The sequence below is a fragment of the Streptomyces sp. NPDC041784 genome, from assembly GCF_055591025.1.
Map to the genome: position 1 here is coordinate 18,191 of NZ_JBVJAB010000018.1, position 54,671 is coordinate 72,861.

Annotated in this window: 49 protein-coding genes and 11 pseudogenes; 20 read left to right on the forward strand and 40 right to left on the reverse strand. The window is 69.5% G+C overall.

Going from position 1 to position 54,671, the window contains the following annotated elements; translation table 11 throughout:
* Positions 1–141 precede the first annotated feature (141 nt).
* Entirely contained in the window at positions 142–822 is a 681-nt protein-coding gene (locus ACZ6D7_RS32025) for a class I SAM-dependent methyltransferase (RefSeq protein ID WP_469498368.1), read from the reverse strand.
* Between the two features lie 457 nt (positions 823–1,279).
* Between ACZ6D7_RS32025 and ACZ6D7_RS32030 the strand changes: the two genes are divergently transcribed.
* Complete coding sequence (locus tag ACZ6D7_RS32030; protein WP_469498371.1) at positions 1,280–2,122, forward strand: IS701 family transposase; 843 nt, start codon at positions 1,280–1,282, stop codon at positions 2,120–2,122.
* Positions 2,123–2,690: 568 nt separating this feature from the next.
* Here the strand turns inward: ACZ6D7_RS32030 and ACZ6D7_RS32035 are convergent.
* Positions 2,691–3,593: a S8 family peptidase gene (locus tag ACZ6D7_RS32035; RefSeq protein ID WP_469498373.1), complete on the reverse strand. Its 903-nt coding sequence runs from the start codon at positions 3,591–3,593 to the stop codon at positions 2,691–2,693.
* 980 nt (positions 3,594–4,573) lie between these two features.
* Between ACZ6D7_RS32035 and ACZ6D7_RS32040 the strand changes: the two genes are divergently transcribed.
* Complete coding sequence (locus ACZ6D7_RS32040) at positions 4,574–5,047, forward strand: hypothetical protein (RefSeq protein ID WP_469498377.1); 474 nt, start codon at positions 4,574–4,576, stop codon at positions 5,045–5,047.
* 124 nt (positions 5,048–5,171) lie between these two features.
* Here ACZ6D7_RS32040 and ACZ6D7_RS32045 read toward each other — a convergent pair.
* The 8 genes and pseudogenes from ACZ6D7_RS32045 to ACZ6D7_RS32080 all read right to left on the reverse strand — a co-directional run.
* Positions 5,172–5,419: pseudogene (locus tag ACZ6D7_RS32045) on the reverse strand (FAD-dependent monooxygenase); the annotation flags it as partial.
* A 324-nt stretch (positions 5,420–5,743) separates the two neighbouring features.
* Entirely contained in the window at positions 5,744–6,055 is a 312-nt protein-coding gene (locus tag ACZ6D7_RS32050; protein WP_469498378.1) for a hypothetical protein, read from the reverse strand.
* Positions 6,052–7,437 (reverse strand): hypothetical protein, encoded by a 1,386-nt coding sequence (locus ACZ6D7_RS32055; protein WP_469498380.1) that lies wholly within the window; start codon positions 7,435–7,437, stop codon positions 6,052–6,054. Before ACZ6D7_RS32055 ends, ACZ6D7_RS32050 begins: the two co-directional genes overlap by 4 nt.
* Positions 7,438–7,443: 6 nt before the next feature.
* Positions 7,444–7,902, reverse strand: coding sequence for a hypothetical protein (locus ACZ6D7_RS32060; RefSeq protein WP_469498383.1), 459 nt, complete (start codon positions 7,900–7,902; stop codon positions 7,444–7,446).
* 645 nt (positions 7,903–8,547) lie between these two features.
* Positions 8,548–9,132, reverse strand: a pseudogene (locus tag ACZ6D7_RS32065) (IS110 family transposase); the annotation flags it as partial.
* Positions 9,096–9,912 (reverse strand): annotated as a pseudogene (locus ACZ6D7_RS32070) (transposase family protein). The pseudogenes ACZ6D7_RS32065 and ACZ6D7_RS32070, both read right to left, overlap by 37 nt.
* 40 nt (positions 9,913–9,952) lie before the next feature.
* A complete protein-coding gene (locus ACZ6D7_RS32075; RefSeq protein ID WP_469498386.1) occupies positions 9,953–10,189 on the reverse strand; it encodes a mycothiol transferase in 237 nt (78 codons plus the stop codon).
* A 38-nt stretch (positions 10,190–10,227) separates the two neighbouring features.
* A complete protein-coding gene (locus tag ACZ6D7_RS32080; RefSeq protein WP_469498389.1) occupies positions 10,228–10,965 on the reverse strand; it encodes an SDR family NAD(P)-dependent oxidoreductase in 738 nt (245 codons plus the stop codon).
* Positions 10,966–11,049: 84 nt separating this feature from the next.
* Here ACZ6D7_RS32080 and ACZ6D7_RS32085 point away from each other — a divergent pair, with 84 nt between their 5' ends.
* Entirely contained in the window at positions 11,050–11,691 is a 642-nt protein-coding gene (locus ACZ6D7_RS32085) for a TetR/AcrR family transcriptional regulator (RefSeq protein ID WP_469498391.1), read from the forward strand.
* A 103-nt stretch (positions 11,692–11,794) separates the two neighbouring features.
* On the opposite strand, the gene ACZ6D7_RS32090 is transcribed toward ACZ6D7_RS32085, so the two are convergent.
* The 7 genes and pseudogenes from ACZ6D7_RS32090 to ACZ6D7_RS32120 form a co-directional block, all read right to left on the reverse strand.
* Positions 11,795–12,010 carry a DUF6417 family protein gene (locus tag ACZ6D7_RS32090; RefSeq protein ID WP_469498394.1) on the reverse strand — a complete coding sequence of 72 codons (216 nt, stop codon included), beginning with the start codon at positions 12,008–12,010 and terminating at the stop codon, positions 11,795–11,797.
* A gap of 483 nt (positions 12,011–12,493) precedes the next feature.
* Positions 12,494–12,874: a nuclear transport factor 2 family protein gene (locus ACZ6D7_RS32095; protein ID WP_469498398.1), complete on the reverse strand. Its 381-nt coding sequence runs from the start codon at positions 12,872–12,874 to the stop codon at positions 12,494–12,496.
* On the reverse strand, positions 12,871–13,752 hold the full coding sequence (locus ACZ6D7_RS32100; RefSeq protein WP_469498400.1) for an SIR2 family NAD-dependent protein deacylase: 882 nt from the start codon (positions 13,750–13,752) through the stop codon (positions 12,871–12,873). Before ACZ6D7_RS32100 ends, ACZ6D7_RS32095 begins: the two co-directional genes overlap by 4 nt.
* Positions 13,749–14,684 carry a protein-ADP-ribose hydrolase gene (locus ACZ6D7_RS32105; protein ID WP_469498403.1) on the reverse strand — a complete coding sequence of 312 codons (936 nt, stop codon included), beginning with the start codon at positions 14,682–14,684 and terminating at the stop codon, positions 13,749–13,751. Before ACZ6D7_RS32105 ends, ACZ6D7_RS32100 begins: the two co-directional genes overlap by 4 nt.
* A gap of 118 nt (positions 14,685–14,802) precedes the next feature.
* On the reverse strand, positions 14,803–15,126 hold the full coding sequence (locus ACZ6D7_RS32110) for a MoaF-related domain-containing protein (RefSeq protein WP_469498406.1): 324 nt from the start codon (positions 15,124–15,126) through the stop codon (positions 14,803–14,805).
* A 32-nt stretch (positions 15,127–15,158) separates the two neighbouring features.
* Positions 15,159–15,919: pseudogene (locus ACZ6D7_RS32115) on the reverse strand (nuclear transport factor 2 family protein).
* Entirely contained in the window at positions 15,916–16,605 is a 690-nt protein-coding gene (locus tag ACZ6D7_RS32120) for a DsbA family protein (RefSeq protein WP_469498408.1), read from the reverse strand. The pseudogene ACZ6D7_RS32115 and the gene ACZ6D7_RS32120 overlap by 4 nt, the downstream one beginning before the upstream one ends.
* A 120-nt stretch (positions 16,606–16,725) precedes the next feature.
* On the opposite strand from ACZ6D7_RS32120, the gene ACZ6D7_RS32125 reads away from it, so the two are divergent.
* Positions 16,726–17,622 (forward strand): helix-turn-helix transcriptional regulator, encoded by an 897-nt coding sequence (locus tag ACZ6D7_RS32125; RefSeq protein ID WP_469498652.1) that lies wholly within the window; start codon positions 16,726–16,728, stop codon positions 17,620–17,622.
* A gap of 111 nt (positions 17,623–17,733) precedes the next feature.
* Positions 17,734–18,815 (forward strand): annotated as a pseudogene (locus ACZ6D7_RS32130) (IS630 family transposase).
* On the opposite strand, the gene ACZ6D7_RS32135 reads toward ACZ6D7_RS32130, so the two are convergent.
* From ACZ6D7_RS32135 to ACZ6D7_RS32155, 5 genes are all read right to left on the reverse strand, one after another.
* Complete coding sequence (locus ACZ6D7_RS32135) at positions 18,809–18,982, reverse strand: hypothetical protein (protein WP_469498411.1); 174 nt, start codon at positions 18,980–18,982, stop codon at positions 18,809–18,811. The pseudogene ACZ6D7_RS32130 and the gene ACZ6D7_RS32135 sit on opposite strands and share 7 nt — an antisense overlap.
* 286 nt (positions 18,983–19,268) lie before the next feature.
* Positions 19,269–20,300: a LacI family DNA-binding transcriptional regulator gene (locus ACZ6D7_RS32140; RefSeq protein WP_469498414.1), complete on the reverse strand. Its 1,032-nt coding sequence runs from the start codon at positions 20,298–20,300 to the stop codon at positions 19,269–19,271.
* 76 nt (positions 20,301–20,376) lie between these two features.
* The gene (locus ACZ6D7_RS32145) at positions 20,377–21,213 is read right to left on the reverse strand and encodes an ATP-binding cassette domain-containing protein (RefSeq protein WP_469498417.1); all 837 of its coding nucleotides are present in this window, start codon (positions 21,211–21,213) and stop codon (positions 20,377–20,379) included.
* Positions 21,210–22,205: an ABC transporter permease gene (locus ACZ6D7_RS32150; protein WP_469498420.1), complete on the reverse strand. Its 996-nt coding sequence runs from the start codon at positions 22,203–22,205 to the stop codon at positions 21,210–21,212. The genes ACZ6D7_RS32145 and ACZ6D7_RS32150 overlap by 4 nt, the downstream gene beginning before the upstream one ends.
* A 137-nt stretch (positions 22,206–22,342) precedes the next feature.
* Positions 22,343–23,359: a substrate-binding domain-containing protein gene (locus ACZ6D7_RS32155; RefSeq protein WP_469498423.1), complete on the reverse strand. Its 1,017-nt coding sequence runs from the start codon at positions 23,357–23,359 to the stop codon at positions 22,343–22,345.
* A 248-nt stretch (positions 23,360–23,607) separates the two neighbouring features.
* Here ACZ6D7_RS32155 and ACZ6D7_RS32160 point away from each other — a divergent pair, with 248 nt between their 5' ends.
* From ACZ6D7_RS32160 to ACZ6D7_RS32170, 3 genes are all read left to right on the forward strand, one after another.
* Positions 23,608–24,570, forward strand: coding sequence for a carbohydrate kinase family protein (locus ACZ6D7_RS32160; RefSeq protein WP_469498426.1), 963 nt, complete (start codon positions 23,608–23,610; stop codon positions 24,568–24,570).
* 225 nt (positions 24,571–24,795) lie between these two features.
* Positions 24,796–27,354, forward strand: a complete 2,559-nt coding sequence (locus ACZ6D7_RS32165; protein WP_469498429.1) for a GH32 C-terminal domain-containing protein — start codon at positions 24,796–24,798, stop codon at positions 27,352–27,354.
* A 31-nt stretch (positions 27,355–27,385) separates the two neighbouring features.
* A complete protein-coding gene (locus ACZ6D7_RS32170) occupies positions 27,386–27,679 on the forward strand; it encodes a putative quinol monooxygenase (RefSeq protein WP_469498432.1) in 294 nt (97 codons plus the stop codon).
* Between the two features lie 78 nt (positions 27,680–27,757).
* Here the strand turns inward: ACZ6D7_RS32170 and ACZ6D7_RS32175 are convergent.
* From ACZ6D7_RS32175 to ACZ6D7_RS32195, 5 genes and pseudogenes are all read right to left on the reverse strand, one after another.
* A pseudogene (locus tag ACZ6D7_RS32175) lies at positions 27,758–28,128 on the reverse strand (hypothetical protein).
* A gap of 880 nt (positions 28,129–29,008) precedes the next feature.
* Positions 29,009–29,089: pseudogene (locus ACZ6D7_RS32180) on the reverse strand (TetR/AcrR family transcriptional regulator); the annotation flags it as partial.
* A gap of 256 nt (positions 29,090–29,345) precedes the next feature.
* Entirely contained in the window at positions 29,346–30,821 is a 1,476-nt protein-coding gene (locus ACZ6D7_RS32185) for a class I adenylate-forming enzyme family protein (RefSeq protein ID WP_469498434.1), read from the reverse strand.
* Between the two features lie 37 nt (positions 30,822–30,858).
* A complete protein-coding gene (locus tag ACZ6D7_RS32190; RefSeq protein ID WP_469498437.1) occupies positions 30,859–31,782 on the reverse strand; it encodes an alpha/beta hydrolase in 924 nt (307 codons plus the stop codon).
* Between the two features lie 7 nt (positions 31,783–31,789).
* The gene (locus tag ACZ6D7_RS32195) at positions 31,790–32,758 is read right to left on the reverse strand and encodes an enoyl-CoA hydratase/isomerase family protein (RefSeq protein ID WP_469498440.1); all 969 of its coding nucleotides are present in this window, start codon (positions 32,756–32,758) and stop codon (positions 31,790–31,792) included.
* 265 nt (positions 32,759–33,023) lie between these two features.
* On the opposite strand from ACZ6D7_RS32195, the gene ACZ6D7_RS32200 reads away from it, so the two are divergent.
* Positions 33,024–33,707, forward strand: coding sequence for a TetR/AcrR family transcriptional regulator (locus ACZ6D7_RS32200; protein ID WP_469498443.1), 684 nt, complete (start codon positions 33,024–33,026; stop codon positions 33,705–33,707).
* Between the two features lie 39 nt (positions 33,708–33,746).
* Here ACZ6D7_RS32200 and ACZ6D7_RS32205 read toward each other — a convergent pair whose 3' ends face one another.
* The 3 genes from ACZ6D7_RS32205 to ACZ6D7_RS32215 form a co-directional block, all read right to left on the reverse strand.
* Positions 33,747–34,643 carry a short-chain dehydrogenase/reductase gene (locus tag ACZ6D7_RS32205; RefSeq protein WP_469498447.1) on the reverse strand — a complete coding sequence of 299 codons (897 nt, stop codon included), beginning with the start codon at positions 34,641–34,643 and terminating at the stop codon, positions 33,747–33,749.
* A 384-nt stretch (positions 34,644–35,027) separates the two neighbouring features.
* Positions 35,028–35,522 carry a MarR family winged helix-turn-helix transcriptional regulator gene (locus ACZ6D7_RS32210; RefSeq protein ID WP_469498450.1) on the reverse strand — a complete coding sequence of 165 codons (495 nt, stop codon included), beginning with the start codon at positions 35,520–35,522 and terminating at the stop codon, positions 35,028–35,030.
* 149 nt (positions 35,523–35,671) lie between these two features.
* Positions 35,672–36,898 carry an acyl-CoA dehydrogenase family protein gene (locus ACZ6D7_RS32215; protein WP_469498452.1) on the reverse strand — a complete coding sequence of 409 codons (1,227 nt, stop codon included), beginning with the start codon at positions 36,896–36,898 and terminating at the stop codon, positions 35,672–35,674.
* A gap of 63 nt (positions 36,899–36,961) precedes the next feature.
* Here ACZ6D7_RS32215 and ACZ6D7_RS32220 point away from each other — a divergent pair, with 63 nt between their 5' ends.
* The 3 genes from ACZ6D7_RS32220 (at position 36,962) to ACZ6D7_RS32230 (ending at position 39,696) form a co-directional block, all read left to right on the forward strand.
* Positions 36,962–37,789, forward strand: coding sequence for an SDR family oxidoreductase (locus ACZ6D7_RS32220; protein ID WP_469498455.1), 828 nt, complete (start codon positions 36,962–36,964; stop codon positions 37,787–37,789).
* A gap of 400 nt (positions 37,790–38,189) precedes the next feature.
* Positions 38,190–38,945, forward strand: coding sequence for an SDR family oxidoreductase (locus ACZ6D7_RS32225; protein ID WP_469498458.1), 756 nt, complete (start codon positions 38,190–38,192; stop codon positions 38,943–38,945).
* Between the two features lie 40 nt (positions 38,946–38,985).
* Complete coding sequence (locus ACZ6D7_RS32230; RefSeq protein ID WP_469498460.1) at positions 38,986–39,696, forward strand: TetR/AcrR family transcriptional regulator; 711 nt, start codon at positions 38,986–38,988, stop codon at positions 39,694–39,696.
* Positions 39,697–39,904: 208 nt separating this feature from the next.
* Here the strand turns inward: ACZ6D7_RS32230 and ACZ6D7_RS32235 are convergent.
* The 5 genes and pseudogenes from ACZ6D7_RS32235 to ACZ6D7_RS32255 all read right to left on the reverse strand — a co-directional run.
* A pseudogene (locus ACZ6D7_RS32235) lies at positions 39,905–40,045 on the reverse strand (alpha/beta hydrolase); the annotation flags it as partial.
* A 115-nt stretch (positions 40,046–40,160) separates the two neighbouring features.
* A pseudogene (locus ACZ6D7_RS32240) lies at positions 40,161–40,496 on the reverse strand (GAF domain-containing protein); the annotation flags it as partial.
* A gap of 86 nt (positions 40,497–40,582) precedes the next feature.
* Positions 40,583–42,472, reverse strand: a complete 1,890-nt coding sequence (locus ACZ6D7_RS32245; RefSeq protein ID WP_469498463.1) for an AMP-binding protein — start codon at positions 42,470–42,472, stop codon at positions 40,583–40,585.
* A 181-nt stretch (positions 42,473–42,653) separates the two neighbouring features.
* Positions 42,654–43,565 (reverse strand): alpha/beta hydrolase, encoded by a 912-nt coding sequence (locus tag ACZ6D7_RS32250; RefSeq protein WP_469498466.1) that lies wholly within the window; start codon positions 43,563–43,565, stop codon positions 42,654–42,656.
* Positions 43,468–44,049, reverse strand: a complete 582-nt coding sequence (locus ACZ6D7_RS32255; RefSeq protein ID WP_469498469.1) for a LysR substrate-binding domain-containing protein — start codon at positions 44,047–44,049, stop codon at positions 43,468–43,470. The genes ACZ6D7_RS32250 and ACZ6D7_RS32255 overlap by 98 nt, the downstream gene beginning before the upstream one ends.
* Positions 44,050–44,155: 106 nt before the next feature.
* Here ACZ6D7_RS32255 and ACZ6D7_RS32260 point away from each other — a divergent pair, with 106 nt between their 5' ends.
* A complete protein-coding gene (locus ACZ6D7_RS32260; RefSeq protein WP_469498472.1) occupies positions 44,156–45,166 on the forward strand; it encodes an enoyl-CoA hydratase/isomerase family protein in 1,011 nt (336 codons plus the stop codon).
* A gap of 469 nt (positions 45,167–45,635) precedes the next feature.
* On the opposite strand, the gene ACZ6D7_RS32265 is transcribed toward ACZ6D7_RS32260, so the two are convergent.
* Complete coding sequence (locus tag ACZ6D7_RS32265) at positions 45,636–46,649, reverse strand: NADP-dependent oxidoreductase (protein ID WP_469498475.1); 1,014 nt, start codon at positions 46,647–46,649, stop codon at positions 45,636–45,638.
* 158 nt (positions 46,650–46,807) lie between these two features.
* On the opposite strand from ACZ6D7_RS32265, the gene ACZ6D7_RS32270 reads away from it, so the two are divergent.
* Entirely contained in the window at positions 46,808–47,317 is a 510-nt protein-coding gene (locus tag ACZ6D7_RS32270) for a winged helix-turn-helix transcriptional regulator (protein ID WP_469498478.1), read from the forward strand.
* 33 nt (positions 47,318–47,350) lie between these two features.
* On the opposite strand, the gene ACZ6D7_RS32275 is transcribed toward ACZ6D7_RS32270, so the two are convergent.
* Positions 47,351–47,956, reverse strand: coding sequence for a CGNR zinc finger domain-containing protein (locus ACZ6D7_RS32275; protein ID WP_469498481.1), 606 nt, complete (start codon positions 47,954–47,956; stop codon positions 47,351–47,353).
* A 63-nt stretch (positions 47,957–48,019) separates the two neighbouring features.
* Between ACZ6D7_RS32275 and ACZ6D7_RS32280 the strand changes: the two genes are divergently transcribed.
* The 3 genes and pseudogenes from ACZ6D7_RS32280 to ACZ6D7_RS32290 all read left to right on the forward strand — a co-directional run bounded on the left by ACZ6D7_RS32280 (position 48,020) and on the right by ACZ6D7_RS32290 (position 49,519).
* Entirely contained in the window at positions 48,020–48,892 is an 873-nt protein-coding gene (locus ACZ6D7_RS32280) for an alpha/beta fold hydrolase (protein ID WP_469498484.1), read from the forward strand.
* A gap of 102 nt (positions 48,893–48,994) precedes the next feature.
* Positions 48,995–49,204: pseudogene (locus ACZ6D7_RS32285) on the forward strand (IS1380 family transposase); the annotation flags it as partial.
* Entirely contained in the window at positions 49,196–49,519 is a 324-nt protein-coding gene (locus tag ACZ6D7_RS32290) for a PaaX family transcriptional regulator C-terminal domain-containing protein (RefSeq protein WP_469498655.1), read from the forward strand. The pseudogene ACZ6D7_RS32285 and the gene ACZ6D7_RS32290, both read left to right, overlap by 9 nt.
* On the opposite strand, the gene ACZ6D7_RS32295 is transcribed toward ACZ6D7_RS32290, so the two are convergent.
* Complete coding sequence (locus ACZ6D7_RS32295) at positions 49,502–49,813, reverse strand: alpha/beta fold hydrolase (RefSeq protein WP_469498488.1); 312 nt, start codon at positions 49,811–49,813, stop codon at positions 49,502–49,504. The genes ACZ6D7_RS32290 and ACZ6D7_RS32295 overlap by 18 nt on opposite strands.
* Positions 49,814–50,145: 332 nt before the next feature.
* Between ACZ6D7_RS32295 and ACZ6D7_RS32300 the strand changes: the two genes are divergently transcribed.
* On the forward strand, positions 50,146–50,550 hold the full coding sequence (locus ACZ6D7_RS32300; RefSeq protein ID WP_469498491.1) for a DUF4345 domain-containing protein: 405 nt from the start codon (positions 50,146–50,148) through the stop codon (positions 50,548–50,550).
* A 247-nt stretch (positions 50,551–50,797) separates the two neighbouring features.
* Positions 50,798–52,210: a dihydrolipoyl dehydrogenase gene (gene lpdA, locus ACZ6D7_RS32305; protein WP_469498494.1), complete on the forward strand. Its 1,413-nt coding sequence runs from the start codon at positions 50,798–50,800 to the stop codon at positions 52,208–52,210.
* Between the two features lie 459 nt (positions 52,211–52,669).
* Here the strand turns inward: lpdA and ACZ6D7_RS32310 are convergent, their stop codons facing one another.
* Entirely contained in the window at positions 52,670–53,125 is a 456-nt protein-coding gene (locus tag ACZ6D7_RS32310) for an amidase family protein (RefSeq protein ID WP_469498658.1), read from the reverse strand.
* 338 nt (positions 53,126–53,463) lie between these two features.
* Positions 53,464–53,778, reverse strand: a pseudogene (locus ACZ6D7_RS32315) (hypothetical protein); the annotation flags it as partial.
* Positions 53,779–53,894: 116 nt separating this feature from the next.
* Here ACZ6D7_RS32315 and ACZ6D7_RS32320 point away from each other — a divergent pair.
* Complete coding sequence (locus ACZ6D7_RS32320) at positions 53,895–54,521, forward strand: TetR/AcrR family transcriptional regulator (RefSeq protein WP_469498496.1); 627 nt, start codon at positions 53,895–53,897, stop codon at positions 54,519–54,521.
* The last annotated feature ends 150 nt before the right edge of the window (positions 54,522–54,671 follow it).

Sequence of the window (54,671 nt, forward strand, 5' to 3'; positions counted from 1 at the left end):
GAGGCGACAGAAGGGTTTTTGTGTTTTTAGGGGGGGCTTTGGGCCCCCCTCCAAAAAAAAAAAAACAGGGCTGCAACACCCGTAAAGCTTTTCCCCCCCCCCCCCCCCCCCCCCCCCACGTCTGCGGCGAGCCGAGGCGTCTCAGCGCAGTCGGCGCACGCGCAGCACCAGGTCGTCGGTGTGGTGCGCGCCGGCGCCGTCGCTGGGTGCGACGCGTGGCCGTTGCTCGTTCACCTCTACCTCCCAGTCGTCGTTGAGTAGATCGGCGACCATCGAGGGCCAGACGTAGTCAGCCGGGTCGAAGCCGCTTTCGTGCGCTTGCTGGGTGTCCATCCCCGCGTGGTGGACGAGCAGCAGCACGCCGCCGGGCGCGACGGCCGCGAGCAGCGCTCGCTCGGCCGCAGCCTCGGGGGTGCGCAGCAGGGCCGGGTACTGGGCGGAAACCAGGTCGAAGGAGGCCGGCGGGAGCACTGCCTCGGTGAGTGCGGCGTGTACCCAGTGAACGGCGAGGCCGGCGTCCCGTGCGTGCCCGGCCGCCCGCGCCAGCGCCACGCCCGAGACCTCGAGCGCGGTTACGTCCCAGCCGCGGCGCGCGAGCCAGACGGCGTCCGCGCCCTCGCCGCAGCCGACGTCGAGCACCCGCCCGGGTGCGAGCCCGGCGACCTCGGCCACGAGCACACCGTTGGGCTGGCCGCTCCACAACTGTTGCCGGTCGGCGTACCGGTTGTCCCACTCCGCCCGTACCGCGGGGTCTCCGACGTATCCGTCGGCAGGCGAGGGGATGTCGGACGCGGGCGATCCTGCTGCAATGTTGTCGGTCACGGGCCCACCGTCGCCCACCGGGCCCCGGTCCGCCATTCCTCTTGCCGGTCCGGCAAAACGGCGGGTCTTCCAAACGGCGGACCGTCTTCTGGTTGCACCTCAACTCGTCGGCAATGGACGGCACCCGTTGCCCGGCCCAACTCAGCTCGACCATCCGTGCCCGCAGCACCAGATCACGCGACGCCTTGCGCGCCCGCGACAGCCGACGCACGACCCGTTCCTCGTCCTCGTCACGGCTCGACCGTGCCCGTAAAACCACCGTCCAGCACCCGCCCCCGAGCAACCGAACCACCCCGCCACCAGGACTTATACCCAGAGAAGGAGGAACCCAGCAGTAGTACTGCAACGGTGTTTGCCGTGACTGCTGGCCAGGTCGGTCGTTGGTGTGGTCATGGGTGGGGACCTTGCTGATGTCAGGTTGTGGGCGGGTGAACTGGAGGCTCTGCAGGAGCGGTTCGTGCACCAGTTCAACAGGTCGGAGCCGCGGGAGTCGACGTCGGCCTACATGCGGGGACTGATCGCGCCGCTGCAGCGCAAGAACGGGTGGACCCTGGCGGAGGAGGCAGGCCATGCGGGCCCCGATCGCATCCACCGGCTGCTGAACCGGATCGAGTGGGACGCCGACGAGGTCCTGGACGACGTGCGCGGCTACGTCGTCGAGCACCTCGGTGACCGGGATGCCGTCCTGATCGTCGATGACACCGGCTTCCTGAAGAAGGGCGTGCGTTCGGCCGGGGTCCAGCGACAGTACTCCACCGCCGGACGCACGGAGAACTCCCAGATCGGCGTCTTTCTCGCCTATGCGACCGGCCGCGGACGCACGCTGATCGACCGGCGGCTGTACCTGCCCACGTCCTGGACGGACGACCGGGAACGCAGCCGGCGGGCAGGCATCGGCGACGAGGTCACGTTGGAGACGAAGGTGGCGATGGCCAAGGCGATGGTCCGCAAGGCCATCGCCGATGGCATCCCGTTCGGCTGGGTGACCGCGGATGCCGCCTACGGCTTCAGCAAAGGGTGGCGGTTCGAGCTGGAGCAGGCGGACGTCTTCCACGTCATGGCCACCACCCGCCACGACACCGTCGTCACCTGCTGGACACTCGACCACCCCGTCCACGACCTGCTCCCCGGTCTGCCCGGCAGAAGTGGAAACGCCGTTCCTGCGGCGAGGGAGCCCACGGCCTCATCCGTATCGTCGGCCGCAGGTGGGCGGTCGAGGCAGGCTTCCAGACGGCGAAGCAGGAATGCGGCCTGGACGACTACCAGGTCCGCCGTTATCCCGGCTGGCACCCCCACATGACCCTGGCCATGGCCGCCCACGCCTGCCTGACCGTCCTGCCGGCCCGCCGGCTGGACGCGGAGAAGGCGGAAACGGATCCTCCCAGCTCATCCACTACAGCCTCGCCGAGATCCGACGCCTGATCACCCGCCTCACCGACCCGGCCGGCACCGGTCGACCACATCCTGACCGGTCGACCTGGCGCCGCAGGCGCCAACACCAAGCCCGCATCAGCCACTACAGGAGACGCGGACACAGCCCCTGAACTGCCCAGCAATCAGAACAGCACCGTTGCAGTACTAAGCCTCGACGAAGGGTTGAAGGCCACCGGTGCGCACAGGGGAGTCACGGCCGGGCGGCTGGCAGACGCTCCAGTTCGATTCCGGGACATCGGACGACGCGGACCTGCCCGCCCTGGTCGAGTGGAGCAGGGCACCGGCTTGTGTCGCCGGCGTCTCCGATCTCCTCGACCAGCTGGGCTTCCCCCGGGCCGCTCAGTCCTCACCTGAGCCGTAGAAGCGACGTCTCAGGTCCACGGCTTTGCGTCACCCGCCTCCCCGGCGCAGGGCGTTGTACGCCGCCCAGGCGTTCAGCAGCGGTGGGCCACCGAACCGCGTCGGCCCCGGCCGGCGGCGGACTGTGTGACCGCGAAGCGCACCGCGGCGGGCCGTGCCGCCGGGAACTGGGAGAGCAGCAGCGCGATGGCACCGGTGACGAAGGGCGCGGCCGCGCTGGTGCCGGTGATTCTCAGCGACTTCCCGGCAACGCCGAGGCTCATGACCTCCTTGCCCGGCGCACTGAGTCCGCGTCTGCCGATCTCCGCGCCCAGGTTGGACAGACTCAGCGGCCACCCGTCGCCGTCGCAGGCGATCACCGGAATCGTCCAGGGATGCCGGGTGATGACCGAGGTGCCGAGCGTTCCTTGGTTGCCCGCCGCGACGACGACGATCACGCCGTTGTTCGCGGCATGGTCCAGGGCCTCCTCCAGCACTCGGTGCCGGGCGCTGGACGGCTCCGCCTGCGCGAGGCTGAGGTTGAGCACCCGGGCGCCCGCGTCCACGGTCTCGACGACGGCCGCCGCCAGCTCCTCGGCCCGCGCTCCGGAGAGGCATCCGTCCTCCGGGGCGCGACCGGACGTGGCAGGGCGGGACGAGAAGACGGGCCGCGACAGCAGGGTGCAGTGCGGGCAGATGCCCGGCGCCGCGGACCCTCGTCGCGCGCTGAGGATTCCGGCGACGAAGGTTCCGTGAGCGCAACAGCCGTCGTCGGCGCCGCATCCGCCCTGTGGCGCTGGGTGGAGCTCCCGCACGGGATGACCCCGCAGATCGGGGTGATCCCGTGCCACCCTTCCGTCGATCAGTCCGACGGCGACTCCGGGCCGACCGGGAGTGCGCTCCATCAAGGGCGTGAGCCCGACTAGAGCCAGCGGGTTCATTCGTGCTACCAGGGGCTGCCGCCGCCGTGCTCTGGCGAGCACATGAAGTCGAGGCATTCCGCAACGCAGCGTCGCGGATCGGAGGAGCGTTTGCAACTTGACCTGCACACCGGCCCGAGCTCTATTTCACAGAGTCCTTGTGGGACGATCCGGTCTCCGTCCGGTCCGGCCCCGGGGCGCGGCACTCGGCCGCCTCCCGCTGTCCTTGTCTCGTACACCGCCGATTCGGCGGTAAAGCCAGGAATCCTCATGATGATCGCCTCTCCTTCGGCGTTATCCCGGGATACAGGCCTTCGCATGTGTCGACGCCGTCACTGACGCAGCGGTCCATGCAGGCCATCGGGTCGACAGACTGGGGAACCGCACCTGGACCTGCCCCAACGCGTAGACATAGCCCGGGCCTCCTCCGGTCTCCGCATGAGCGGCCTCCCACGTCTGCTCCTTGTCCGTGGAGGACGGCGGTGTCTCGGAACAGTGACAGGCGGCCTGCGTGAGCGAGGTGTCCTCGGCCGACGCCACCCCCGTCTGTTCGTCATCACGTTCGTCTACGGACTGGCTCGTCAGCACGCCGGTCTGGTCGGGCTCCATGGGTGACTCCTCCCTCAAGCCTTCAGATATACGGTGAGCCGTCGTCAGCTACGAGCGGCCGCGTCGGGTCGAGAACGCCACCCACTGGTTCAGGGCGGCGGCCCGTCGCTCACAGCCAGTACGAGGGTGACGATGGAGGTGGGCCCTCGGCTCCGACCGGATGCGGACGGCACGCCGAGGGGTGTTGCGGGCGTGCGGCAGGATCAGCTTCCATCAGCACATACAAGGAGCGCGGCGACGACGGCACGGTCCCGGCGCACCCCCAGGGCCCACGCAGCCGCGGATCCCAGGATCGTCTACGCCTCGGTCCAGATGACCAGCGGACCCGTGGTCGGGCCGGGGGGAACTCGCTGGAACCTGGAAGGGACCGAACCCTGTACGAACAGCTTCGAGATCGACGCGGATCTCGGCGACGGCGGCTACCTCCCGTGCCCCTGAGGAAGCCCGCATTGGCCCTGGTGACGGCGATCGCCGCGATCGCTGTCACCGCCGGCTGCCACACGCAGGCACCGGACCCCCCGGACTTCGGGTACGCCCGCAGCCCGGAGGGCGGCCTCGTGGTCGCGTATCCGATCTGCCCGGGGGACACCGTCTCGGGAGCGGAGATCTACGCGGACGACGACGACTTCACGACCCTGTGGAAGGCACACGGCGCGCGCTCGGCCGAGACGGCGCGGGGCCTCTTCGAAGTAGGCGGCGACGCCGGCTTCGCCGATGAGGAACACCCCCTGCGCGGGGAGCTGCCCGACGGCTTCTACGTCACCGTCTTCGAGAAGGCTGACGGCAAGGAGGAGAACGGGAGGGACGGCTGGATCGACCTCTCCCGGCTGAAGGGCGCCCGGCTCGGGGAGGGCGAGTACATGACCCACACAGGAAGGGTGATGACCCGGGCGGACGTCAACGCCCAGCTGAGCTGCTCCTGACGGAGGTGCCGGTCACGGTGGGGCGCGTCACGACTGAGGCGCCCGCCCCCGCTCCACCGTCCCGTCCAGCCGCGCCGACTCCTCCCGCGACGGCGTGAGGTCCGCCGCCCCCGCCGAGTTAGCCGCCGTCGAACATGGCCAGGTTGGCTCCCTCGCCCGCGAAGGGCGACATGACGTGCGCGGCGTCGCGAGCAGGGTGACTCCGGGGCGCCGGTCCCAGCGGTGCCCGACGTGCAGGACGTGGACGCGGCGCGGTACGAGGGCGCCGTCGGCGTCGGCGTCGGCGTCGGTGTCGGCGACGAGGGCGCGGAAGCGCGGATGCCAGTCGGCGAAGGCGGTGAGCAGCGCGTTCTTGGCGGTTGAGGTGTCCGTGTCGGCGAGCTGGCAGTGGACCACACCCCGAAGCGCACCGGCCACTTCATGAGGCGGCGAGAGCATCGGCACGATGCTTCGCGACGAACGAGCGAGCGCGAAGCGTCTGTCGATCACGTCCCCGGTGCGTTCATGCGGGTCGGGTCGGATCAGGGCAGGAGGACGGACCCGTGCCCCGGATCCGGGGCACGGGTCCGCCTCTCTGCGCGGCGGCCGGGGCGCGGTACGCGGCGGCCGCCGCGAACCGCTTCCACCGGGAAGGTGACGTGACCCCCGCGCCCCGGGGCGATCGTCGCCTGCGGCTCGGGCCGGTCGACGGGGCCTTCAGCTGCCGGGACCCTGCGGGTACGTCTGGACGATGTACGTCCAGCGGGCCGCGCCCATTGCCAGGAAGGCCACGGCCGGTGCCAGCCACCAGCGGCTGAGGGACCGCCGACGCACGGGGAACAGGCCGAGCAGGAAGGTGAGGACGCCGAGGGTGATCAGCAGCGCCGACGCGAACTCGATGGCCGTCAGCGTCGACTCGTCCCAGACCCCTTGCGGCTGGATCGTCAGCGCCCCGTACGCGACGTAGGCATTGAGCAGGTAGGCGAGGACGAGGACCACTCCCCAGGGGCCTCGCAACAGGCCGGTCATTTCAGGGCACTCCTCGCGTCGTCCAGATTCCTGTCGAAACCACGGCCGTAGGCCTGGGCCCCGTCATCCTGCCAGTAGGGGCCGCCGTTGTAGCGGGCGGCGAGTTCCTGGCGCTGCTCCCGCGTCATCTGGTCCGCCGGTACGTCGGCGAAGCCGCTCTCCTCCTTGAGCATGGCCAGGTACTCGGAGGCGATGAAGATGTTCTGCCCGGGGTCCTGGAGCGAGGCCTCGATGGTGTCCCGCTGCCCGTCCGTGAGGTTCGCCGGGTCGTACCCCAGGACCTCCGCGGCCCGTCGCACCTGGATGGCGATGGGCCCGAAGGACGTCTCGTCGGGGGAGCCGCCGAGTCGCGACGGCAGATTCTCCGGGGTGGTGTCCAGCCAGCCGTCCTCGGCGAGACCGCGGATGGTGTCGACACCGTCGTCCATCCAGCCCCACTGGCCGCCCACCTCCTGCCAGGCGATGCCCGCGACCATGTCGGGCGGCAGGCCGGATCGTTCCGCCGCCGCGTTGATGATCTCCTTGTTCGCCGCGATCCACTCGCGACGTTCCTCGGCGTTCCTCGGCACGGCCCAGTAGGCGTCGGTAGCCTCGGGCAGCCCGGTCAGGCGCATCCTGATGTCCGCGAGGGACGCCGACACGTCGTCCTTCCCCACGGCCTTGGTGAACTCCGCCTTGGCCCCGCTGCCGGGGAGATGCGTGAGCGGATCCCGGCCGGCCTCGGCGGCTTCGGCCCGCAGCGCGGGGATGGCGTCGATCAGGCTCTTGGCATCGACGAAGTCACCGCCGCGGAAGTCGGGGAGGGCCTTGTAGGCCGTGTCCAGTGCCGCCGTGCACGCGTCCCGGGCCTCGCTCTCCACCGTCTTGGCACGGTGGTAGGCCGCACTGGCCTGATCGTGGGCGCGGTTCGCGTCGTCCTTGATGTCGTCGATGTCCACCGTCAGCTCGGCGGCCCAGTCCAGGAAGCCGGTCGTACCCCGCAGGTCCTCCCACTGGCGCATGGGCCCGGCTTCCTGCGCCTGACGTGTCACGGCGTCCGCGACCTGGGATATGAGGCCGGCCAGCGTCTGCTCCGCCGCCTTGCCGTCCGAGTAGTGGGACTTGGCGGTCTCGAGCGCCGACGCGTAGTGCATGAGCGCGCTCTGCGCCTTGTCGTACCCGTCGGCGAGGTGCGTGATCAGATCACGCGCCTCCTTCAGGCGGTTGTCGTACGGCTTACGGTTCTCACTCACCCACTGCGTGTGGGTGGCGGCCCGCTGCGCGCCGGGCTCGACGTCGAGCAGCAGATCGCGCAGCCTCTTGAACTCCAGGGCGTTGCGCTCCACGAGCGCGGGGTTGCAGTCGTCGAGGAAGCGGACGTCCTGGCGATAGGTGTAGGCCATGGCCGCTCACCGGTCTTCCGGGGCGACGTACTGCCCCAGCTCGAGGATGGCGTTCATCATGCCGCCGGCCACGTCGCCGTCGTAGTCGACGAAGGTGCCGTTCGCGTCCCTGAGCCGCGTGGACAACGCGGCGAGCAAGGACGTCACGTCCTGGTACTGGTCGTCCGCGAAGCGGGCGAACTTGTCGACCTTCGCGGCGACGTCCGGGTGCGAGCGCGGTGCGCGCGCCGTGGTGCAGAGGTCACCGTCGGGCCGCCCCTCGTACAGCAGCCCCGCCAGTTCGATCAGGGAGTTCGCGTTCCCGTTGAGCGAGTCGTGGTTGACGCGTAGCTCATCGCCCTTGCCTCCCGGCGTAGCCTGGCCGCCGCCTCCGCCGCCGTCGGCGGGATACTGATTCAGCTGCATCCGCGTGGCGTGCTGCTCCGCCGCCTGGGCTTTGAGCTGCTCCCACTCGTCCCATGCCATATGTTCCCCGTCCCCCGTGTTCCCGCGCGGTGCGTTCCGCTGCGCGGATTCCATGATCCAACCGACTGTAACGGGCGACCGGCCCACGCCTCCAATCTCATTCGGGCCGACGGGCCCGTCTGCCGGAGATCTCCGCGCCGTCTTCACGCCGGTGAGAGGCGCCTGAGACGTGCCGGGTCCCGACCGCGTTCAGGTCCCGGTCTTCTGGCGCCACGACCGGCATGGAGTTGCGGGGCTTGGTCCGACCTGGGCGAGTATGCGTGGTGCCGGCGGAGATACTCCCGTGCCCGGCCTCCTTGGGGTGTGGCCGAGCCGTCGGTGACCGGGTGCCGCCGCTCGTGTCCCCCGCAACTCACCGGCCTCACCCTCGGCGCCGTCCGCAGGCGGGGCCGTCCGCCCCGCCCACCATCCCGCATCTCCTCCCGGCTCCGTGCCGCAAGCCGGCGGTGCGGGGCCGCCCGGCCTGCCCGTGCCCCGGCGGCCGCCCGTCGGCGCGGCCCCCACACCGCCGCCTGCCGCGCCCCGCACGCTTCCGGCCCGGCCTGCCTGCCGTCTCGGTCTCAGGGTTGCGCCGCTGACCCTCCTGGACCAGAACACCGCCCCCGGCGAAGACGAACAGCACACCTACCTCAGCTGCTCACCACCATCGGAATTGCGGACCATGCGGTTCCTCAGCCAGCTCGTGAGCCGGTTCATTCCGATCCGGCGCAGGCTGGCCGGGGTTTGGTGGCCCGTCAGCAGCACCAGTGACGCTTTGGAGGTCTTGTAGACGAAGGCTCGCTGCAGGGCGGGAAAGTACTCCAGCATCTGGGACCGCATCCTGTTGATCGCCCGGGTGTGGTCCGCGGCCAGATCCAAGCGGCGCGAGGTAAGAATCCGCAGGTCGACGGCGATCGTCGCCTCGGCGCATCAGCTGAAGGTCGTGGCGCATGCGCGCTTGGTCGGCGATGACGAAGGCGTACTTCGCGTCCGTCTTCCCGTCGCCCCGGTAGGAGCCGGGCAAGTGGTCGACGGTGCGGCAGAGGATGTGGAGAACATGCTGCTCATGGCCGGTCAGCAGCGCAATCATCAGGGCCGCCCCGCCAGCGTTGAGGTCGATCGCCCAGGTCACAGGCTTGCCTTCGCTGAGCGCGAGGACATCGGCGATCAGTTTGAGCAGTGCAGTCTCGTCGTTGGCCACCGGTCGGCGTCGATCACCACACAGTGATGCTCGGCCTTGCCCGCGTCCATACCAGCCCAGAGTTCGGGCACCTGCACCTCCGAAATCGCTCCTGCACTTGTCCGAGCAGAGACCTCGCCAGGGTGTCCTTACCAAGCGAGCAGTCGCGGAGGATCTTGTAGTTCTTCAGCCGGCCGATCGCATGCTCGACGCGAGGGCGGACCGGCGATGCTCGGTGTTGTCGGCTTCCTCGCCGGCCAGGAGAGCCCGGCCGGGTCGTTTGCAGTGCGGGACGACCGGGCCGGTGTTGATGTAGGCGCCGTCACCGAGCACGGTGACGCCCTGGCACTGCCGCGGCAGGCCGGAGGCGTGCCAGACATGGGCGTCGGCCCTGTTGCCCGGGGCCGGGCGGTGGCCACGACCAGGCGGGTGTCGGCGTCGATGATGACCTGCACGTTCGCGGAGAAGCGGTGGTTGCGGCTGGAGGCGCCGACCTTGCGGTCGCGGACTGGAATCAAGGTGCCGTCCACGATCCACAGTTGGTCCGCAGCATCGACTGGGCGGGCGGCCGGCTCGAGCGCGAGAAGGGGCCCAAGCCGCTGGATGACCCGGCACACCGGTGCAGGCGAGACCCCGAACAGCGGCGCGAGCTGCCGCATGGTCAGGTTCGTCCGGTAGTAGACAGCCACCACGAGCACCCGGTCGGCGAGCGGCGGACACCACGGCCGCCCGATCCGCGGCCCGTCACCACCCCGCTCCCGCACCACCTTCAGCAGCCGCTCGAACTGCTTGATCCGCAGCCCAGTGAACGTCTCCACCCACAACGCATCAGCCCTCAACACCCCACGCATACAAGGGAAATGCCCAGATCAAGGCGTTCTGCTACACGCTTCAGCAGTACCCCTTCGCCCCATCAAGCAGTTCCCTCACGATGTCCGCGTGCCCCGCGTGCCCCGCGTGCCCGGTCTGCTCGACGAGATGGATGAGCACCCAGCGGAGGTTGGTGTTGCCGGAGCGGCAGTCGGGGTGGCGGTCGACGTCATCCAAAGAGGCCGCGGCCACGATCTCGTTGCTTCGGGCGCACTGGGCCTCGTACGACGCAGACGCGCGGCCGGGAGTGCGCCCCATCGCTTCGAGGGAACCGGATGCGCACCACCGGCCGTCGTTCAGGCCCGGGTGTAGCCGCCGTCGGCGAAGAGTTCGGCGCCGGTGACGAACGACGAGGCGTCCGAAGCCAGGAAGAGGGCGGCCTCGGCGATTTCCTCGGCGTCAGCCAGCCGCCCCAGTGGCACGACGGCCTCGGCGAACTGGTCGACGTCCGGCCCCGCGGCGCCCAGCAGGCCAGGGGTCCGCGTGGGTCCCGGGCTGAGCACGTTGACCCGGAATCGGCGCTCCCGCGACTGCCTGGCCCAGTTGTGCACGAGGTTGCTCGCCGCCGCCTTCGAGGCGCTGTAGACCTCGAGTTGCTCATTGGGCCGCACGCTGTTGCTCGAGCCGACGACCAGGATGGAGGCGTTCTCCGCCAGCAGCGGAAGCGCCTTCTGAACGGTGAATAGTGGGCCCTTGACGTTGACGGCGAGCGTCAGGTCGACGTTCGCCTCGGTGTGGGCGCCGAGCGCGGCGTCCGCGACGATTCCCGCGTTGGCCACCAGCACGTCGATGCGTCCGGCCTCCTCGCGGACTCGCGCGTAGAGCGCGTCCAGGTCGGCCAGGACCGAGACGTCGGATCGTACGCCGGTGGCCGCAGGGCCCATCTCCTTGACTGCCGCTTCGAGGCGGTCGATGTCCCGGCCGGTCACGAAGACCCGTGCGCCCTCCCGGACGAAGCGGTGGGCGATGGCCAGCCCGATCCCGCTGGTCCCTCCGGTGATCACGGCCACCTTCTCCTGCAGCACGCCTGGCATGTCGAACCCCTTCAGTTGTGGAATGGATCGTCCATAACGTAGGCAGTAATGGACGATCGAGTCAAGAATGGATAGGCTGAGACCATGCCGAGACCACGCGCATTCGACGAACGCCAAGTCCTGGAGCGGGCCCGGGAACAGTTCTGGGCGAGCGGCTATGCAGGAACCCGGATGGACGACATCGCCCAGGCGACCGGCCTGGGCAAGGGCAGCCTGTACGGCGCATTCGGCGACAAGGGCAAGCTGTTCCACCGTGTGTTTGGCGACTGGTGCACCGCAGTCGTTGAGGTGGCCGAAGGGCGGCTGGCAGGTGGCCCGGACGCAGAGGCCTTGGCCCGGCTGTCGGGATACGTGCACCTGATGGCGGAGAACACCGCCTCAGACACCGAGCGCCGCGGGTGCCTGTTGGCCAAGGGCGCGGCGGAACTGGCCCAGCACGATCCGACGGTCGCCGGACGGTCGGCCGAGACCATGACGGCACTGCTGACCCTGCTGCGGACGGAGATCAGCGCCGCTCAGCGCCACGGCGACATCGATAGCGCTGCGGATCCGGAGCGGTTGGCGGCACTCCTGCTGACGGTGGTCCGCGGTATCGAGGCGGTAGGAAAGGCCGGCCTGGACCCGGAGACGCTGCGGAACATTGCAGACACCGCACTGGCGGTCCTGCCCATGCCCGAGGGGCAGAAACGCCTCGTAACCGGGCGCAGTCCGGCTCGCGAGAACTAACTTGGTGCCATCACGGCCACATGATCCGCCGGGCAGTGCCTAGACGCGACGTGGCGGGTGAACGCGTCGAGCCCTCCAGGCGGTGTGTCGGATGCCGTTCGTGTCAGGGGAGGTGATCGGCCGGTGGCGGGCAGTGCAGGAGCGGTGGGGACGCGGGGATCGCCGTGCGTACAGCGGGGGAGGACTGGCAGGTGACGCCGGTGTCGCGGGCGAAGCGGTTGACTTCGAGTGCGGAGCCGGTCCGTTTGTGCAGGCAGAACACGTAGGCCACGGACGTGATCTGGTAGTCGGTCAGGTGCAGGATCCAAGGATTTACCACATGGTCGCAGCCTGGCCGGCTGGCCGGCTACCTCATCGACCTCGGCCGCGTCGAGGACGCCCTGGCCGTCCTCCAGCGGCGCACCCCCCCGGCCGCCCGAGCTGTCGGACGGCCCCTGGCACGACGATCCCCCGTTCTGAAGCCCTGTCGTGCGGGGTGGCGCCAGCGGCCGGAGGCGTCGCGGGCGACGTCGACGCCGACTTCCACCCCAGCTCCGGTTCCACCAGCATGACGACCAGTTTTTGGCTGCCCCACCCGACGGAGAACGACCAGCCCGTCCAGGGATGCCCGCGCCGCCCCGGATCGAGCAGGCCGGCGACCGCAGCACCTGCCGCCCGGGCGAGGGTGGTGGTGCGGATGACGAACTGAAGGCCTGCGCTGTTCATCGCGATGATTGATGCGGTCGGCTGGCGTTCTGCCTGCCTGTGGGGGGCCGTTGGTGGTACGCGTGAGCGTTGCAGTGCGGCGCGCGCGGGGCGAGGGTCAGAACATGGTGTTGTCGTTCTTGGAGGTGGGCGGGATCACCTGGAGGACGTCCCAGTGTTCGACGATCTTGCCGCCTGCGTCGAAACGGAAGATGTCGATGCCGGCGTACTCCTCGTCGGGCCAGGTCTGGTGGCAGTGCAGGATCACGTGGTCGCCTTCGGCGAAGGCACGCTTGACCTCCACCCGCTTGCCGGGGTACTCGGCGGCCATGCGCTCGAAGTAGTCGATGAACGCCTGCTTGCCGTCGCCGACGTGTGGATTGTGCTGGATGTAGGTGTCGCCCGCGTACTGGTTGATGGCCTCGGCGGGGCGGCACTGGTTGAACATCAGGTCGTAGAACGCCTGAGCCGTGGCCTTGTTCTTCTCCGGGTCGCTCATGATGCCACCGTAGGGTCGGGTGCCGGATGCGGCACGGTGAGTGCGTCGAGCAGTTGGTCGGCCCCGGCGGGGACGGACAGGGTCCGGCCGGTGAGGTCGGCGGGGGTTTCGGGGTGGGTGGGGTTGATGCGTACGAGACGTGCGTGGGGGATCTGACGGGTGAGGAGTTCGCCCGGCCACCGGATGACGCCCGGGGTGTTGAATCCCGCGCCGAACTCGAGGATGAGCAGGCGGGCGTCGACCGCAGTTCCCAGCCAGTCCTGGAGGCGGCGGCCCGCGGGGAGACAGGGGGCGTCGACGAACTCGGGGCCGATACGGACGTTGATCTCGACCTCGCCGCCGCAGTTCGGGCAGCTGGGCAGGGGACCGGTGACAGCGCCGGTGGCCGGGTCGTACGCAGCGAGGAGCTGTGCGATGAGGGGGCGGCTGTCGAAGGTGGTCGGGGTGCAGGGAGCCGTGCACTGGTAGCGGCCGTAGTCGCCCTGCGGGGTGAAGACCCGGTCGGGGTCGAAGCCGTTGCGGGCGAAGAGGGCGTCCACGTTGGACGTCATCACCCAGTGGTCCTTGTCGCCGACGAGGGACCTCAGCCGCTGGTAGAGGAGGTTGGGTTCCGGGGAGAAGCGGATGTCGTCGATGTGGACGGCCCAGTAGCCCCACCACAACTCGGGCGGCAGGGGGACGCCGGCGAGGTAGCGGGAGCGCAGGCCGAGGCGGTGCAGGGCGGGGAAGAGTTCCCGGAAGCGGTCTTCGTCGCCGTAGTCGTATCCGGCGGCGGCGCTGAGTCCGGCCCCGGCGGTGATCAGGACACGGTCGGCCTCGCCGAGCCAGGTCCGTATCGTCCCGGCGGCGGCTTCCAGGCCGAAGGCGGACTCGTTCATCGGGGCTGGGTCCCTTCGGTCAGTGCCTGGACGTAGGCGGCGAGATCGTCGTCCGCGTACACATCGAAGATCACGCGGTCGAGCCGTCCGGGGTGCAGGTCGAGCCATTCGGCCACGGTGTCCAGGGCGATGCGGGCGGCGGGCGTCTTGGGGTATCCGAAGACGCCGGTGCTGATGCCGCAGAACGCGACGGTGCGGATGCCGTCCACTTCGGCGGCGAGGTCGAGGCAGGCACGGTACGAGGCCGCCAGCGCCTGCTGGTGCTGCGGGAGCACGGGACCGTCGACGATCGGGCCGACGGTGTGCAGGACGTAGCAGGCGGGCAGGTGGTAGCCGCGGGTGATCTTGGCGGTGCCAGCAGGCTCCGGGTTCCCCTGCAGGGACATGATCGTGTGGCAGTCGGTGCGCAGGCGGGGGCCGGCCGCGGCGTGGAGGGCGTTGTCGATGCACGGGTGCATCGGGGCGAAGCAGCCGAGCAGGGCACTGTTGGCGGCGTTCACGACGGCGTCCGCGCCGAGGGTGGTGAGGTCGCCCAGCCACAGCACCGTACGGTCGGCGGCCCGGTACGTGGCGTGGGGAAGCGTGTCGCGGATGGTGGGCAGCGAGGCGGCGTCGGTGGTGTCGCGTGCCCGGCGTTCGCCGGCCAGGATTTCGTCCAGCACGCGGACGGTCCCGGTGGGCAGCGGGCCCGGCTTCCGGACCGTCAGCACCGCCCGCAGGAGCCGCCGGGCGGCGGCATCGTCGACCCGGTCCGCTGCGCCTGGGCGCAGCCCGACCGTCGCTGCCGCCGGGTCGTCGCCCAGCAGGCCGAGCGCCTCGCGTACCAGGTCGGCGGACCGGTCGTCCGGGTCGTGGCCGGCGTCGGGCCGGAACGGCTCGTCCAGGGCGATGGCGGCGCGGTAGGCGGTGAGCGGCAGCGGGGTCGGGTACAACGGTGGCCCTCCGGACAGTGGGTACGTGACGGGTTGAAGGTGAGAGAGATCTGCCGAACGGCACGCCGCATGCCCTCACCCGCAGGCTGGTGGGGGCACGGCGGCGGATGAGGGCCCGTCAGGCGGGTTCGAGGGTTCCGGTGTGCAGTTCGGCGACGCGGCCGTCGCCCGTCTCGTAGGTCCAGAAGGCGTGGACCGTCTTGGCGTTGAGGTTCATGAGGTGGGTGACCGTCATGCCGGACGTCTCGGCCCAGCCGAGCATGAACAGGCCGGGGGCCACCTCGGCGGTGTGGAGGGTGACGGTCTCCTCGGCGCCCTTGGCCGGGCCTTCCAAGGTCTCGTAGTGGAGGGTGGTGCCGTCGGCCGCGTAGGTGTTGCGGAAGACGACCCCGTTGTCGACGCGGAAGACGAAGATCTTCCCGGCGTAGGTGAGCTCACTCATCGCGATTCTCTCCCTGCTGGCGGTGTGCGGCTTCAGAACAGGCCGTTGCCGTGGGGCAGCTCGGCCGGGATCGGGGAGATGACGTCCCAGTGCTCGACGATCTTGCCGCCCTGGACGCGGAAGAGGTCGTAGTACGCGACGGGGACGCCGAACTCGCCCTCGGACTGGAGCAGGACGAACTCGCCCTCGGCGATGACCTTGTGGACGGTCTTGTAGACGAGGTTCTTGCCCTGCTCGGCCCACTTCGCGGCGGCGGCGCCGAAGCCGTCGAGGCCGTCGGCGGCCTCCGGGTTGTGCTGGTGGTACGTCTCGGTGGAGATGTAGTCGGTGAGCACCGAGTAGTCGGCGCCGACCAGGACCTTCTGCGCGAACTCGGCGACCAGGGCCCGGTTGGCCTCCCTCTCCTCGGGCGTGGTGACCTCGGCGGTGCCGTCGGTCTGCGAGCGCCCGGAGGCGGTGTCGGTGACCAGCGGGTTCAGGGCGTCCCAGTGCTCGGCGAGTTGCCGTCGGCGTCGAAGCGGAAGATGTCGAAGGCGACCAGCGGGTCGGGCCCGAAGCCGTGGTACGTGCCGTGCAGGGCGACCAGGTCGCCGTCGGCGATCACCCGGGCGCCCTCGTAGCGGAAGCCTTCCGGCAGGCCGGCGACCAACTGGCGAAGGGCCTCGGGGCCGTCGGCGGCCAGAGTGCTGTGCTGGGTGTAGTCGGCGGCGACCCAGCGGTCCACCGCGCTCGGGTCCTTCTGGCCGAACAGTTCGCCGGCGGCGGTCAGGACGGTGTTCTTGGCGTTGCTCATGACAGTTCTCCTCGCGAGGGCAGGTCATGGGTGGGGACTTGGGGGATGGTCGTGGTCAGCCGCTGGTCGAGGGCGGAGGTCAGGGAGGCGGCGGTGGAGGCCGCGCCGCCCATCTGGTCGGCACCGTGCGCGGTGACCAGCAGCAGCGTCGGGTAGGAGTCGGCGCTGAGGCGGCGCAGCGCGCGAAAGTCGGCGCGGGCCTTCGCCCGGCTGGCCGGTGAGCTGTACGCCGCGGTCACGGCGTCCGCGTCCAGGCCGAGCTCGCCGGCTATGCGCCGGTAGACCTCGGCGGCGGACAGGCTGCGGCCGTCGATGAACCACGCCCGCTCCATGGCCTCGGCCGCGTCCAGTTCGCTGACGCCGGGCTGGTCGCGCAGCGCGGCCGGCCCCGCCGCCGCGGCGGTGGAGTCGAGCACGGTCGTTCCCCGCGACAGGGCATGGTCGTAGCCCGTGCCGAAGGCGACTCCGGTCAGTCGCGTGATGTTGCCGCGTTCGGCCGACAGGTGCGGACAGGCCGCCATCGGCAGCGCCCGGGCACCGGTGTAGAGGCCGGCCGACACGACGCTGAGCCGGATGCGGTGAGCGTTGTCGTCGACGAAGACCCGCAAGGTGGGGCCGAAGCCGTAGCACCAGGCGCAGGACGCCTCGAAGGCGTACGTCAGGGAGGCCCGCTCCGCCGAAGGCATCACATGCCTCCTCTCTTACCGCTCTCTTAGTGTTTTCCGACTCCGATCGACACCGGATGGGCTGACAGTTCAAAGCTAGAGTCGTTGAACAGGTTGAATCGGATACGCTGGCGACTGGTGATGGTCAAAAACCGACATGATGCCGACCGAGGGATCCGCGAGGTCTCCTTCGCGGCGCCCGTCGGCACCCCCGCAGGCGTCGAAGCGCTGTCCCTCGCCGACCTGCGCCGCCGCGTACCCGCCGAACGGCTCACGGCCCCCCAGCGCCCGGACTTCCACCACCTGATCACCCTCACCGGCGGAACCCTCTGGCACACGGTCGACTTCACCGCCTACGCCCTCGAACCCAGCTCATGGCTGTGGGTTCGCCCCGGCCAGGTCCAGCAGTGGGGCGACCTCACCCACGCCGAGGGCACCCTGATCCTGTTCCGCCAGGACTTCCTCGACCCGGCCACCACCACCGGCGCCCACGTAGAGGACCCGCACGCGCCGATCCTGCGAAGGCCCCTGCCCGAGGACGCCCAGGCCCTGCGACTGGCCGCCGACCATCTCGCCGCCGAGTTCCACGCCCTGGGACGCCTGCCCCTGGAGATCCACACCGCGGCCCTGCGCCACCTGCTGGCCGTCCTCGTCTTGCGACTGGCCCACCTCACCGCCCCGGCCGGCAGCCCCGCCCCCGAACCCGACGCCACCTACCTGAGCTTCCGTGACGCGGTGGAAAAGGACTTCGCCCGCACCCGCCGGGTCGAGGACTACGCCGACGCGCTCGGCTACTCGGCCCGCACCCTCGCGCGCGCCACCCTCGCCTCAGCCGGCCTGGGCGCCAAGGAGTTCATCGACCGCCGCGTCGTCCTCGAAGCCAAGCGCCTCCTGGCCCACAGCGATCAGAGTGCCGCCCGAATCGCCGACCGCCTCGGCTTCTCCAGCGCCACCCACTTCAGCAAGTACTTCCACCAGCGCACCGGCCAGACCCCGATCGCCTTCCGCGAAACGGTCCGCGGGCACACCCCGAGGTGAGACATCTGTCCGGCCGTGCTCGCAGTTCTCGACGCCAATGCGCTGTTACTGACTTTGAAGCGTGATGTCGTGGGGGCTGACGATGCGTGATCGTCGCGGTATGCCGGTTGTGTGAGATACCCGCAGGGTGGTGGGCTGACGCCTGAACGGCAGGCGTTTCGCGAGCGGATCCGAATGGAGGCCGCGGAGCGCTTCGCATCTGGTGCTTCCAACGTCGAGGTCGCCAGGACTTACGGGTGAGTGTGCGCTCGGTGCAGCGATGGCGCCGGGCCTGGTCCGACGCCGGCACCGAGGGGCTGCGGTCCGCCGGACCAGTCTCACTGCCCAAGCCGAGTGAGGCGCTGTTCGCCGTGCTCGAGCAGGAGCTGGCCAAAGGCCCGGTAGCGCACGGCCGGCCGGACCAGACCTGGACACTGGCGCGGATCAAGACGCTGATCGGGCGCCGGTTCCACAAGAGCATGACGCTGTCGGCCATCGCGCAGATGCTGCACCGGCATGGCTTCAGTCACCAGGTCCCCGCCCGCCGCGCGACCGAGCGCAACGAGGCAGCTGTCACCGGGTGGGTGAAGGAGACATTGCCCCAGGTGGAAACACCGTGGCGGCACTCGGGGCCTGGCTCTGCTTCGAAGACGAAGCCGGCTTCTCGATGACGCCGCCCACCTCCCGCACCTGGCCAGGCGCGGACACACCCCCGTCATCCAGGTGCGGGGACGCTCCCAGCGCCGCTTCTCCATCGCCGCCCTGGCCTGCTACAAGCAGGGCGAACGCTCACGCCTGGTCTACCGACCCAAACGGCGCGCCGATCACAAGCGGGGCGGCAGACGCAGCTTCGCCTGGACCGAATACCGCGACCTGCTCATCGCCGCCCACCAGCAACTCGGCGCACCGATCGTGCTCGTGTGGGACAACTTGAACGTGCACAAAGACCGCCGGCTGCGGGACTTCATCAACACCCACGATTGGATCACCTGCCAATTCCTGCCGTCGTACGCACCCGACCTCAACCCCGTCGAGGGCATCTGGTCACTCTGCGACGCAGCAGCCGGGCCAACACCGCATTCACCGACCCCGACCACCTCATGAGCGCGCTTCGGCACGGCCTCCGCCAGATCCAGTACCGCAGCAACCTCATCGACGGATGTCTCGCCGAAACCGGCCTCACCTCGACGACATCACGGCAACAACGTCAGTAGGCCGGGACGGCGAGGCTCCAGCCGAGGCCGCCCTGGATGCGGGAGGCCTCGGACAGCCGCCGCCCGAGACCGCCGTGGGCGATGTACGCCTCGATCACCCACTGCGCCCTGCTCCACCTGGTCACCCGCCCGGACGGCCGCCCCCGTCCGGTCGTCGCGACGGTCACCGCGCTCGCCCTCGGAACGGCCCGTACAGACAACGGCCCAGGATCCTTCTCACGTGCAGGTTCCGCAACGAGGACGACCGTGCCGCCGCCGTCGTGCTCGCGCGGACAGCGCGCACCTGGCCCGCGAGCAGCGACGGGAGGATCCCCTCCGCTCGCGGGGAGCGCACCGGTGACGGCCGTGTCGCAGCCGGTCGTGCGGCGGTGCTCTTCCGAGGCGCTCGGGGGCCAACCACCTGCGGGGTCGCCGACACACCGAGGAGCGCCATGTCAGGCAGCCAACTCCAGGTCAGGTTTCCTGCATTTCAGGGACAGGGAGCTCGCCCGAGCCCCGGACGATCAGACGGGTGGGAACGGTGATGGTGCGGGCGCGAGTGCGGTCCCCGTCCAAGCGGGTCAGGGCGGTTGCCGCGGCTGCCCTGCCGAGTTCTTCCGCGTCCTGGGCGACGACCGTCAGGGCCGGCTCCAGTGCCTCGGCGAGCGCCACGTCGTCGAAGGCGACGACGGCGACGCCCTTGCGCTTGCTGCGGGCCAGTTCCGCGACGATGCCCAGCGCCATGATGTTGTTGCCGGCGAACAGGGCCGTGGGGGGATCGGCGAGGCCGAGGAGCTGGGAGGTCGCGACCTCGGCGCCCTGCTGGTCGTGGGCGTTGGCGACGAGCGAGCGGTCGTAGGGGATGTCGGCTTCCTGGAGTGCCGAGCGGTAGCCGGCCAGACGTTCGCGGCGGGTGTGCAGCTTTACGGGCAGGTCGCCGACGAAGCCGATGCGCCGGTGTCCGTGGGCGACGAGGTGGGCGACGCCGTCGTGGGCTCCGGCCCGGTTGGAGCTGACGATGCTGTCCGTGGCAAGGCCGACTCCGGGCCGGTCGAGGAAGACCACGGGCAGTCCCGCCGTACGGTGGGACTTGAGGTGGGAGTGGTCGGCGCCGACGGACGGAACCAAGATCAGGATGCTGACGCGGCGGGCGAGGAACTTGTCCGTCAGGGCACGTTCGCGCTCGGGGTCGTCCGCGGAGGAGCCCATGAGCAGGGTCAGTCCGCGTTCGCGGACGGTGTCCTCGATGGCGCGGGCCACGGCTCCGAAGAAGGGGTTGGCGAGGTCGGGGATGACCAGGCCGATGGTGGTGTCCGGGCCGCCGACGCGGATGTTGCGGGCCATGAGGTTCGGCTGGAAGCCGAGCTTGGCCACTGCGGCCAGTACCTGTGCCCTGGTCTGTGCGGAGGCGGGTCCGTCCTCGTTGAGGACGCGGGAGACCGTCTTGGCGCTGACTCCGACTTCGCGGGCGACGTCGGCCAGGGTGGGGCGGCGGTTCGCTGCCATGGAGGAAACCGTCTCCTGAGGGCTCTCGGTTCCGGCCGCGGCCTCGGCCGGAATCTGTGAGAGCGGGGTTGTGCTGTCAGGTGGCCTGGACTCCGGCGGCCTTCGCGGCCTCCGAATCCGCTACGACAGTATCTCCGGCCGCGTCGACGCTGAGAGCGCCGGTCATGATGGCGACGACCTCGGCCATGGAGTAGTCGGAGGGCTTGATCACGGCAGCGCGCCGACCGAGGCGGTGGACGTGGATCCGGTCGGCGATCTCGAAGACATGCGGCATGTTGTGGCTGATCAGGACGACCGGCATGCCCTTGTCGCGGACGCGGCGGATGAGGTCCAGGACCTGGCCCGACTCCTTGACGCCGAGGGCGGCGGTGGGTTCGTCCATGACGACGACGCTGCGGGCCCAGGCGACGGAACGGGCGACCGCGACCGCCTGCCGCTGTCCTCCGGACAGCGTCTCCACCGACTGCGTCAGCGAACGCAGACCGATCTTCAGGTCGGCCATGTGCTCGGCGGCCTCCTGACGCATGCGCTTCTTGTCCAGCATGCGGAAGACGCTGCCGAGGACGCCGGGGCGGCGCAGCTCGCGCCCGAGGAACACGTTCGAGGCGATGTCCATGGAGGCGGCCACGGCGAGGTCCTGATAGACCGTCTCGATGCCGTGGGCGCGGGCGCTCTGCGGGCCCGAGAAGGTGATGGGTTCGCCGTTGAGGCGGATCTCGCCCGCGTCGGGGGTCACCGCGCCGGTGAGGGCCTTGATCAGGCTGGTCTTGCCGGCGCCGTTGTCGCCGATGACGGCGAGGACCTCCCCGGGCAGCAGGTCGAAGTCGGCGCCGTCGATGGCGGTGACGTGGCCGTACCGCTTGACCAGACCGCGGGCCTGCAGCACGGGCGTGGGGGAGGAGGTGGCGGTCATCGGGCCTTCTTCCGGGAGAGCTGGTCGACGGTCACCGCGAGGATCACCAGGACTCCGGTGATCAGGGTCTGGTAGATGGAGGCGACGCCCATCAGCTGAAGGCCGTTGCGGAACACGCCGACGATGAGAACGCCGATGAAGGTGCCCAGGACCGAGCCGCGGCCACCGAAGAGGCTGGTGCCGCCGAGCACCACGGCGGTGATGCTGTCGAGGTTGTCGGTCTGCCCGGCCTGCGGGTCGCCGACCCCGGTGCGGGAGATGAGCAGCAGGGCGGCGATGCCGTACAGCAGGCCGGCCACGGTGTAGATGCCGATGGTGAGGCGGGAGGTGCGGATGCCGTTCAGCCGGGCGGCCTCGGCGCTGTTGCCCAGGGCGTAGACGTGCCGGCCCCAGCCGGTGCTGCTCAGCGCGTAGGCGAGGAGGAGGAACAGGGCGATGGTGACCAGGGAGCCGTAGGTGATGTCCGTGTGGCCCAGCGGGAAGGTCTCGCCGAGGGCGGTCAGCGGGCCGGGCAGGTTGGTGACCGTCTGCTCCTCGGAGTAGATGTGGGTCAGCGCGAACGCCACGTTGAGCATGCCGAGGGTGACGATGAACGGCGGCAGCGGGATCTTCTGCACCAGCAACCCGTTGAGCAGCCCGAACCCGCCGCAGACCGCCAGCCCCAGGGCGATGGCGACGAGTGGAGGCAGGGAGCCCTCGGCGGCCATCTTGGCGATCACGATGCTGCCGAACGCCATCACGGCACCGCACGACAGGTCGATGCCCGCGGTGAGGATGATCAGGGTCTGTCCGATGGCAAGGGTGCCCACGACCATGACCTGCTGCACGATCAGCGAGAAGTTCCCGCCGGTCAGGAACTGGTCGGTCGAGAGGGAGAAGAAGGCGCAGGCCAGGAGGAGGGCGACGAGGGGTCCGGTGGTCGGCGCCGTGAGCAGTCTGCGGGCCGTGGTCGGTGCTTTGAGATCCGAGTACGGGGTGGTCGTGGCTGTCATGCGAAGTCCTTGTCGGAAGACAGTGGTCGTCGTCCTTCCTGGTCGGAGGACAAGAGGACAAGCGGGCGGCCGTCCCGCGGTCAGGGAGGAAGAGACGGCCGCCCCGCCGAGGAAGGCGTACGGACCAGGCGGGTGGCTCAGCCCCAGCAGTTCTCCAGGCCGTAGGCGGTGTCCTTCGACGTGACGCCGTCCTGTGCCTTGTCGCTGATCAGCGTGACGCCGGTGTCGGTGTAACCGGAGGCCTTCTTGCCGTCCTTGGCGTACGAAACGACGGCCTTGACGCCCTCGGCGGCCATCTTCAGCGGGTACTGCTGAGAAGTGGCGGCGATCTTGCCGTCCTTGACGGCCTGGGTGCCCGTGCAGCCGCCGTCCACGGAGACGATCAGTACGTCCTTCTCCCGGCCCTTGGCCTTCAGCGCGGTGTACGCGCCCAGCGCGGCCGGTTCGTTGATGGTGTAGACGACGTTGATGTCGGGCTCCTTCTGGAGACAGTTCTCCATCGCCGTCTGGCCCTTGGCCTGGTCACCGCCCGTGTCCTGGGCGCACACGACGTCCTTGTCGGTGGCGCCGAAGCCCTTCAGGAAACCGTCGTGGCGCTGAACGCCGACGGAGACGCCCGGCGCGAGGTCGAGCGCGGCTATCTTCGCCGTCCTGCCCTTCATCGCGGCCTTGGCGTACTCGCCGATCAGCTCGCCGGCCTTGAGGTTGTCGGTGGCGAAGAGGGCGTCGACCGCGCTCTCCGGCTCGGTCGGGGTGTCCAGGGCGATGACCAGAACACCCTTGGCGCGGGCCTTCTCGATCGCGGGCACGATCGCCTTGGAGTCGCTCGGGGTGATCAGGATGCCCTTGACGCCGGCGGCGACCATGTTCTCGATGGCCGTGACCTGACCGGCGTTGTCCCCGTCGAACTTGCCCGCCGCGGTGGACAGTTGGGCACCGTTCTCCTTGGCGGCCTTCTCCGCGCCCTCCTTCATCTTCACGAAGAACGGGTTGGTGTCGGTCTTGGTGATCAGACCGACCTTGACCTCGCCGGAGCCGGAACTCGACGAGCTCGATCCGGAGCCGGACCCGCAGGCCGTCAGGGTGAGGGCCGCGACGCCCGAAACCGCGGCGATTCTGAGGAGGGAGGAGGTCAGACGAGTGGTGCGAGACATGATCGACTCCTGTGGGATAGCGAGCGGCACGGAGTTGGGATCAGAGCACGCCGCCCGGGGTGTCATCGTTGACTTATGTCATCGTTGACACTGCCTGGCGAGGATGATGGACTCCGTCTCCCGGAAACGTCAATGCCCCGCGCTCGTCACGAATCGGCAAACATCCGCGGCCGCCCACCCCGGCCGTCCGGCAGCCGCCCTCCCGCGTGACCGGCGTGCCCCGTACCTCCGTCAGAGAAGAGCAGCCCATGAGCCCGCGTCAGATCACCGTCCTGGGGGAATGCGTCGCGGACGCGTTCGCCGAACCCGCGAGCACCTCGAACGAACTCGCCCTACGTGTACTGCCGGGCGGCGGACCTGCGAATACGGCTGTGTCCCTGGCCCGTCTCGGTACCCCGGCCCGCTTCCTCGCGCGCCTGTCGGGCGACGTGTTCGGCCGCCTGTTCCGTTCCCATCTCGAGGCGTCGGGGGTGGACCTGTCGGACGCCGTCCAGGCCGCGGAGCCCAGCACCCTGGCCGTGGCGGAGCTGGACGCCCGGGGGCAGGCCGCGTTCTCCTTCCACGCCCAGAACACGGCCGACTGGCAGTGGACGGCAGAGGAGCTGGCGCGGGTGGACCTGTCCGGCACCGCCTGCGTGCACACCGGATCCCTGGCCCTGGTCCGGCAGCCCGGCGCGACGGTGGTCGAGGACTTCCTGTCGGCGGCCGGCCCTCACGCGACCATCAGCATCGACCCCAACGTCCGGCCGCTTCTGGTGCATCCCGAGGTCTACCGGGCCCGGCTGGCGCACTGGTGCACCCTCGCTGACGTGCTGCGGCTGAGCGAGGACGACCTGGAACTCCTGCTGCCGGGCACCCCGCCCGAGCAGGCGTGCGACAGCTGGCACGCGGCCGGCGCGCGGCTCGTCGTGATCACGCGTGGTGCCGACGGCGCCCTGGCCTCGCTCGACGGCGAACGGGTCCAGGTGCCCGCCGTCCCGACGAGCGTCGCCGACACGGTCGGGGCAGGCGACTCCTTCACCGCCGGACTGCTGCACCACCTCGGCGCTCGTGGGCTCCTGGGTGGCCGGCTGACGGAACTCCGCCTGGACGACGTCGCGGAAGCCTGCCGCTTTGGCACCCACGTAGCGGCCCTGACCTGCTCTGTTGTCGGCCCCAACCCGCCGTGGCGGAGCCAGCTTGCGCAGTTCGCCGCTGCCGACCGCGCCTGACGGGCGAGCAGGCCGCTCAACAGGACATCACAGCCTAACCGTTGACGCATCGGCGGGATTGCCCCCATCATCGGGCCACGATGTCATCGATGACACAAGTCAACGATGACACCCCTCGCCGGTGTCGTGGACGACGGTGCCGACAAGGTGTCACTTTTTCGGCCGGATCCGCGCGCCGGGCAGCAGGCGCTTCCCTGCGCGGACGACCGCAGCACAGGAGACATCATGAGCTCTGGACGTGTATCCCGGCGTGCCCGCACACGGATGATCGCGGCGGTGGCGACCGTCTGCGCCCTGTCCGCGGCCCCGCTCGCCCCCCAGGCCGTAGCCGCCGACACCCCGCCGTACTCCGAGACCTACCGGCCCCAGTTCCACTTCACGCCGGAGAAGAACTGGATGAACGATCCCAACGGCCTCGTGTACTTCAAGGGCGAGTACCACCTTTTCTACCAGTACAACCCGAACGGCAACTCGTGGGGAGACATGTCCTGGGGGCACGCGGTCAGCAAGGACCTCGTGCGCTGGAAGGAACTGCCGCTCGCCCTCTCGCACGACGACAAGGAGATGGTGTTCTCCGGCAGCGCGGTCGTCGACCGGGACAACACCACCGGGTTCGGCACGAAGAAGAACCCGGCCATGGTGGCGATCTACACCAGCTACGACAACGACACGGGCATCCAGGCGCAGTCGCTCGCCTACAGCACCGACCGCGGCCGCACCTGGACCAAGTACCAGGGCAATCCCGTCATCGACATCGGCTCCAAGGACTTCCGTGACCCCAAGGTCCAGTGGTACGCGCCGACGAAGAGCTGGCTGATGACGGTGTCGATGTCCGCCGAGCACAAGGTGCGGTTCTACTCGTCCAAGAACCTCAAGGACTGGACGCTGCAGAGCGAGTTCGGGCCGTCCGGCGCGACGGGCGGCGTGTGGGAGTGCCCCGACCTGTTCCCCCTGGCGGTCGACGGGGACGAGAAGAAGATCAAGTGGGTCCTGGTCGTCAACATCAACCCCGGTGGCATCGCCGGCGGTTCGGCCGCCCAGTACTTCGTCGGCGACTTCGACGGCAAGAAGTTCACCGCCGACGACAAGGGCACCTACACCCCGCCGGCCGGCACGGTGATGCAGGACTTCGAGGGCGCGGACTTCGGTTCGTGGACAACCACGGGCACCGCGTTCGGCCAGGCACCGGCAGCCGGGGCGGTGGACGGTCAGGGCACGGTCGACGGGTTCGACGGCAAAGGCCTCGCCAACAGCTTCCACTCGGGTGACGCCACCACCGGAACCCTGACCTCGCCCTCCTTCACCGTCGACAGCAAGTACCTGAACTTCAAGATCGGTGGCGGTCGGCACCCGCACGTGGACGGCACCGTCATGGAGCAGGGACCGCCGCCCGCGGGCACGGTCCTCGCCGACTTCGAGGGCGGCACCTACGGCGACTGGACGACGACCGGAGACGCCTTCGGCCCCGCACCGGCCACCGGCACCCTCCCCAACCAGCAGGAGGTCTCCGGCTTCCTGGGCAGCGGCCTGGTCAACAGCTACCTGAACGGCGACTCCGCCACCGGCACCCTCACCTCGCCCGAGTTCACCATCGACAGGGACTACGTCAACTTCCTTGTGGGCGGCGGCAACCACCCCGCCGGCTCCGACAACCCGACAGCCATCGAACTCCTCGTCGACGGCCAGGTGGTCCGCAGCGCCACCGGACAGGACGCCGAGGCACTCAACTGGGCCTCCTGGGACGTCAAGGACCTCGCCGGCAAGCAGGCGCAGATCCAGATCGTCGACGACAACACCGGCGGCTGGGGCCACCTCAACGTCGACCACATCATGCTCTCCGACACCCAGGCCCAGCCCGTCTCCCAGGAGACGGCCGTCAACCTGATCGTCGACGGCAAGGTCGTCCAGAGCGCCACCGGCTCCAACAGCGAGAGCCTGGACTGGGCCTCCTTCGACATGCGCTCCTACGCCGGCAAGCAGGCGCAGATCCAGATCGTCGACATGAACACCGCCGGCTGGGGTCACCTCCTCGCCGATCAGTTCACCGAAGCCGACACCGCCGCCAAGTCCGTCGTACAGCGCGCCGACTGGGCCGACTACGGCAAGGACTACTACGCGGCAGTGTCCTGGGAGGACGCGCCGGGCGGCAAGCGTTACATGATCGGCTGGATGAACAACTGGGACTACGGCGGGGTCGTCCCCACGTCACCCTGGCGCGGCGCGCAGAGCATCCCCCGGGAGATGGCCCTGCGTACGGTCGACGGCCAGATCCGGCTGACCAGCAAGCCGGTCAGCAGCCTGGAGTCCCTCCGGAAGAAGCGCCGCGCGACGGCGTCCGGCCTCAACGTAAAGAGCACCACGAAGACCCTGATCGGCCCCGCGGCCAAGGGCAAGGCCCTCGACATCGAGGCGACCTTCTCCCTCAAGGACGCCGACCGCTTCGGCCTGAAGGTGCGCACCGGCGTCGGCGGCGAGGAGACCGTCATCGGCTACGACACCACGACACAGGAGCTGTACGTCGACCGCACCCACTCCGGCGCCGTCGACTTCAGCAGCACCTTCCCCGGCGTCCAGACGGCGCCGCTGAAGGCCAAGAACGGCAAGGTCAAGCTGCGGATACTCGTCGACTGGTCCTCCGTCGAGGTCTTCGGCGACAGCGGCGAGGTGTCGATCACCGACCAGATCTTCCCCGACCCCGCCAGCCAGGGAGTGCAGGTCTTCGCCGAGAACGGCTCGGTGAAGCTGGACCAGGCCGTCGTCTGGCACCTCGACTCCGCCCACTAGTGACGTCCCAGCCGACAAGGAGAACGAGACCGTGAAGAAGACCCTGCTCGCCGAGTTCACCGCCCGCGAGGGAGCGGAGGACGAGGTCGCCCGTCTGATCGGCGACTACGCCCTGAGGGTGCGCGAGGAAGAAGGCAACCTCGCCTTCGACGTCTACACCAAGGCAGCCGCCCCGCGCGCCTTCTGGATCTTCGAGGTGTACCGGGACGAGGACGCCTTCCAGGCGCACCTGAACGCCCCGTACGGCGGCCCTTTCAACGCCGCCCTCGTCCCGCTGATCGAAGAGGACGCCTCGGTGCTGACCTTCCTCCACCCGGTGACCTGACCCAACCTCGCCCGATCCGGTGACTGACGTCGGCCGGGCCCCCGCCGCAGGCTCGGTACCGGCGCATCGTGAGAACGCCTACTGTGGCAGTGCTGGGGGAGTGTTCGGGGAATTGGTCATGGTCGCAGTTCGGGGGAACGCTTCTTCCCAGACGTCCTTGATGGCTGTGCTGGTGAGCTTACGGAGCACTGGCCATAGCTCAAGCAGGATGTCCTTGTTGAGGAAGCGGCAGAGGTCGTCACGCATGCCTTCGGCCAGCACTGTTCTGCACAGGCTCATACGCTGGCGTGGCCGGTCCAGATCGAGGATGCGCAGTCCGGACCACGCGATGTGCAGCGGCAGCTCCACCACCCCGTGCTCGGGTCCGGTCAGTCATTGAGGCTGGACGGCAGGCGCCGCTTGTACCTCGCTCGCAGCAACGATGCGATGGCGCTGGGGTCGTCGTGCACGTGTCTGTCTTCCTCTGTGTGCGGGCTCTGGGCTGCACAGGCTTCCGCGCCTGGCCGGCGCGCTGGCCACGTGGCGGGGGCGGCAGCGGGCGAAGCGGGGCTTGTTGGCGGGGGGAAGGCTGTTCCAGGACGGCGATGGGTGCCCACAGGGGGTGGGAGGTGGCCGGCACGACGAGGTGTGCCGGTGGCGGGCGCCGGTCATGACGACGTAGAGCAGCCGGGAGCCGTTGGGGAACGGTTCGCCTTCGGGGCCGTAGTACTCGTCGTCGCCCAGCAGCAGGATGGTGGTGTCGGCTTCGCGTCCCTTGGTCTGGTGGGGGTTCATCACCTGCACCGGACGTGGGCGCGGCCGTGTGTCACCTACCAAGGTCTCGTCGCGGGCACGGTGGAGTTCCTCGGCCACTGCCGTGATGCTCTTGTCCTGCTTGAGCAGGCGCAGTGCGCGGCGGGTGGTGGGGGCGGCCTGGAGCCAAGCTTCCTGGCCGCGGAAGGTTCCGATGCGTGCGTAGGCGCCGGTGACGATGTCGGCGAGGCGGTCGATGACGGCGCCGGGCCCTTGTCCGGCGAACCACAGGTCTGTGGCGAGCTGTCCCAGGGCCTGTTCCAGTTCTGGGTTGGTCCGGTGCAGTACCTGGGACCCGCCGCACGACAACCGCACACGACCAGCACGAGAACACGATCAGCGACCCGTCGGCCGCCAGTTCGTCGATGCAGGCGGTGACCTGCTCCAACCGCCGACCAGCACCGATCGGGCACATTCTGCAATGGTCAACATGGCGCCGACGACGCCAGCACCAAGCCCGCCTGAGTCACTACAAACGACGCGGACACAGCCCCTGAAAACTGCCCAGCACTCAGAACAAGCACCGTTGCAGTACTAGAAGGCTCCGTTGGTGAGCCCGGCGTCCGACATCAGCGTGGAGATGCCCGAGCCGTCTGTGCCGTCCTGCTTGAACCGCATCGTCGCTGAGGTTCCTCAGGGTCTGCGGCCTGGGAGCGAGCGCACCGGTCAGGCTGGGCGGCGACGGCCCTCACCGTCGCCGCCCAGTCAGCCAAGGGCCTGCGCCGCCGTTGCGAGCAACTCCGCGGATGTCCCCGGCAGGCGGGGCGTGTGGCGAAGCTCGCGCAGTTCCGGGGGAGCCCGGAACTGCCACTCGGCCCCTGCCACGGAGCTGAGGGCCGCCACCACAGACAGCCCACAGCGCCATCCATGGAGGTCAGGTCCGCGCGGAGACCTCGGTGTGGGCAGCGCGCAGCGAGACCTTGTCGATCTTGCCGACCGCGTTCTTCGCGATGGCTTCCACCACGAAGAACGCGGTCGGGCGCTTGAAGCCGGTGAGGCTGCGTGCGCAGAGGGACTGCAGTGCCGAGGGATCGACGGTCGAACCCGGTCGGGGCTGGACGTAGGCGACGACGACTTCTCCCCATTTCTCGTCGGGGACGCCGATCACGGCGGCCTCGAGCACCGATGGGTCACCGGCGAGGACGTCCTCGATCTCCTTGGGGTAGATGTTCTCCCCGCCACGGATGATCATGTCTTTCGAGCGTCCGACCAGGGTCAGGTATCCGTCGGCGTCGAGCCGGCCCACGTCGCCGGTGTGCAGCCAGCCGTCGACGAGGACTTTGGCTGTTTCTTCCGGGCGGCCGAGATAGCCCCGCATGACGTTGGGTCCCCGCACGACGACCTCTCCCTCCACGCCCGGCGGCACCTCGCTGCCGTCGGCGTCGACGATCCGGATCTCCTGGCCGGGGAAGGGCAGTCCCACGGTTTTGGCGCGTCGGGGGCCCGCAACAGGATTGATGGTGGATGCGCAGGTTCCCTCGGACAGCCCGTACCCCTCGACGAGCGGAAACCCGTAACGGGCCTCGAACCGGGTCAGCAGCTCGGCGGAGGCGGGTGCCGCGCCGCAGACTCCGAAGCGCAGGGACGAAGTGTCCGGGCGGACCTGGTCCGGAAGCGCCGCGAGCATGCTGTAGATCGTCGGCACGGCGCTGAAGAAGGTGGGGCGCTCGCGCTCCACGACGTCGAAGAAGGTCTCGGGGTTGAATCGGTCGGCGATGGTGACGCTCGCGCCCGCCAGCAACGGGATGAGGGTGCTGACCACGATGCCGTTGACGTGGAAGAGCGGCAGGATCAGCAGGCACCGGTCGGCCGGCCCGACCTCCAGCGCCCGACGCCCCATGTCCGCCATGGCGTCGATGTTGGCGTGGTCGAGCATCACCCCTTTGGGCACCCCGGTCGTGCCGCTGGTGTAGATGAGCAGGGCCAGCGCCGACGGGTCCGGAAGGGGAGCTTCATCCGGGTCCGCCGCTGCGTCGTCGTGCAGTTCGCCGACGGCGAGGACGGCAGTCCCGTCCGCCACGGGGGCCTCACCGTCCTCGCCCACCAGGAGGCGTGCGCCGGAGTCCTTGAGCTGTCGGGCCACCTCGACGTCGGTCATGCTCGGATTGACCGGCGTGATGGTGGCGCCGAGCCGCCAGGCGGCGAACAGCAGGAGCACGAACTCGACGCGGTTGGTCAGCTTGAGGGCCACGACGTCGCCGGGGCCGACCCCGAGGTCCTGGAGGTGACGTGCCGCCGCCTGGACGCGACGCAGCAACTGGACGTTGGTGAGGGCCTGGCGGCCGTCCGAGACCGCGGCCCCGTCGGGGGCGAGGGCCGCGCGGCGGTCGGGCAGAGATGCGAAATTCATGGCGAGGGCGTACCTGTCTCGGTGGGATGCGATCCGGTCACGGAGCCGACGCGGCGGCTGCCGGGTTCAGCTGGCGGGCGAGGAACTCGATCTGGTCGCGCACCAACACCTCGAAGGTCTCGCCGGTGTAGAAGTCGAAGTGGCCGGCGTCGTACCTCTTGATCTCTCCCTTGGGCGCGGTGCGCGCGTAGCGGAGGGTTTGGGCGGGAGGCGTGACGGAGTCGGTGTCGCTGACGCAGAAGAGGATCGGGATGGCGATCTTCTTGGCCGCGCGCCCGGGCCGGTAGGTGAGGATGGTCGGGATGACCCGCGCCGCCACCTCGTTACGGAACGTCGTTCCCGGAGGCTGAAGCGCCTGGTATCCGGGCAGGGCGTCCGGAGCGTTCATGAGGGCCGACGTGCCGGGGGCGGCGGCGATCGGAACCATCACGGGCGGCTTTCCGCGACCTCTGGCTGCCAGATCGCGGGCTACCACGGGGAGGACCTTGAGCGAGGCGGCAGGGCCGAGCGCGAGCGCGGAGGCGAGACCGTCGGTGAAGGGGCACTGGGACACTGCCGCGCGCAGTTCGGGGTGGCGTGAGGCGACGGTGATGGCATGGCCGCCGCCGAACGAGCTGCCCCATACGGCGATGCGGGTGCGGTCGACGTCCGTGCGTGCCTTGACGTAGGCGAGGGCGGCGTCCCAGTCGGCGAGCTGACGCTTGATCGACAGGAGTTGGCGAGGGTGGCCGCCGCTGTCGCCGAAGTGCCGGTAGGTGAAGGCCACCGCGGCGATGCCGGCCTGTGCGAAGCGCTCGGCGAAGGCGTCCAGGCGCATCTCGCGGACGGCGCCGAGGCCGTGCCCGAGGATGACGACGGGCGCAGACGTGACGCCCGTGGGGAGGTAGAGCCAGCCGGAACACGTGCTGTCGCCGGAGCGGAAGGTGATGTCGTGCCGGGTGAAGGACTGCTGAGTGGTCATCGTCGGATCACCGCCCGCTCGTCGGGCGACGGCCCGGCACGCTGCCTGAGGCGAGGGCCCGGGCGTAGGTGCCCGGTGTGTAGAGCGGGAGTTCGCCGGTGGCGGCGGTGGTGGCCTGGTAGTCGAGCATCAGTTCCTGGCCTTCCTTCGACATGATTTGGGCGAAGAACTCGGCGCGTTCGACGTGCAGGCCGTCCTCCAGTGACATCGAGCCGCCGAAGTACACCGACCTCTTGGCGGCCGCGACCGACGCCTTCGACCGCTTCCCGAAGTGCTCGGCGAGGTCGACCGCTTGCGCGACCACCTTGTCCTGCGCGACGACCTTGTCCACGGCCCCGTTGGCGAGGGCCTCTTCGGGCGTGAACGGCTTGCCTTCGAGGATCGCGGCCAGGGACCGGTGGGTGCCGATCAGGCGGGTCAGCCGCTGGGTGCCGCCTCCGCCCGGGATGATGCCGAGGAGGATCTCCGGCTGGCCGATGAAGAAGTCCCCGTCGGCCATGACCCGCAGATCGCACGCCCAGGCGAACTCCGCGCCGAGGCCGAGAGCGGAACCGTTGAGGGCGGCGACGTAGAGCACGCCGCTGGCGTTCATCCGCAGGAAGGTCCTGTGCAGACGTTCCAGCTGCAGAGCCCCGCGCATCGGGGTCCTGCGCATCACGGGCCCGAGGAGGCGGGATCGGTCCACGTACTTCGCCATGCGCACGACGGCTGAGGCAGCGCGCCGGCCGACCGTAGGGCTCGCGGCGCCCTCTTCCTGCAGCCACCGCACCGCGGCATGGCTGACGAACCGCTCGGGATGTGCCCCGGTGAAGACGACGGCACGGACGTTCGGATCACGGTCGGCTCGGGCCACCAGCTTCTCCAGCTGCTGGGCGATGTCGAGGCCGAACTCCTGGTGCGGGCCGCCGTCGACCCGGACGATCAGAACGGCCCCGCGATCTTCGACCGTGAGACGGCCCTTGTCTTTGTATGGCATGAGTTCTGCTCCCGTGCTGAGTTCATGGCGGGGGTGGGACAGTGCGTGGAGACGGCCGCGGATGCGTGTCGCAGCGATGAGGTCGGGTTCGGCCCGACACGCTGTGACCGCACGGGCGGCAGGAGACTGGACCAGCGCGTGATGACGTGTCCGAGAGCGGACGCGTGTATCCGAGGCGGCAGGTCACACGCGATGTGTACTATTGCCGTGAAGAATTACATAACCAAGTTATTTCTGGTGTGTCAACGGTGGAGGCGTACGGAACATGGCAGGGCGGGCGAGGCTCGAAGACGCACCGGAACGACTTGTGCAGGCGGCCGTCGGCCTGCTGGCCGAGCAGGGTCCGTCGGCTGTGAAGGCGCGGGCGGTGGCCTCCGCGAGCGGGCTGTCGACGATGGTGGTCTACAGCCACTTCGGCGGGATCCCCGAGCTGATGAGCGCTGTCGCCGACCACGGGTTCAAGGAACTCGGCGCGGCGTTCGGCCGGGTACCGGTGACGGAGGACCCGATCGCGGATCTCTTCGCCATGGCCCTGACCTGCCGTCGGCAGGCCCGCGAGAACCCTCACCTCTACGACCTGATGTTCGGACTGTCCACTCGGGCGACCTACCGGCCTCTGCCGGATACGGACCGCCGCCTGAGCGGGCACTCCCCGGCCTTTCGGGAAGCCCACGCCCATGTCACCGCGGCATGCGAACGGCTCGTGCACTCCGGCAGGGTCGAGCGGCAGGAACCCGAAGCCATCGCCGCCCAGCTGTGGAGCTACGTGCACGGTTACATCACCCTCGAACTGGCTGAACACTTCGTCGAGTTCGACGACGCCGTGACGCAGGTCCTCCTGCCGATGGGCGTGAACTTCGCTGTCGGCCTGGGAGACGAGCGGGAACGCGCCGAGGCCTCCCACGAGACCGGCGCGCGCCTGTACGACTCGATCGTCCAAGGCCGCTGAGAGGCCTGGTCGTCGGGTGCTGCCCCGGTGCGCGGCCGGCTAGGACGCCCTGGTCTGCGCGGGAGGGGCATCTGTGCCAGGCGTGAGTTGGTCCTGCCTCCCCAGCGCCGCGACCTCCCGTTCGAGGGGCGGCACCGCCCGGGCCGCGAAGCGCCTCGTCCAGGGCCAGGCCAGCGGTGAATTCAGCGCCGCCTTGGCCCAGTTGGCCACGACGACCGTACGCGGGACGTACACGCGGGCGCGCCGGCGTACGAGTCCGTCGACGATCGCGGCGGCCGCCCGGTCGGAGCTCGTGGTGACATTGCCCGGATAGGGGAGTCGCGCGCGCAGGTCCTGGAACGAGGGGAGGTCCGCCTCGGCGCCTCGCACGAGGTCCGTGTCGATCCAGGAGGGGTGCACCACGCCGACCGTGACTCCGAGGTGGGCCACCTCCTGCCGGTAGGTCAGGGCGAGCAGCTCGGCCCCGGCCTTGCTCGCGCCGTAGGAGGCCATCGCGGCCAGCGGCATGAACGACAGCGCGGACGCCACGACCAGCACGTGGCCCCGGCTGCGCTCCAGGTGCGGCGTCGCGTACTTGAGGGTGCGGAACACACCGTTCAGGTTGATGTCCAGGACCCGCTCGAACGACGCCTCGTCCGTCTGCCGCACCGTCCCGTACGCCACGACGCCGGCATTGGCGACCACGAGGTCGATGCCGCCCATGACCTCCGCGGCCTCGTCGAGCGCCGATCGCAGAGCGGCCCCGTCGCGCACATCAGCCTCACGCCACGAAGCGGCGGGACCCAGCTCGTCGGCAAGAGCCCGCAACCGATCCGCTTCGAGGCCGATCACGGTCACCCGGGCCCCGCGGGCGGCGGCCAGGCGGGCCACCTTCTCCCCGATACCGCGTGCCGCACCGGTGACAACCAGCTTTCTGCCCAGCAAGTCACGTTTCATGGCAGCAACATAACTTCGTTATTGATGTAACACAAGAGACCGCGCACCTGGCTGCTGCTCGGTTACCTGCGCCCGGACCGGTCGCCGCCTTCGGCCTCGGCACCCTCAGGACAGGCGCGGTGCCGCCGAGGCCGGAGTACGCGAAGTCGACGGGGCTCGCGGTCGGTGAGGGCTGCATGGGCCTACGACGTGGCAACGGGGCGCTGAAGCCTGTGGGGTCGTCGCCGTCGAACGACCTGTAAGCGGGCAGACTGCCTCGAAGCCGCCGACGACCGCGAAGGCGAGCGGCCTCGAATCAGTGGACCGGGGCGGCTGACTGGCCATGCAGCCCGGCCGTCACAGCCGAGGCGTATCGCCCCGGACTGTCGAGATCTCCTACTGCTGTTAAGCCCTTTTCGCGCCGCTCTGCTCGCGGACGGCGTCGAACATGGCGGTGAGAGCGGGACTCCCGGCGAGGCTGCCCAGCAGGGCGTGGAGCGAGTGCCGTTCGGTGGTGCCGAGGTCGGCGAGGATGTCGTTGTCGAGGCCGACGAGTGTGCGGTTGAGGTCGGCCAGGACCTTGCGCCCGTCGTCGGTGATGTCGACGGCGTACCGGCGTCGGTCCTGCGGGTCGCGTGTCCGCTCGGCGTATCCGGCCCGCTCCAGGTCGTCGAGGCTCGTCACCATCGTCGCCGGGTCGATGCGCAGGAACGAGCCGAGCGCCAGTTGCGGCATGGCTCCATTGTCGGCCAGGGCCTGCAGGACGCTGTAGTGGCGCACTCGCAGGCCGGTACCGCTGATGCCGTCTTCGGCGATCCTGAATGCCACCTGCCCGAGTTTGACCAGCAGGCAGATGGTGTGTTCGGCCACTGTCCCCGGTACCAGCGGAGCCTCGGACATCGTTTATCCCGCCTATGGTTAGCCCTGCGTATCGTCAGGCTCCATCGTACGAGAAGGCCTGAGGTGGCCGGACCCATGAGGTGACCGGACCGGGGCAGCGATCTCGGTGCGCTGAATCGGGGCTCGAGGGCGGGGGGTGCGCGGGGCCGTCAGCCGACGATGGTCCGGCCGAAGATCTGCCGGGCGATGACCCACTTCTGGATCTCGTTGGTGCCCTCGTAGATCTCGCCGATCTTGCTGTCCCGGTAGATCGCCTCGACGGGGCCAGGGCTTCCGTCGGCGCCCAGTTCGCGGGCGAAGCCGAGGCCTCCGAAAGCCTGGACGGCGTCGCGCGCCATGTCCACCGACAGCTTGGTGGCGTAGTACTTCGCCATCGCGGCCTCGGGTTCCGGGGACGGGTTGCCGGCGTCCAGGCGCAGGGCGGCCTTGGTGACGAGGGTGCGGGCGTTGTCGATCTCGGTGGCCCGCTCGGCGAGCAGGAACTGCCAGTGCTGGTTGGCGGCCACCGGCTTGCCGAAGGCGTGTCGCGTCGACAGGTGGGCCACGGTGTGGTCGAAGGCGGCCTGTGCCATGCCGACTCCGGCGGCCGCGATGCCGATCCGGCCGTAGGTCAGTGTGGACAGTGCGTGGCGCAGTCCGTGTCCCTCGGCGCCGCCGAGGAGGTCGTCGTCGGACAGGTGCACGTCCGTGAAGCGGATGTCCGCGGTGAGCTGGCCGCGGTTGCCCATCTTGCGGTCGGCGAGGCCGACGTGAACGCCCGGAAGCGTTGTGTCGACGATGAACATGCTCAGCCGCTCGCCGGTGCGGGCGAGAACCACCACGAAGGCGGCCACGGGCGAGTTGGAGATCCACCGCTTGTGGCCGTTCAGCACCCACCCGGTCTCGGTGCGCACGGCCTCGGTCCGAACGGCCTGCGCAGACAGGTCACTGGAGGCGTCCGGCTCGGTGGTGGCGAACGCGCCGACCACCGAGCCCTCCGCGACCTTGGGCAGCCAGCGTTGCTGCTGCGCCTCGGTGCCCTGCCGCAGGGCGTTGCCCGCCAGGATGCAGTGGACGTCGAAGACGGCCGCGACGCTGCTGGAGTAGTAGGCGAGTTCTTCGATCGCCGCGGCGGTGGCGGTCGCCGGGTGCGTCAGACCGTCGCCGCCGACCTCGCCGGGGAAGGGGATCCGGAAGACCCCTGCCGATGCGAGCGCGTCGAACACCTGTCGGGGGAAGCCGTCGGTGCGCTCGTCGCCGTTCGCGATCGCCTCGGCGTGCGGAGCCACTTCTTGTTCCGCGATCCGGCGCACGGCGGCGCGTACGGACTGGGTCTCTTCGGGGGCGAGGAGCTCGTGGTAGAGCCGGTCGCTCTGGCGTGCGGGAGTGGAAGCCATGCGCGGACCATATCATTCGCATCGCGTATGATTAGTTAACCAATCGATTGTGGAGGTTCGACCATGACACGGACGCTGGCCGGCAAGACCGTCCTGATGTCGGGAGGCAGCCGCGGCATCGGACTCGCCATCGCCCTGCGCGCGGCCCGCGACGGTGCGAACGTGGTGATGCTTGCCAAGACCGCCGTACCGCACCCGAAGCTCGAAGGAACGGTCCACACCGCGGTCGAGGAGGTCGAGCGCACGGGGGGCAAGGGGCTGGCCGTCGTCGGTGACGTCCGCAACGAGGACGACGTACGCACTGCCGTCAACGCTGCGGTCAGTGCCTTCGGCGGCATCGACATCGTGGTCAACAACGCCAGCGCGATCGACCTGTCGTCGGCGGAGCAGCTGGAGATGAAGCGGTACGACCTGATGCAGGACATCAACACGCGAGGCACGTTCCTGCTGAGCAAGGCCGCGATCCCGCACCTGCGCGCGGCGGACAACCCGCACATCCTCACGCTCTCGCCGCCGTTGAACCTCGCGCCGCACTGGGTGGGCAAGCATCTCGGTTACACGCTCTCGAAGTACGGGATGAGTCTGTGCACCATCGGGCTCGCCGAGGAACTCGCCGCCGACGGCATCGCCGCCAACTCGCTGTGGCCGCGAACCCTGATCGACACCGCCGCCGTACGCAACGTGGTCGGCGGCGCCGGACAAGCCCGTAGTCCGCAGATCATGGCTGACGCCGCGTACGCCGTCCTCACGCGTGACGCGCGCAAGTGCACCGCCAACCTGTTCATCGACGACGAGGTCCTGCTCGACGAAGGCGTCACCGACCTGTCCGTCTACAGCCCTGCCGGATTCGAGGGTGATCTCGCGCTCGACATATTCGTCGACGCTGCCTGATCCCGCTCGGTTTCGAGGCGGGGCGGGCCTCGCCCCGCTCGCGCAGCGACGATCCGTGCCGCCGGTGCGCAAGGCGTGCGCAACTCGAATGCCATGTCGCGGCCGTCGGTGAGGAGTCGGGAGATGGTGGTCTTCCCGACCCGGGCGGCCCCGCACAAATCTCGCGGCGCTCATCGGGCTCTGGGCATGCCGGCGGGGCGCTAAAACGGCGTCCCGCGGCGTGGATCTCAGGAGATTCGGTCGCCGGAAGTGGCCCGCTCGCTCGCCACCCTCCCGGCTCGGCAGAGCCACCCCCGGCCACCGATGGTAAGTGGATCGACTTGCCTTTGGGGTGTGCGGGGGCTACCTTCAAGTGGTGAGTCCATCGACTTACCACTCGACTCGGCAAGGAACAATGAACATGAATCGTCTTGCGGGCAAGCGCGCCCTCATCACCGGCGGCACGAGCGGCATCGGTCTGGAGACCGCGCAGCGTTTTGTCGCGGAGGGGGCCGACGTGCTGGTCACGGGCGTCACCCCGGCCAGCATCGACAACGCGCGGCAGATCCTCGGGGACAAGGTGCCCGTCGTGCAGGCCGACGCACGCGACCTCGATGCGCAGCGCGGCCTGGCCAAGCAGGTGCGTGAGCACTTCGGGGAGCTGGACGTGGCGTTCCTGAACGCTGGTGTCTCGGACTGGCGGCCGTTCGAGGACCACACGGAGGACAGTTACGACCGGCTCTTCGACATCAACGTCAAGAGCGTCTTCTTCCTCACGCAGGCCCTGGTGCCCGTGCTGGCCAACCCGTCCTCGGTGATCCTGAACGCGTCCAGCAGCGCGCACGGCGGCTACGGGCATTCCAACGCCTACGCCGCGACGAAGGCGGCTGTCTCGTCCCTGATGCGGTCGTGGAACGCGGACCTGCTCAAGTCGCACGGCATCCGGTTCAACGCGGTCAGCCCCGGCCCGGTGGACACCCCGCTGTACTCCAAGCTCGGGATCGAGGACCCCGCGGTGCAGGCGGCGGTTATGGAGGGGATCAGCGCCGGCATCCCGCTGGGTCGCATGGGTCTGCCCGAGGAGGTCGCGGAAGCCGTCGTGTACCTGGCCTCCGATGCCTCCGCCTTCGCCGTGGGCCAGGACCTTATCCTGGACGGAGGCCAGACCGTCCTCTGACAGCGAGGACGCGGCCGGGAGACGGGCGAGAGGCGTGGGTATGCCGGTGACGGACCGAGCGGAGGCCGGTGGCGACACGTGCCAGGCCGGGGATGACGCGCAGACCAAGGCCGGGTATCACGCGCAGATCAAAGCGGAGAACCGTGCGCGCATCATCCGCGCCGCCCGCGACCTCTTCCTCGCCCGGGGATACGACAAGACCTCCCTGGCCCAGATCGCCAAGGAGGCCCGCGTCTCCACCGGCACCCTCTTCAAGCGGTACCCCTCCAAGGCCGCGCTGTTCGCGGCCGTCACCTCCGAACAGTGGCAGCTCGATGTGGAGTACGCCGAACCGCCCCCGCCCGGTGACCCCCGGTACGGTCTGGACCACATCGGCCGTGACTACGCCTGCCTGGTCGCGCGGCCGGGCACGGCGGCGCTGTGCCGCCTCATCATCACCGAGCTGCCCCAGATGCCGGAACTCGCCGACATCGTCGGCACCGGCTTCGCCATCGACCGCGGACCCTTCTTCGACCGGCTCCGCGACTACCTGGACGCCGAGGCACAGGCCGGCACCCTCGACTTCCGTTCGGCCGACGGACAGCCACAGTCGGCGGCCGAAGTCGCCGAACAGTTCCTCGGCATGATCTGCAGCCAGTTCCTGTGGCCCCAGCTCGTACGGACCGACTTCGTCCCGCCCAACCCCACCGACGCCGCGATCGTGGACGAAGCCGTCGCCCTCATGCTCAGCCGCTACAGCACCGGATCCTGACCCTCGGACCACCTGTTCACGCTGCCCCAACGCCAAGACGTCACCCCTGCCATGACAGCCGCGGGTAGGGGTGACTCGACCGGCAACGCACACGGGCGAGCGCGACCGGTCCTTCCAGCAACCAACAGCGGCAGTCGGCCGAGCCGGGTCGGCACTCCGCACCGTCGAGTCCGTCGGCCGCGTGCCCCTCGGGCTCCAGCCTGCCCCGTTACTCCGTGAGCAGTCGGCGCAGCCACTCCATCTGGGCCGTCTGGCAGGCCTGGGAGAGGGTTGCCTGGGGGGCGAGGCCGTCGAAGCCGTGGAAGCCGCCGGGCCATACGTGGAGCTCGGCGACTCCGCCGGCCTGCCACGTCGGCGGCGGCCCGTAGCTCCTCGGGTCGCCGGGCCGCCGTGCGCCACAGCCGTGTTGAGGCGCACGGGGCCGGCGTTCCCTCGGGCGCAGGGTCATGCGCGATGTTCACCGCTGCCCTGGAGGCGATCTCCTGGGCCAGCAGCAGTTCGTCGTCGAAGGGGTCTGCCGTTTGACGGCAGACGAACTGTGCGAGTCCCAGCGGGCTTCCGCGGGCCCATCGCGGAACCAGGAGCATGGAGCGCAGGCCCGAGGCGCCCGGGGTGGGCTCATGGCCCGCCGACATCACCAGCCGGACATCGTCGGCGGTGACGCGGAGCCGGAGGGGCTGCCCAGTGGCCCGTACGCGAGCCGGCTGCGAGCCTTCCGGATAGGTGTGTCTGCCTTGCGTCGGGTGCCGGGTCCGGACAGCCGTCCGGGGCCGCCTGGGCGGTCCGGCGGAGCGTCGCAGGACTGTCCAGCGCGTGCGAGGTGATCGGCACCGACGTCCGTCGGTGTGGAACGTGCTCCCCGTGGCTCATGTCCTGGGGCAGCCGTTCACGGCGTGCGATCGGCGCGGCGGAGGACAGGGCGCAGGGTTTCGATGACGCCGGGGTCGTCGACGGTGGAGGGGATGGGTTCGTCGTGGCCGTCGGCGATGCCGCGCATGGTCTTGCGCAGGATCTTGCCCGAGCGGGTCTTTGGCAGGGCGGCCACGACCGTGACGTCCTTGAGGGAGGCGACGGCGCCGATGCGCTCGCGTACGAGCTGGACGAGTTCGGCCTCGACCTCGCCCGGTTCGCGGTCGCTGCCTGTCTTGAGGACGACGAAGCCGCGCGGGATCTGTCCCTTGAGGTCGTCGGCGACGCCGATGACGGCGCATTCGGCGACGTCGGGGTGGGCGGCCAGGGCCTCCTCCATGCTGCCGGTGGACAGCCGGTGTCCCGCGACGTTGATGACGTCGTCGGTGCGGCCCATGACGAAGACGTAGCCGTCGTCGTCGATGTGGCCGCTGTCGCCGGTGAGGTAGTAGCCGTCGTGGGCGGAGAGGTAGGAGGCGACGAAGCGGTCGTCGTCGTTCCAGAGGGTGGGGAGCGCGCCGGGCGGCAGGGGGAGCTTCACCACGATCGCGCCGTCGACGCCCGCCGGTACCGGCTCGCCCGAGGCATCGAGGACGCGGACGTCCCAGCCCGGCAGCGGGCGGGTGGGGGACCCGGGCTTGAGGGGAGCGGCTTCGATGCCGACCGGGTTGGCGACGATGGGCCAGCCGGTCTCGGTCTGCCACCAGTGGTCGATCACCGGGATGCCCAGGAGGGTGCTCGCCCAGTGGTAGGTCTCGGGGTCGAGGCGTTCGCCGGCGAGGAAGAGGTGGCGCAGGCCGCTCAGGTCGTAGTCGGCCGTGAGTGCTCCCTTCGGGTCCTCCTTGCGGATGGCCCGGAAGGCGGTGGGCGCGGTGAACATGGTCTTGACCCGGTGCTCGGCGGCCACGCGCCAGAACTGGCCGGCGTCCGGTGTGCCGACCGGCTTGCCCTCGTACAGGATGGTCGTGGCGCCGGCCAGCAGAGGCCCGTAGACGATGTAGGAGTGCCCGACGACCCAGCCGACGTCGGAGCCGGTGAACATGGTCTCGCCGGGGCCCACGTCGTAGACGGCGCCCATCGACCAGTGCAGGGCAACCGCGTAGCCGCCGCAGTCACGCACGACTCCCTTGGGTTTCCCGGTCGTTCCGGACGTGTAGAGGATGTAGAGGGGATCGGTGGCGGCGACGGGAAGGCAGTCGGCCGGGGTTGCGGCCGCGACCGCGTCGGCCCAGTCGAGATCGTCGGGCCCCAACTCGGCCCGCTCCTGCGGGCGTTGCAGGATCACGCTCTTGTCGGGCTTGTGGACCGCGAGTTCGATCGCCCGGTCGAGCAGGGGCTTGTACGCGATGACCCGCTTGCCCTCGATGCCGCAGGAGGCGGAGACCACGACCTTGGGGGCCGCGTCGTCGATGCGCAGGGCGAGTTCGCGCGGGGCGAACCCGCCGAAGACGACCGAGTGCACCGCGCCGATCCGTGCGCAGGCCAGCATCGCGACGGCGGCCTCGGGGACCATCGGCATGTAGATGACGACCCGGTCGCCGTGCCCCACCCCGAGCCCCGCCAGTGCTCCGGCGAAGGCCGCCACCTCGTCTCTCAGCTGCGCGTAGGTGTAGGTGCGGCGGGTGTCGGTCACGGGTGAGTCGTGGACGAGTGCGGGCTGTTCACCGCGGCCGGCCTCGACGTGCCGGTCGAGCGCGTTGAAACAGACGTTGAGCCGTCCGTCGGGAAACCAGCGGTAGAAGGGCGCGCCCGAGGAGTCCAGGGCGCGGTGCGGAGCGACATCCCAGTCGATGCCTTTCGCCGCCTGCAGCCAGAAGCGCTCCGGGTCCTCGGTACTGGCGCGGAAGACATCCTCGTACGTTCCCATCGCGCACTCCTTTGTGGCATCGGGAGGGTGGTGTGGTTGTGTGCGGAACGGTGTCGGACACACGTACCGTATGCCGGTCGGCGTGGTCGAGCAGGATGCCGGTGACCGGTGGACCGGTCACCGGCATCGCCCGTGGTGTTGCGGCCAGGAGAGCAGACCCGGCGTCAGGCGCGGCTTTCGCTCACGCGCCGAGGTGCTTGCGGAGCCACTGGCCCATCTGCCCGATGGCCTGGTCCACCTCGGGTACGCGTCCGGCGCCCATGATGAACGAGTGCTGCCCTTCGGGCAGCGCGTGGGTCTCGGTGGTGACCTTGAAGTCCGCGAGGCGGCGGCCGAGCTGGGCGCCGTCGTCGGCGAGGGTCTCGTACTCACCGTAGTGGACGAGCGTGGGCGGCAGGCCGGTCAGGTCGGCGTGCACGAGGCTGATCTGCGGGTCGGTGAAGTCCACGGCGGGATCCTGCAGCCAGGCTCCGCGGAAGAACTCCAGGGACCCCCGGCTGAGCATCTTGTCGTTCGTCTCGTTGGCGTCCACTGCCGGGTTCTGGATGGTGAGGTCGGTCCAGGGGGAGACGCTGACGATCGCGCCGGGGGTGGCCTCGCCCTTGGCGAGCAGGCGCAGCGGCAGCATCACCGCGAGTGTGCCGCCGATCGAGTGGCCCGTGCTGCCGATGTTCCGCGGCTCGTAGCCCTGGGCGAGCAGCCAACGGTAGGCGGTCTCGGCGTCGTCGAGCTGTGCCGGGTAGGGGTGTTCGGGCGCCAGGCGGAAGTCCACGACCAGCGAGCGGGCGCCGGCCGCCTTCGCGATGTGTCCCGCGGCCTTGCGGTCGGAGTGCATGGAGGCGGCGACAGAACCACCGAAGTGGAAGTGCAGCAGCGCGCGGTCGGGATCGGCACCCTCGGGGATGGCCCACAGGGCGGGGACGCCGCCCGCGTCCACTTCGGCGTAGGTGACGCCTTCCGGCTCGGTCGACGCCTTGGCGCTCGAGTCGATGATGTCACGGATGACGGCCAGGTCGAGGCCCGGTGTCGACGACTTCGCGCTCACACTCGCGAGAAACTCCGCGAACTCGTGTGCCTCTGGGCTTATTCCCATGGTGATGCTCCTTCTCAGGCGGGTGCCGTGCCGGGTTCCCCTGCGGCAGCCGGGTCGATGTGCCGGTCATGACGCTACTGGCTGAGTATAGAATAGTAAACTCAGATGTATCAGCCTCATGGATGCGAGGAAGCCCTTCTTCAGGGCATCGGAGATGGGCCCCATCTCGACCGGGGACGTCCAACGGCGCAATCGCCCGGGCCCTGGAGGCCGGGGGTGAGACGTGGTCCGCTCTGATCCCGTGCGAGGTCGTGCAGTCGGTGAGGTGCTCGGTCACAAGGCGGCTGCTGGAGGGAACGCCGATGACGAGAGCAGGATCGAAACCGGACGGGCGCAGGGCGAGCTGCCGTGTCGCGGTGATGAGTTCGACCTGGAGCCTGGGGTGCCGGCGGCGAACGCGTCCCAGGGCGGGGGTGGCGAAGGCGTGCCGCAGCCCCGCCGTGGCCGCCGGTAAGCTCGTCGAGGCGCTCCGCGCCGTGTGCAAGGATCTTGAGGTGCCTGGTGCCTACCCCTCAAGCCCGCGGCATCGACGCGAGTCAAGGAACGTGATGGCCATGACAGCCAGGTCCGCGGGGACGAGATGACGAGCCATGCCTGATACCGCTGCGGCCACGATTCTCGCCGGCATCCACCGGGGCGTCGGCCGCATCCTGCTGAACCGGCCCAGGGCGCTCAACGCCCTGACCGCAGACATGGTCTGTGCCATCGACCGTGCGCTCGCCTCATGGGAGCACGCACCGCTGTCCGCCGTGGTGCTCGCCAGTACCAGCACGAAGGCGTTCTGCGCCGGCGGGGACATCCGCACGATCCGCGAGCACAGCCTCGCCGGCGATGCCGAGGCCAGTGAGCGGTTCTTCGCCTCCGAGTACCGGCTCAACGCCCGGATCGCCGCGTATCCCGTGCCGGTCGTGTCGCTCATCGACGGCCTGTGCATGGGCGGCGGTCTGGGGCTGTCGGTCCACGGCGGCTTCCGCGTCGTCACCGAACGCGCGGTGCTGGCGATGCCCGAGACCGGGATCGGGTTCTTCCCGGACATCGGGGCCAGCTACTTCCTGCCGAGGCTGCCCGGCGCGATCGGCATGTACCTGGGACTGACCGGGCAGAGGATCGACGCGGCCGACGCCCTGTACACGGGGCTGGCCACGCATTTCGTTCCCGCGGACCTTCTGGACACGGTGGGGGACGCCCTGGCCGACAGCCCCGATGAGCCGGTGGACGTCGTCCTGAACCGTCTTGCCGTCCGTTCCCCGGTGGCGGAGAGCAGGCTGGCGGAGGTCCGCGGGGACGTGGACTGGGCTTTCGGCGCGTCGTCCCTCGGCGAGATCGACAAACGCCTGCGTCACCTCGACACCCCTTGGGCGGCAGCCGCGTTGGGCGCCCTGGAGTCCGCCTCGCCGCAGAGCCTGGAGATCACCCATGCCCTGCTGGCCCGAGGCAGACAGCGCACGTTGCGCGAGTGCCTCGACGCCGAACTCGCCCTCACGCGCACGACCATCCGCACGCCGGACTTCCTGGAGGGCGTCCGTGCCGCCCTGGTCGACAAGGACCGCACTCCCACCTGGCGACGTGCGTCGCTCGGCGGACGGACGCTGCCGTCTTGAACACGTCCGCCGTGAGCAGGGCATCGCCTTGCGCGAGGGGGGCCGCGCGTCAACGAAACGGGAACGTATGGCCTCGCAGACTGCCGCGGCAGATGTCCGACCGGGCCGGGAGCCATGCGGCAGCCGTACTGTCCATGACAGCCGGTTTGCCGCTGATGGGAGCGGTCTGACCGCGTCCGTACAGAGCCGGATCTCATCGACCACGGCGACAGCGTGCCACCGTTGTCGCGGTGGCGCGCGTTCTGGACCGAGTGGTGGCGAGGAGCGATCTGCCGGGGTTTGGGGCGGCAGGGCACACTTCGCGCGGGCATCCAAAGCCGCGCGCCGCGCCGTGCCGCGGGCATACGGCGTGCCGAATGACCCGAACCCCTGCAACTGGAGCTCTCCGCGACATAGTTGCGATGTGGACCGCCAACGGGTCGTCCTCTGATGACCGTGCCGGAACGGAGGGGCTGTTGCCGGCCGTGTCTCAGTCGTTGTCGGGCGCCATGGAGACCACGACCTTGCCGGCCTTGGTGCGGCCCTGCTCGACGTGCGCCATCGCCTCGAGTGTCTGGTCGAAGGGGAAGGTGCTGTCGATGACCGGGCGGAGTTTCCCGCTGTCGTAGAGGGCGCCGAGTTTGCGCAGCTGGGAGCCGTTGGCCTGCATGAAGAGGAACTCGTAGCGCACGCCCAGCGCCTTGGCCTGCTTGCGGACCTTGCGGCTGAGCGTGTTCATGATCAGGCCCATGACGCCGGGGGCGCCGAGCTGCTTGGCGAAAGCGGCGTCGGGCGGGCCGACGACACTGATGGCCAGGCCGCCGGGCTTCAGTACGGTCAGTGACTTCTCGAGGTTCGCCCCGCCCAGGGAGTCCAGCACCAGGTCGTAGCCCGAGAGCACCTTGGAGAAGTCTTCCTTGGTGTAGTCGACGACGACGTCGGCGCCAAGGCTCCTGACCAACTCCTCGGACCTGGTGTTCGCGGTCGTCGCCACCGTGGCGCCGAGGTGCTTGGCGAGCTGGATGACCGTCGACCCGAGGCCGCCGGCTCCGGCGTGGACGAGCACTTTCTGCCCCGGCTTCACGTGCGCGCGCTCGACGAGGATCTGCCAGGCGGTCAGGGCCACCAGCGGCACCGCGGCCGCCTCCTCCAGGGAGAGTGAGGCCGGCTTGGGGGCGACATCGTCCGCGTCGATCGCGATGAACTCCGCGAAGCCCCCGACCCGCAGGTCGCGCGGGCGGGCGTAGACCTCGTCGCCGACCTTGAAGCCGTGTACGGCGGAGCCGACCTGTGTCACGACGCCCGCCACGTCGTGGCCGAGCACGAACGGGCGCTTGTACTTCAGGATCTGCTTGAACTCCCCGTTGCGGACCATCTTGTCCAGCGGGTTGATGCTGGCGGCGCTCACTCTGACCAGGACGTCGCGGTCTCCGACGGTGGGCTCGGGTACCTCTGCGGCGCGTACGCCGTCCTTGCCGTACTTCTCGACGACGAACGCCTTCATGCCGGCGGCCTTCCTGTGTGGGTGTCCGGGTGGTTGATGCGATTCTTCCGGCAGGTCCCCCTGCGCCCGTTTCTCGTGTGCGGCCGGGTTGATGTGCCGACCATGACGCTACTTGTTGAGTATAGAAAAGTAAACTCAGGTGAGGGTAGAATCACCCCATGGATGCAACGACCGAAGCTCTGCAGGACGCCGGCGTGGACCCCCGACTCGACCGGGACGCGTCGAACTGCTCGATCGCCCGGACCCTTGAGGTCGTGGGCGAGAAGTGGACGATCCTGATCCTGCGCGAGGTCTATTACGGCTCGTCCCGTTTCAGCGAGTTCGAACGGGTCCTGGGCTGTCCCCGCAACCTCCTCGCGGCGCGGCTTCGGATGCTCGTGGAGGAAGGGATCCTGGCCACCGAGACCTACAAGGAGCCGGGCTCGCGGAGCCGTCCGAAGTACGTGATCACCCCCAAGGGTGTGGATCTGGTCCCGGCCGTGATGGGGCTCCTGCAGTGGGGCGACCGCTACCGCGCCGACCCGGAGGGCCCGGCCATGCTGTCCAGGCACCGTGGATGCGGCGCGCACGTCGACGCCCAGATCCGCTGCGACCGGGGCCACGCCGTACAGCCGAAGGACATCGAGAGCGTCCCCGGCCCCGCCTTCCGTCTCAGGCCCGCCGAGTGAACTGAGCGCGGTGGTGCCAGGAGCTCTTGGGGCTCAGTCTGCCGGGGTGTGCTCACTCCGTCTGGCCCGGGCCTGGTGGAGGCGGACCTTTGTGCGGTTGCCGCAGCGGGACATGGAGCACCAGCGGCGGTTGCGGGCGGGGGAGCGGTCCACGAAGCGCAGGGCGCATTCGTCCGCGCCGCAGACGCGTACCCGCCGGATCTCGGCGGACAGGAGCAGTTCGACGGCGTCCTGGGCGATCAGCGCCAGAGCGGCTGAGGCATCGGTGGCGATGCTCGCGGTTCCGGCGGGCTCCAGGCGCCCGTCCGTGACGGCGATCTGCAAGGCGGGTCGAGGAGCCTTTGCTGCTGATCGGTTGAGCATGGTGATGTCGCCGGACAAGGGCAGCCGGTTGTCGGCGACCGCGAGTACGGCCCGGTCGACCGTCTCGCGCAGTCGTCGGCCCGACGCCAGGACGGCGGCAGCGCCGGGGTCCGGGATGTCCGGTGTGAGCAGGCCGGCCCGCTGAAGCCAGAGAGCCAGGTCGCCCGGGTTCCGGAGAGTCTCCTCCGGCGTGGTCCGCCACCGGTAGCGGAGGGTGTTGGTGAAGTCCAGGCAGACCCGCCCGCCGTCCCAGATCCACATGTCGTCCGTTGCCACGCCTCCATTCTGCACGTTAGCTTAACCGTCTAAGGCGGTTAGTCATGCCGAGGAGGCGCATTGATGGGACAGCCGACAGTGACGACCGGAGTGACGCAGGTGGACGGGGTCCGCCTGCACTACGTCCGGGCGGGATCCGGCCCCCTGCTCGTGCTGCTCCACGGCTGGCCGCAGACCTCCGACTGCTGGCGGCCGGTGCTGGCGGATCTCGCGGCCGACCACACTGTCGTGGCGCCCGACCTGCGCGGCTACGGCCTGAGTGACAAACCCACGGCCGGTTACGACAAGCGGCGGATGGCTGCCGACATCGCCGGTCTCGTCGAAGCGCTCGGCTTCGAGAAGGCCGCGGTCGTGGGGCACGACCGCGGCGCCCGTGTGGCGCACCGGTGGGCGCTGGATCGCCCGGAGCAGGTGGAGCGGCTGGCCGTACTCGACATCGTGCCCACCCGGGAGATGTTCCGTCGCTTGGATGCCTCCCTCGCCTCCGGGTACTGGCACTGGCTGTTCCAGATGCAACCCGACCTGCCGGAGCGCCTCGTGGGACGCGACATCCGCGGATATCTCGAGTACTTCTTCGAGCGCTGGACCTACAACCGCCACGGCCTGACACCCGAAGCGGTCGACGCCTACGTCCGGGCGTTCTCCCGTCCGGGTGCCCTGCGCGCGAGTTTCGACGACTACCGCGCCATGGAGCAGGACGTCGCCCTCGACGACATCGACGCCGCCGAGGGCCGGCTCCTCACCATGCCGGTACTGGCGCTGTGGGGTTCCGTGGGGCTGCCCTCCCGCCTGCCGACGCTGGAGATCTGGCGCGAGTACGCGGACGACGTCACCGGTGCCGAGATTGCGGAGTGCGGCCATTTCATCCCGGAGGAGCAGCCGACAGCGCTGCTGGCGCATCTGCGGCCATTCCTGGCTGACGGAAGGGCTGTTTAGCCCGGGCCTTTCAGGAAGCCTGCCCGCGGTTCATGATCGGAAATGAGGAAGGTGCCTGCTGTCTGGGATGATCTGGCTTGTCGAAGGCCCTGATCGTTCGCCATGGAAGGCACCTGCCGAGTGAGGGCTACCGGGTCGCGTCCGAAGATCATCGTGAGTGCTGACGGGCGTGGCGTGGTCGGTCACGCCGGTGCCCGGCTGCTCGCCGACGTCGCCGAAGTGACCGGCCTGACCGCAGCGTGTGGTGATGCCTTGGCCGGGTTGCGGCAGCGCCGCGGTGTGCATGACCCAGGCCGGGTCGCCATATTCGTTAAGGAATGGCGGTGGTTGGCGACGCCCCGGGACGAGCGGGTCCGCGGGGGCGAGGCCTTGGCCGCCAGGCCCCGGCTGATGGACGCGTACCGCCGGTTCCCCGCCCTCGATCCGCAACTATCGCAGCACCTGGTGCCCACCGACTGGCCCCGTGAACAGGCCCGGCGCTTGTTCGAGCACGGCTACGACGGGCTGGGTGAGCGCGCCGAAGAGCGGGTTCGCGAGATCCTCACCGCGGCGGGGCTCGACGTGCCCGCCGGCCTCGGGCACCACACCGTCGCGCAGCTGAGCACACTCTCATGGCAGGCCGAATGACCCACACGGGCGAGAGACGGCTACCCCGAAGGCGGTGTCCGCGGTGGGGAAGACGTGCCGGGTGGGCACGATGTCCAGGACGGCGGCGCGCCTGACCCGGGCGGGGTGATCGAGGCACATCCGGTGCACGACGCAGGCACCGCGGTCGTGTCCGACCGCGGCGAAGGTGTCGAAGCCGAGGCTCGCCATCACCGCGACCTGGTCCGCGGCCATGGCGCGTTTGCTGTACTCGGCATGGGCGGCGCCGGCGACCGGTTTCGCGGAGCCGCCGTAGCCGCGCAGATCCGTCAGCACGACGGTACGGGTGCGTCCCCGGGGTCCCGCCCTGACAGGCCGTAGCCGGCACCTCACCGAGAGGGTCGCTGCCCAGCTCAAGGTGATTCTTCGCTGGGGAAATCAAGCACCGATGAACCTCTCCTTGATCCGACGTCCCGTTCTGGTCGCGAACGGCGAGGACGACCGCATGCTTCCAACACGAGCATCGTTCGACTTCGCGCATCGCCTGCCGAACGCCTCACTTCGGGTCCCGATGCCGGCCATGGCGGCGTCTTCCCACACCGCGAGCAGTTCGTGCCGCATGTTCTGGAGCTTCTTCGATGAGCTCCCACACCGGAGGTATCAGAAAGATGGGTCTGAAGAAGATGGTTCTTGGTTCCGCGGGCCTCGGGATCGCCGTGATCGGGTTGATCTATCTCTTGGCTCCCCACCTCCTGCTCGACATCTACGGGGTCGACATCCAGTCGCCATCGGAGGCGAACATTTTCAGGAGCGGTTCCGGGTCACTGTTCGTAGCCGTGGCGATCCTGTTCTGCCTGGGAGCCTCCAATCCGCGTTACACCAGGACTTCGCTCATCATGCTGTTCACCTTCATGAGCGGCCTGGCTGTGGGGCGCGTGGTCAGCATCGTGGCGGATGGGTGGCCCCATCCGCTGCTGATCGCCGTTCTTGTCGTCGAGGCTTCCTACGCCGGCGCTGCGGCCTATGTGTTGCGGGTGGAGGACTCCTCCCCGCAGCTGAGGGAGACCGCCTGACAGCCAACGCCCCCGTGCGGCAGGGCGCACTACAACAGCTGGCCGGGCATAGATCACCGCTGCGTGGCGCTGAAGCTGACGCCGGGAAGCCGCCGTTCGAGATGGTGGCCATACGGTCGCCTCCACCGTATCCCCGCTGCGGGAGGTGGCGGATGCCGCCGCCGGCGTGTTGATGAACAGATCGTTCGATCGGGAGTGCGTCCGCCCCTCGCGGGGGCGGGCCGTCCCAGCGGAAAGGAAGCCGTCCATGGACGAGCAGGGTGAGCGCTTCGACGTCGTCGTACTCGGCGCGGGCCCCGGCGGATACGTAGCCGCCATCCGGGCCGCCCAACTGGGCAAGAGCGTCGCGGTCGTCGAGGAGAAGTACTGGGGCGGCGTCTGCCTGAACGTGGGCTGTATCCCCACCAAGGCCTTGCTGCGCAACGCCGAGCTCGCGCACATCTTCACCCGCGAGGCGAAGACCTTCGGCATCAAGGTCGAGGGTGAGGTCTCCTTCGACTACGGGGAGGCCTTCCGCCGCAGCCGGAAGGTCGCGGACGGCCGGGTCAAGGGCGTCCACTACCTGATGAAGAAGAACAAGATCACGGAGATCAGCGGTCGCGGCACCTTCCTCGACCCGCACACGCTCCAGGTGGCCGACTTCGACGGCAACACCCGCACCATCGGCTTCGATCACTGCATCATCGCCGCCGGGGCGAGCCCCAGGCTGCTGCCCGGCACCCGCCGCACGTCGCGCGTGGTGACGTTCGAGGAGCAGATCCTCGCCGAGGACCTGCCGCAGTCGATCGTGATCGCCGGTGCCGGCGCGATCGGCGTCGAGTTCGCGTATGTCCTGCACAACTACGGTGTGCAGGTCACGATCGTGGAGTTCCTGGACCGGATCGCCCCGCTGGAGGACGTCGAGGTCTCCGCTGAACTCGCCAAGCAGTACCGGAAGTTGGGGATCCAGGTGCTGACCTCGACGCGTGTCGAGTCGATCGACGAGTCGGGCGCGCAGGTCCGGGTCACGGTCACCGGCAAGGACGGCGCGCAGCAGGTCCTGGAGGCGGACAAGGTGTTGCAGGCGATCGGCTTCGCGCCGAACGTCACCGGCTACGGCCTGGAGAACACCGGCGTGCGCCTCACCGAGCGCGGCGCGATCGATGTCGACGGCCGTTGCCGCACCTCGGTTCCGCACATCTACGCCATCGGCGACGTCACCGCGAAGCTGATGCTCGCGCACGCCGCCGAGGCGATGGGCGTGGTCGCCGCCGAGACGATCGCGGACGCGGAGACCATGGAGCTGGACTACGTGATGATCCCGCGATCCACCTTCTGCCAGCCGCAGATCGCCAGCTTCGGCTACACCGAGGCGCAGGCACGGGAGAAGGGCTTCGACGTGCAGGTCGCCAAGTTCCCGTTCACCGCGAACGCCAAGGCCCATGGCCTGGGCGACGCGAGCGGGTTCGTGAAGCTGATCAGCGACGCCAAGTACGGCGAACTCCTCGGCGGTCACCTCATCGGACCCGACGTCACCGAACTCCTCCCCGAGCTGACCCTGGCCCAGCAGTGGGACCTCACGGTCCACGAGGTCGCCCGCAACGTCCACGCCCACCCCACCCTCGGCGAAGCGGTCAAGGAAGCCGTCCACGGCCTGGCCGGCCACATGATCAACATGTAGGGGGTGCTCGCCGCAGCGGCAACAGGGCCCGTTGGGGCTCGGACGGCTTCGCGCCCTCGAGCTTCCGAGGGCCCTGATCCTTTGGCGCGGGGCGATCCGGGGCGGGGGTTCTCGGAGGCATTTGAGAAGCTCGACGCCGAGATGTCCTTGGTTTCAGGCGTCTGCAAGAACGCGGGCCGTCAGTGTCGCCCCCAGCGTGACCACAAGCAGGTGGGTATCCGGGCTTCCCCGAACAGGAGGGCCCGGCAGGATCGCCCTGTACGAGATCTACGACCTGGCCACGACCTTGGCTGGGTCGCGATCCGGCTGGCTGCGGCGCCGAAGACGTCGTGTGCGATGCGGTCGTCGCTGACGAGGTCGCGGTGTGCTCTGGAGAGTGGCAGGCGGAATCCGGCGGCAGCCGTGACACGTGCGGGTCGGGTGGTGTGCGTCGTTTTCCTGGTTCCCCGGGTTGGGCGGTCAGATCTGGACGAGGGCCGGAGGCGGCACGAACCCGTCTACTTCCCGGCCGAGCAGCGCGGCGAATTCGATGGTGGTGAGATCGCCTCCGCTCGGGCCCATGGCCTGCAGCCCGATGGGCAGTCCGCTTCTGCCCTTGCGCACGGGGATGGTCGTTGCCGGTCCTCCGGAGACGTTGGCGACGGCGCTCCACTTGACCTGGTCCCAGTAAGGGCGTCGTACACCGTCGACCTCGAAGGGCCGCCCGAACCAGTCGATCAGTTTGTTGTGATGAGCGGGGGCAGCCGTCGGCGTGACCGGCATGAGCACGATGTCGAAGGCCTGGAAGAACTCGAACCAGCGCTGCCGGATCTCGTTGCGCACCATGTGGGCCTGCAGCCAGTGGAAGTGGGACTGGAAGGTTCCGCGCAGGGCGGGTCCGGCGTCGCCCCGCGGGTGCTGGACGAACCGGGCCAGGGTCGCGGCACTGGGGGCAGGGGCGAGGCCGGTGCGGTCGCCCGCGCCGGCACGTGATCGGCACCCAGGCCGATGACGAGGTCCCGGTCCTTCTCCGCCGCGTCGGCGATCACTGTCAGCCCGGCGGCCTTGGCCAGCTGCACCGCATAGCCGCCGACCGCACCGGCCGCGCCGGTCACCGCGACCGTCGCTCCGGGGGGCAGCTCAAGGGCGTCCAGCGCCGTCCGCGCGGTCAGCGCGCTCATCAGGAGGGTCGACGCCGCCGTCAGGTCGGCCCCCTTCGGCGCGCGGACCACCGATTCCGCGGGTGCCACCACGTACTCCGCCTGCGCGCCCAGTGTCAGTTTCGGCTCCAGCAGAGCTGTCACCTCGGCGCCGACCGCCAGTTCCGCGCGCACTCCCTCGCCGACCTCATCGATCACCCCGGCCGCGTCCCACCCCACCACGTACTCCTCGGCGGGCGGATACCTGTCGGGCAGTTCTTGGCCGCGAGCCCGAGCCGCGTGTTGACATCGGACGGGTGCACGGCGGCGGCGGCCACCTTGATCCGCACCTGTCCCGGTCCCGCATGGGGCTCCGGAAGTTCCAGTACCCGCATGACCTCCGGGCCGCCGAACTCGGTGAGACCCACGGCTTTCACCACGCCACCTCACGATCCAGAATCAGGCATTCCGACAACCCGAGACGGAAGTGTTCCGGGTTCACGGTGGACGCCAGCAGTCCGGATAGACTCGATACAAGATCGTCCCAGTGAGGGAAGAGAGCAGACATGCCCGAACCCGGTGCGCAACTGCGGCGTCCCCCGGGCGCCTCGGGCCCGCCACGTGACCCCGCCCGGGACGCCCAGATCCTGCGCGCGGCCACGGAGCTGCTCGCCGAGGGCGGATATCCGGCACTGACCATGGACAAGGCCGCGGCACGAGCCGGGGTGGGCAAGGCGACCGTGTACCGGCGCTGGAAGTCCCGCGCGGAGCTCGCCGCGGAGGCGCTGGACCACGCCGGTCTCACCGACGACCTCGTGCCGGTCACGATCGGGCCCGGCCGACTCCGCGAGGAACTCATCGCGACGATGACCCGCGCCACTTGGAGCCAGGACGCTTCTCGAGGCGACCTGCTCTCGGCCTTGCACGACACGGCTCGCCAGGAGCCGGAACTGTGCAGCCTCGTCCGGCAGCGCTATGTCGACTCCCTGCACCAGGCCGTCGAGGGCGTGCTGGCGCACGCGGTGGAGCGCGGCGATCTGCCGCCGCGTCAGGCCGATCGGTCAGGAGGTCACTCGATCGCGGTCTCCGCCGCCCTCGCTCTCCTGCTCCACTGGGGGCTTGTCCGCGACCGGCAGGTCGGCGACGACGACATCGCGGCGATCGTCGACGCCGTCCTCATGCCCTTGCTCTGACGGTCATGCGTACAGCGTCACCGGCAGGCGATTGATCAGACGCGTCCGGGCTCTGTGACCGTTGCGGCTTCAGGCCCCTGCGGGCAGGGGTGTCCGGTGGACGGGGCCGCGTGCAGGCTCCGGGTGTCGAGTGGACGCCTTTTCCCGTAG

What these genes read in the sequence shown, in the direction of transcription:
- ACZ6D7_RS32035 (WP_469498373.1), bottom strand. Translation starts at nt 3,593, where the DNA reads ATGCCTCGACTTCATGTGCTCGCCAGAGCACGGCGGCGGCAGCCCCTG.
- ACZ6D7_RS32050 (WP_469498378.1), bottom strand. Translation starts at nt 6,055, where the DNA reads ATGACCGGCCTGTTGCGAGGCCCCTGGGGAGTGGTCCTCGTCCTCGCC.
- ACZ6D7_RS32055 (WP_469498380.1), bottom strand. Translation starts at nt 7,437, where the DNA reads ATGGCCTACACCTATCGCCAGGACGTCCGCTTCCTCGACGACTGCAAC.
- ACZ6D7_RS32060 (WP_469498383.1), bottom strand. Translation starts at nt 7,902, where the DNA reads ATGGCATGGGACGAGTGGGAGCAGCTCAAAGCCCAGGCGGCGGAGCAG.
- ACZ6D7_RS32075 (WP_469498386.1), bottom strand. Translation starts at nt 10,189, where the DNA reads ATGGGGCGCACTCCCGGCCGCGCGTCTGCGTCGTACGAGGCCCAGTGC.
- ACZ6D7_RS32080 (WP_469498389.1), bottom strand. Translation starts at nt 10,965, where the DNA reads ATGCCAGGCGTGCTGCAGGAGAAGGTGGCCGTGATCACCGGAGGGACC.
- ACZ6D7_RS32085 (WP_469498391.1), top strand. Translation starts at nt 11,050, where the DNA reads ATGCCGAGACCACGCGCATTCGACGAACGCCAAGTCCTGGAGCGGGCC.
- ACZ6D7_RS32095 (WP_469498398.1), bottom strand. Translation starts at nt 12,874, where the DNA reads ATGAGCGACCCGGAGAAGAACAAGGCCACGGCTCAGGCGTTCTACGAC.
- ACZ6D7_RS32100 (WP_469498400.1), bottom strand. Translation starts at nt 13,752, where the DNA reads ATGAACGAGTCCGCCTTCGGCCTGGAAGCCGCCGCCGGGACGATACGG.
- ACZ6D7_RS32110 (WP_469498406.1), bottom strand. Translation starts at nt 15,126, where the DNA reads ATGAGTGAGCTCACCTACGCCGGGAAGATCTTCGTCTTCCGCGTCGAC.
- ACZ6D7_RS32120 (WP_469498408.1), bottom strand. Translation starts at nt 16,605, where the DNA reads ATGCCTTCGGCGGAGCGGGCCTCCCTGACGTACGCCTTCGAGGCGTCC.
- ACZ6D7_RS32125 (WP_469498652.1), top strand. Translation starts at nt 16,726, where the DNA reads ATGGTCAAAAACCGACATGATGCCGACCGAGGGATCCGCGAGGTCTCC.
- ACZ6D7_RS32140 (WP_469498414.1), bottom strand. Translation starts at nt 20,300, where the DNA reads ATGGCAGCGAACCGCCGCCCCACCCTGGCCGACGTCGCCCGCGAAGTC.
- ACZ6D7_RS32145 (WP_469498417.1), bottom strand. Translation starts at nt 21,213, where the DNA reads ATGACCGCCACCTCCTCCCCCACGCCCGTGCTGCAGGCCCGCGGTCTG.
- ACZ6D7_RS32150 (WP_469498420.1), bottom strand. Translation starts at nt 22,205, where the DNA reads ATGACAGCCACGACCACCCCGTACTCGGATCTCAAAGCACCGACCACG.
- ACZ6D7_RS32155 (WP_469498423.1), bottom strand. Translation starts at nt 23,359, where the DNA reads ATGTCTCGCACCACTCGTCTGACCTCCTCCCTCCTCAGAATCGCCGCG.
- ACZ6D7_RS32160 (WP_469498426.1), top strand. Translation starts at nt 23,608, where the DNA reads ATGAGCCCGCGTCAGATCACCGTCCTGGGGGAATGCGTCGCGGACGCG.
- ACZ6D7_RS32165 (WP_469498429.1), top strand. Translation starts at nt 24,796, where the DNA reads ATGAGCTCTGGACGTGTATCCCGGCGTGCCCGCACACGGATGATCGCG.
- ACZ6D7_RS32185 (WP_469498434.1), bottom strand. Translation starts at nt 30,821, where the DNA reads ATGAATTTCGCATCTCTGCCCGACCGCCGCGCGGCCCTCGCCCCCGAC.
- ACZ6D7_RS32190 (WP_469498437.1), bottom strand. Translation starts at nt 31,782, where the DNA reads ATGACCACTCAGCAGTCCTTCACCCGGCACGACATCACCTTCCGCTCC.
- ACZ6D7_RS32195 (WP_469498440.1), bottom strand. Translation starts at nt 32,758, where the DNA reads ATGCCATACAAAGACAAGGGCCGTCTCACGGTCGAAGATCGCGGGGCC.
- ACZ6D7_RS32200 (WP_469498443.1), top strand. Translation starts at nt 33,024, where the DNA reads ATGGCAGGGCGGGCGAGGCTCGAAGACGCACCGGAACGACTTGTGCAG.
- ACZ6D7_RS32205 (WP_469498447.1), bottom strand. Translation starts at nt 34,643, where the DNA reads ATGAAACGTGACTTGCTGGGCAGAAAGCTGGTTGTCACCGGTGCGGCA.
- ACZ6D7_RS32210 (WP_469498450.1), bottom strand. Translation starts at nt 35,522, where the DNA reads ATGTCCGAGGCTCCGCTGGTACCGGGGACAGTGGCCGAACACACCATC.
- ACZ6D7_RS32215 (WP_469498452.1), bottom strand. Translation starts at nt 36,898, where the DNA reads ATGGCTTCCACTCCCGCACGCCAGAGCGACCGGCTCTACCACGAGCTC.
- ACZ6D7_RS32220 (WP_469498455.1), top strand. Translation starts at nt 36,962, where the DNA reads ATGACACGGACGCTGGCCGGCAAGACCGTCCTGATGTCGGGAGGCAGC.
- ACZ6D7_RS32225 (WP_469498458.1), top strand. Translation starts at nt 38,190, where the DNA reads ATGAATCGTCTTGCGGGCAAGCGCGCCCTCATCACCGGCGGCACGAGC.
- ACZ6D7_RS32230 (WP_469498460.1), top strand. Translation starts at nt 38,986, where the DNA reads ATGCCGGTGACGGACCGAGCGGAGGCCGGTGGCGACACGTGCCAGGCC.
- ACZ6D7_RS32245 (WP_469498463.1), bottom strand. Translation starts at nt 42,472, where the DNA reads ATGGGAACGTACGAGGATGTCTTCCGCGCCAGTACCGAGGACCCGGAG.
- ACZ6D7_RS32250 (WP_469498466.1), bottom strand. Translation starts at nt 43,565, where the DNA reads ATGGGAATAAGCCCAGAGGCACACGAGTTCGCGGAGTTTCTCGCGAGT.
- ACZ6D7_RS32260 (WP_469498472.1), top strand. Translation starts at nt 44,156, where the DNA reads ATGCCTGATACCGCTGCGGCCACGATTCTCGCCGGCATCCACCGGGGC.
- ACZ6D7_RS32265 (WP_469498475.1), bottom strand. Translation starts at nt 46,649, where the DNA reads ATGAAGGCGTTCGTCGTCGAGAAGTACGGCAAGGACGGCGTACGCGCC.
- ACZ6D7_RS32270 (WP_469498478.1), top strand. Translation starts at nt 46,808, where the DNA reads ATGGATGCAACGACCGAAGCTCTGCAGGACGCCGGCGTGGACCCCCGA.
- ACZ6D7_RS32280 (WP_469498484.1), top strand. Translation starts at nt 48,020, where the DNA reads ATGGGACAGCCGACAGTGACGACCGGAGTGACGCAGGTGGACGGGGTC.
- ACZ6D7_RS32300 (WP_469498491.1), top strand. Translation starts at nt 50,146, where the DNA reads ATGGGTCTGAAGAAGATGGTTCTTGGTTCCGCGGGCCTCGGGATCGCC.
- lpdA (WP_469498494.1), top strand. Translation starts at nt 50,798, where the DNA reads ATGGACGAGCAGGGTGAGCGCTTCGACGTCGTCGTACTCGGCGCGGGC.
- ACZ6D7_RS32320 (WP_469498496.1), top strand. Translation starts at nt 53,895, where the DNA reads ATGCCCGAACCCGGTGCGCAACTGCGGCGTCCCCCGGGCGCCTCGGGC.